Consider the following 57,671-nt stretch of genomic DNA (forward strand, 5'->3'; position numbering starts at 1 on the left):
TAAAAAAGTTTTTCCAAATGATATGGCAGTTTTCAAAATATTTTACTTAGCAATTGAAAATATATCAAAAAAATGAACAATGCCCATTCAAAATTGAAATACAGCAATTGCTCATTTTATGATAAAATTTGAAGACAGAATTAATCTGAACTAGTACTTTGCAAAACAAAGAAACACAGATTACTAAAAAACCTCTTAAAAAACTAAGTTTTAATAAAACTTAGTTTTTAATTTTAATTAATATTTAATTTTTTTATTAATAACAATTTCATCGTTTTGTTGTACGTTATGATGCTTAATTGTAATTTCTTTGTTAGTTTTATTTATAGAAATTTCAGAATAACCACCAAAAAGTGCAGTACCACTTAAAACATCATAAATTGTCTTTTTACCAACATTAACTGCAATTATTTTTTCATCATATTTGGTTGATACAAAGTGTTGATGTCCAGTTAACATTAAAATAACATTATATTTTGCTAAAATTTCATTTTCAAATTCAGTTCTTTGTTCTTTACTTCATCATTCTTGATCAATTGAAAAATCATCATATCCATAATGAAAAGCTAAAACAATTGGCATATTACTCAAACCAACATTTATTTCTAAATCTTTTTGTAATTCAGTTAATGCTGGCCCAGGATCACTTCTTCCAAAATTTCAACCTGAAGTATCTTTATTAATTGGCGCTAAACTGCATTGAACAAAATGTATACCTAATCAATTTCAAGAATATACAGGAACTTCATTTTTTGAAGTATAATAGAGTAAGTGAGCTGCTGTCATAGCATTTTGTTTAACAATATTTTGGTTAAGTCAAGTTTGGTTAACTTTACAAGTAGTATCAGAATCATGGTTACCAAAACCTGCTAAAAGATGATTAGAGATTGATGCTAACATTAATTTATAAGAAAATAAATTCCCTGTATATTTAACATAACCTGTTAAATCACCAGAAATAATAACACCTCTATTATTATTTTCTGGTAAATATTTAGCAAGGACACTAATTGTTTTGTCACTAACTGATTGAGGATATCCAGCATGAATATCTGCTGTAGCTAAAAAATTAATTTCATCACTACTTTTTATTGTGCTTGTTAAATTTGAATTAATATTATAAGAAAAATTACTATTGGTCATTGATAAAATATTACTTATTGCAAGTAGTAATAATATTTTTTTTCATATCTTTTTCCGCTCCATATTAATTATAAACTTACACTTATTGCTGGATTTAATACTAATGGTGGTTCTACTTCATTATTATTTATTGAATTTATTTGTGTTTGTGATAGTAAAGGTGTTGTTTCATCAATTTCTCTACTATTTGTTTGTCTTCAATTTTTATAAAGTACTTTTACATATTCAACAGTTTTTACACTAACAGTTGAAGTTATTGCCATTGTTACTGCTGAAATTAAACCTCATATTAAAACACCTTTAACTGTAGAACGATATGGATTAAAATCATTGTTTATATAATTATCAATAAAATCATATTCCATAATATCTAATCATTCAGCAATCATTGTTGGGATTGAATATCATTCAGCAATATTTCCTATAACTTCACCGAAAATGGTTGAACTTAGTATAATTTTATTTTGTATTTTCATTTTTCTTTTTATCTCCTTTTTAAAATATGCTAAATTGTAAAGGTAAGTGCAACTAAATTATTTTTCTATCCAAATATTCGATTGGTGAAAGATAATTTAGTATTTTTCTCGGTCTTTGATTTAAAGACAATATAAATTTATGAACTTCATTTTTATTAGTTTTTGAAAAAATAAATTTTTTAGGAAATTTTTCTCTAATTAAACCATTAGTATTTTCATTAGTACCTCTTTGTCAAGGTGAATATGGATTGGCAAAATAAATTTTTACATCTAAATTTTTTTCAAGTTGTTGTCAATTTGAAAATTCTTTGCCACGATCAAAAGTAATAGTTTTAACAATGTTTTTAGGAAGAATTGATAAATAATAACTGACATTTTTATTAATAACTTTAGTAGTTCTGTTTTTAACTAATATTGCTAAAGTAAATCGTGATACTCTTTCAACTAAAGTTATTAAACATGATTTGCTTTTGCCTCTTGATGATACTATAGTATCTCCTTCTCAATGACCAAGTGTTATACGATCATTAACATTTATATCTCGTTCTTTAATTGATTTACCATTAAACTTGCCACGATTTTCTTTAGATTTTCGTTTTTTACCTTTTCTTCTTAAATTTTTACTAGTAACTTTATCAAGCATTCCAAAATAAATTCAAGTATAAATTGTTTTAAAACTAATAACTCACTCTTTATGAAAATTTTTAATTCTGCCATAAATTTGTTCAGGTGATCAACCTAATAGTAATTTTTGTTGTACATATTTTACTAAATTCTTATTTTTAAACTTATGAAAACTAATATGTGATTGTTTTCGATTTTCATCTTTATTTTGTGCAATTAATGAAAAATAATGATTATTATCTTTATTTCTATTAATTTCTCGAATAATAGTACTAATACTTCGATTAAGATTTTTAGCTATTTCACTAATTTTAAATTTAAATTTCAATTGATTCTCAATATAAATCCTTTCATCTATGCCAAGATGTTTATAACTCATATAAAAACTCCTTACTTTTTTCTAAACTAAATTTAGCATTATGAAATTTTTATATGAGAATTTTTTGCAATTTTATTTACTTGCACTTACAAGTATAATTCAGCATTACAAAAAAAGACAAGATTATTTCTTGTCTTTTTCCTTGTTGATAATTTTAATTTAACTTACAAAATGTATATTTTATTTTTTTTAAATACGTCGAATATAAAATATAAATTTAATGTTTTAAGAAAAGAGAGTAATTTTGTCTAATTTTCATTATTTTTCAAATAATTCATTTTTGGAAATAAGTTACTAATATGATAATAAATTATTTCGTAACTTTGACAACCGCCCAAAATTTTTAATAATTTAAATTAATTTAAGATTTTTATAGTTTTTTATCCTAAATCTTCGTCCTTTATTAGAATTTCACGATTAGGATTTTGTTCAATTATTAATTGTTTGTAAATTGTATCACGATATTTTACACAACCATCAATAACATTATCTAAAGGATTTAGAGCAGTCCGCACTTCAAAAAGATCTCCTTCATATTTTTGACGCATTGGTTTTGTACCTTTTTCAGTTTTAACTTCAATATAATATTCTTTAGCTAATTCTTCTTGAATAAATTTATCAACTTTTTTAATATAAGCTCCACCACCACAAATTGTGATTCCCTTACCTTTTTTCTTTAAATCACTAATACTTCCAGCAGCCTTGTCACCAGCAGTTCTTAGTACTCTGCGAATGGCTGGAATAATATGTTCTTTGAATTGAACTTGCATAACATTTTCACGAATTTCTTCTGGTGTAATTTCAATAGTTTTAGAAATTGACATTGTTTCTCCTGGTTGAGAATTTAATCTAGGTAATGAAAAACCCGAAATTGTGTATGGTTTTTCATCTTGATATTTCATAAGTGAGCCAATATTTTTAATAACATCTTCAGCTTCTTTTATTCCAACTTTTAAGGCATGTTTTTTTATAATATATTCTTGAACTTTTTGTATTAAATAGTCACCAGCACAATGTGTTGTATATGAATATAATATTGAATTATTACTAATAATAGCAACATCAGTACTGCCACCACCAATATCAATACACATAATTGCACTTCCAAAAATATCTTGCCCTGAACCTAAGGCTGCCATTTTTACTTCTTCTTGTACAAATCCACGGAGTGCTCCTAAACGATATACAATATTTTCTAAAGCTTCTTTTTGTACTGAATTAATTTCACTTGGTGTTGCCATCAACACAATCAAATTACAATTTTTATCTAATTTTTCATGTTTTTTTATAGAATTGTTATTAATTTCTTTTAAATTTTTAATTTCAAGTCTGAAATCTTGAAAAATTTTAGTAAGAATACGTTGTAAAGCATTTGGATCAGCAATATTACCATCACGAACTGGACGTTTAATAATAACATTTTCATTTGTTTTGTCAGTTAAAGCCTTAGCCTCTTCACCGTAAAGAATTCTATTTTTTTCATAGTCTTCAGCTAAATAGGTTGGAGCATCATATCTAAGACCTATATTAATATGTCTAGCTTTAAAGTTTTCTGTTCCGATATCTAAAGCTAATCATTGATAATCAGTTATTGATTTAAGTTTGTTATTTTTCTGATTTAAATTTTCTTTTCTTGTTTTAAACATTTCTCTAATTTTCCCTTTCTTTAAATACTTAAATTTTATCTAAATTAATTTTACATTATTTTATAAATAAGTTATTTATATTAATTTATAAGGAAATATGGGATTAATGTTGATAATTTTTATTTATTATATTTTGTTTAAAAAACAGCAAAAACTTTGAAGTATGTAATATATCTAATTTTATAAATATTAAATTTAATTGAATAAATAGTTAAAAATATATTTTAATTATCTGAAAAAATCTCTGGTTTTTATTTAAAAAAGGAGATAAAATAATCATTGGAAAGGAAGGTAAAATTGAAAATAACTAATGATTTATTAAACAACTCACATATTATTTTTGAATCTAATATTAAAAATCAAATAGAAGCACTAACTAAAATTACTGATTTGGCATTTTCATTAGGTTATATTACTAATCGTGATGAATTACTAAAAGCATTTCTTGCTCGTGAACAAGAATCATCAACAGGTTTTGAAGGTGGAATTGCAATTCCACACGCTAGAATTAAATCAATTAAAAAACCTGCAATTCTAATATTATGTAATAATAATGGTGTTGACTGAAAAGCAATAGATGGACAATTAACAACTTTTATTATTGCTTTAATAATTCCTGAAACACAAGCAGAAAATTTACATTTAGATATTTTAAGTACACTTGCAATTAAACTTGTAAATGAAGATTTTCATAAAAAATTAAAAAATGCAAAAAATTCACAAGAAATAATATCGCTTATTAATGATGAAACAGTTAAAAATAGTACTAAAAAAAAAATAAAAACAATGAAAAATAAGGAAACAAAAAAAATTATTGGAGTTTCTTCTTGTACAACTGGAGTAGTTCATACTTACATGTGTAAAGAATTATTAGAAACCGCAGGAAAAGAACTAGGCTATCAAGTACATATTGAATGTCAAGGTCAAAAAGGACCAGAATATGTACTAACAGAACAAGAAATTAAAGAAGCGGATGTCGTTATTTTAGCAACAGATGTTGCAATTGACTTAGAACGTTTTATTGGTAAAAAAACATATACTTGTGGTACAAAACCAGTAGTTAAAGATGCTAAACAAACTATTAAAGAAAGTTTAACAAAAGCAAAAATATACGCTGAACCTAATGGTAATAGTGGTGATTTCATTTTAAATGCTTCGAAAGGTAAACCAGCAATTTTAAAACATTTATTAAGTGGAGTATCATATATGATACCATTTGTTGTTTTTGCTGGTTTAATTTTTGCTATTGTTGGTGGTATCGCAAAAGGTACTTTTGGTAATGGATTTGAATTTAAAAATTCATGAAAAGAACAACTTGTTTGATTAAAAACAAATCCACCAGGAGTTAATTCTGGATTAATTGGTGGTACAACGCTAATGCATGTATTAATGATTATCAATAACATTGCTGGTATTGGCTTTACATTGATGATACCAATCATGGGCGCTTATATTGCTTATTCAATTGCAGGACGTCCCGGTATTGCTCCAGCAATGATTATTACATTTTTATTAGTATCACCTGGTACGGGAATGTGATTTGGATGAGGAGTATTTAATCTTACTGCTAGTTCTAAAATTGATGCAAGTCAACCTTTTCAGGGTAACGCTAATGTTTCATGAACATTATTTGGTGCTCTTTATGGAGGACTAATGGCTGGTTATTTAGTTAGATTTGTAAATTCATGAAAAGTACCAAAATGATTATTACCAATTATGCCAATTATTATTATTCCTGTTTTTTGTACAGCAATTATTGCAATTCCAACCGCTTTCTTTTTAGCAGCACCGTTTGGATATGTAATGGGTGCATTGGATTATGGTTTAAGTTGAATGGGGTTACATCCAAATATAGGATTTTTAGTTGGATTATTATTAGGAGCAATGGTTGGATTTGATATGGGTGGTCCAATTAATAAAACAGCTGTTCTTGTTGCAACATCATTAATGGTACAAGATGGTGGTCGATTAATGGGACCAGTAGCAGCAGCGATTCCGATTGCACCATTGGGTTGTGCATTAACATCAACAGTATTTAGTCGTAAATTATTTATAAAACAAGAACAATCATTAGGGTGAAATGCCTGATTATTAGGGTTTATGGGAATTTCTGAATCTGCTATTCCATTTGCAGTGAGAGATACATGAAGAACAATAGTTGCTAATGTTATTGGTAGTGCTGTTGCGGGTGCTTTAGCATTTGGTTTTGGTGTACTTGGTCATGTTGGGGCTTGAGGTTCTTTTATTATTGCTTTATTTGGTGGTGTTACTAATATTGATGGTAGTTATATTGGTATTTTATGATATGCAGTAGCTATTATTATTGGTACGGTAGTACAATCTATTATTTATACTTCACTTTTATTGCAAAAGCAAGGATTATATAAATCTTCAATTTTAACGTTATTAAATAAAATTGGAATTAAAACTAAAAATAAAAAAAGAAAATAATATTAATATATGAATAATAAAAAAAATTGATGATTTGAAAATCAATATAGTCGAAGTTCAATAACTATTGATGATAAAAAAAACTATTTATCATAAAGGATTAACAACTTTTAGTTTAAAAAAACAAACTAAAAATATTATTATGATTAATAATATTAATTATTTAGTTCTTAGAAAGCCAACTTTTTGACAGTGTGGGTACCTTTATTTTGTTTTAAAAAATGAAATTGAAAAAACTAATAATCAAGAAATTTTATTATCTAATTTATGTATAGCCTTCAAACGAAAAAATGAATTTAAAGAAGCAGAAGAAATTAAGAGTATTATTGATAATTTAACTATTTAAACTAAAAAAAGCTTTTAATTGACACATTAAAAAAATAAATTACAATTCTAATTATAATTTAATAGATATCCAATCCTAATATAGATATTTCTCTATATTAGGATTTTTATTAAATTAAAATATTTGAAAGAAAGATTAAAAGATATGCCTAAAAATATACAAAATATACAAATGACAGAAAAAGAATATAAAAATTTTAAAAATTATGCTGAATTATACTTGTAAGTGCAAGTAAATAAAATTGCAAAAAATTCTCATATAAAAATTTCATAATGCTAAATTTAGTTTAGAAAAAAGTAAGGAGTTTTTATATGAGTTATAAACATCTTGGCATAGATGAAAGGATTTATATTGAGAATCAATTGAAATTTAAATTTAAAATTAGTGAAATAGCTAAAAATCTTAATCGAAGTATTAGTACTATTATTCGAGAAATTAATAGAAATAAAGATAATAATCATTATTTTTCATTAATTGCACAAAATAAAGCTGAAAATCGAAAACAATCACATATTAGTTTTCATAAGTTTAAAAATAAGAATTTAGTAAAATATGTACAACAAAAATTACTATTAGGTTGATCACCTGAACAAATTTATGGCAGAATTAAAAATTTTCATAAAGAGTGAGTTATTAGTTTTAAAACAATTTATACTTGAATTTATTTTGGAATGCTTGATAAAGTTACTAGTAAAAATTTAAGAAGAAAAGGTAAAAAACGAAAATCTAAAGAAAATCGTGGCAAGTTTAATGGTAAATCAATTAAAGAACGAGATATAAATGTTAATGATCGTATAACACTTGGTCATTGAGAAGGAGATACTATAGTATCATCAAGAGGCAAAAGCAAATCATGTTTAATAACTTTAGTTGAAAGAGTATCACGATTTACTTTAGCAATATTAGTTAAAAACAGAACTACTAAAGTTATTAATAAAAATGTCAGTTATTATTTATCAATTCTTCCTAAAAACATTGTTAAAACTATTACTTTTGATCGTGGCAAAGAATTTTCAAATTGACAACAACTTGAAAAAAATTTAGATGTAAAAATTTATTTTGCCAATCCATATTCACCTTGACAAAGAGGTACTAATGAAAATACTAATGGTTTAATTAGAGAAAAATTTCCTAAAAAATTTATTTTTTCAAAAACTAATAAAAATGAAGTTCATAAATTTATATTGTCTTTAAATCAAAGACCGAGAAAAATATTAAATTATCTTTCACCAATCGAATATTTGGATAGAAAAATAATTTAGTTGCACTTACCTTTACAATTTAGCAAAATTACTAATGAACATTTTTTCTTTTTATTAGTTAATATGGAAAAATTTGGAATTATTGATGCTGAATTTTTTTTGGATCAAATTTTTGTTAAATGTTGTCAACCAAAAAATAAAAAAAACGAGATAGTACTTTATTTAGAAAAAGAAAAAAATGATAATACATATAATGTTTATTATATTTTTGTGCTTGATGAAGAAAATAATATTAAAAATTTAAATAATAGAGATTTAAAAGAAATAATAGAAATTGAAAAAAATAATTTAATTTATTTTCCAATTTCTATTTTTTGTCAAGAAATTTCTAAAGAAAAAAACCAATAATTCCTGATTATGATCTTTTTGCAGTTTGTTGAACAATAGATGAATCAATAAAATATTATCAACCACCAATACCTACTAATTCATTTGCAGCATTGAAAATAGATAGTTGATCAAATAGTTATAGAGAAAGAGATTTGAGTAAAATTTTTAAAAAAGGTCATAATTATGAAAATTTTTTTAATTTTAGATACTCTTTAGAAATATCAAATACTTTAGAAAACAAAGTATTTCTTGATAAATTAAGTAAAAATTTGGGTTATGAAGAGGCAATAAATGATCAATTATGTCCAATCCAGCATTCTTTTGAACTTGTTAATATTAACGTTAGAGATTTTAATGAAAATTTTTATACATTTTTTTACCTAATCAACAATTATTAACTGATTTTACATTTCCTAATGGAATAAAAGTAGATAAACAGACTATTTCTTATTTTGCTGTTTATGAACCTTTTAATGATGGAATTTTTTTATGAAAAAAATTTCTAGAACCTTTTTTGTTTTATACAAAAACAAAAGGATATTATGTTCCAAATAATTGTTTTGTAAAATAAACTGATTTTTTAGGTTTTGCTAATTCATTTAATCCTTGAGTTAGAAAAATAAGAGAAGAACAAAGTGAAAGACGGAAATCTAATGAACTAAGTTTATCAGTTAATGTTGAAGCAGTAAATAGCTTAGAAAATGATAAACCTAATTCCAAAAAAATAAAAGAACAGTTATTTTGTATTAATTCACATTTGTCTTTGTGTTAGATTTCTTTTTTTTAAATTGTTGTTTTAAGTATTAATCATAAATAATAGCAATAATAGTTAAAATGAAACCAATACTAAGAAAACCAGAAATAATATAACCTAAAGTATTACCACGCGCTTCATTAATTGTTCAATTAACTGATAAATTTCTTAGATTATTAATTTCTGTTGCATTCATATTTTTTAGTTCCTTAGAAGTATAATTAAGTTTTAAAGCAACATTTCATAATTTTATACCAGTATCAGTAGTTCAAAATTCAATAATAGGTAAATTATTACCATGATAAATAGTAAAATATTGTCAGTTGCTAATATTATTTCAATTAACAGTTTGTAGTAAATATACATTATTATTGCTTTTGGCATTTAATTTAAAAGTAGTTTTTGGTTTTAATGTTCATAAATTCATTTTATTCATAGTAGTACTATCAATAGTAATAATATTTACAAATTGGATAGTATTATCATAGTTAAAATTAATTGTAAAACCGTCATTAGTATTAGTGCTATTAATGTCATATAAATTATTATTTACTATTCCAACATATTTAATATTAGTATTAGTACTATTATCTAGTGTTGGCAAAATATTTTGATTATATATTAATACATGGTAAGTTATTATTTCATCTTTAAATTTAATATTAATTTCAGAATTACTATTAATAATAGTTGTAATACTATTATTAATATTTGGTAATAATGGTTGATTATCATTAATAGTAATATCTTTTAGTTCATCATTAGTTACATTTAAAATTAGATTATTATTACTAATTCAATTATTAGTACGATTAACTGCAGTAAGTTTATCTTTATAAATATATGAATTAATAAAATTAGTCAATTGTTCATTTTTAGTTTTAGTAAATTTAATAGTATTAATTCGACTTCAATTGTTATTTTTACTATCACTTAGTAATAATTTACTTGTATTATTATTAATAAAACCAAGATTATCATTTATTCTTTGGAAATTGGCACAATAACCAATTTTAGTAAAAGCACCTAATTCATTTACAAAATAGCCAATTTCTTGTTCATCAATAAAAATACCTAAACCATCATGAAGTAAAATAAAATTATTCATATAATGTTCATTAATTTTTGTAAGTTTAATATCATTACTATCAGTAATGCTTAAATGATAAGGTTGTCCAAAAAATTTGGAGCTATTTTTGAGATTTACATTTAAAATTCCTTGATTGTTACCAGTCTTGCTAAAAAAAACAGTAGTAGTACTAAACAGTGGCTCCTTATTAATAATTAATGGTTTTGTTGTAGCATTACCATTATCTTCTATTGTTAAATAAAATAATTGACCATTAACATCACGAATAATGCCACCATTATTATTAATGGCAACAAAAGAATTTAATAGTATTGGATTAGGAACATTCATATTAATTGGCTTGATATTACCATCAACTTTTAGAATATAAGAATTTTGATCACCACCAACAAAAACACCAAAAGTATCATTTATAGTAGTAAAACTAGTTTTACCTTTTCCATAGTGATAGGGAGTAACTAAGTTAGTTACTTTTCCTTCTATATTAATTAAGTCAACACCAATATCGGTACTAACGATATTATTACCAAAGTTAGTAAAAGTATGATTTGGAGTTTCAATGGCAGTAGCATCATCACTAATACCATTTTTAGTCATTAAAAATGAATTATTAATAAAATTAGTATCATCACTTTTATAAAAATTATTTAAAGTAGCAATTCCTAAGTTATCATCAAATCTAATAAAATTATTAATTTGTAAGTCTAAATTATTATATGTGCCATCCTTATTTAATAAATAAGATTGTGCTTGTGAATTTGTAAAAATACCAGCAATAGAATTAGTTGAATCATTTTCATTTCAATTATAAAAATTTCCACTTTCAAAAGCTAAGGTTAAACTTTGTTCATTTAGGATAGTATTTTCTGATTTTATTTCTTTATGATGATAATTATTTATTTTCACTTGGCTTAAATTAGTAAAAGCGGCTAGTGAAATAGTAACTAGTGTATATAAAATTTTAAACATATTATCAATTCCTTTAATTTAAACTAATATTAATTATAAAGATTTTGAAGATAGTGTATAGCAAAATAATAAAAATAAGTTACAATTTATATATGATATTTTTTAAATTAAGGAATGATTATAATTATGAAAAAAATTTTAACATTAATGGGTACTATTGCTTTTGGTAGTGGAATAGTAACGCCAGTTTTAGCTTGTTCTGATCAACAACAAGATAGTATTTTAAAAGCAATTACTAATGGTAATGGTAATTATAATGGTTGAGAATCAACTTTATCAAAAGTTGGTATTAAAAAACCAGTGGGTGTTCCTATTGATGGTCAAAGACCTGAAAAAGAACAAGTTATTGAAAATAAAGCATTAGAAAGCAGTCTTGCACAATCACTTGCCAAATTAATTTTAGATAAAGCAAATATTAAAGAACCAACTTGATTTGATAGTCAATTAGAAGTAGGTACTAAATGTTATTATTTTACGATTGATAATGGTAAAATAGATGAATCAACAAAAGCAAGAACTTGAAATATTGATACTTCAACCGGTAGAATTAGTATTAATATTACTTATCAAGTTGGAGTAGTAAATAATGATAAAAGTTTTAAAGTTGAACAATACATAAAAAAAACTTTTAATATAAAATGTTCTTATACACAAAGCGATTACATAGTTTATAGTTGTGTTAGTGATGTTACTAAATTATCAGAACAAATAGTACCAATTAGTGTTGATGATGAAACTAAACTTGATATTGATAAAACATATGCTGATTTTTCTCAAAAAACTAAAACCTTAGTTCAAGAAGGAATAAGTTTAGCATTAAATAATAATCCTTATGTTAATTCTGTTAATATTAATATCAAAGGAATTGATGGTCAAAAAGTTACAAGCTCTGGTCCTAATAAATTAGAACTTAAAGTTAATTTTGTGATTAGTTTTCAAGATTCATTAATTGACATGTCTTTACCTTCGCCTTATGATGATAGTAATTATGTTCCAACAATACTTCAATTTAATAGTTAAAAAGGAGTTTAATATGTCCAATAATTCAGAAGCAAAAAATAAAGATAAAGAGCCACCGTTAATTGTTGATGCCTTTACTTTTAAAAATATTGGTGTTAAACAAGAGATCCATTCTTCATGAAAAAATTTTAATTGAAAAATAACTTCCAAAAATTTATTATTAATTTTTATTGGTGCTTTTTTAACAACTGTTTCCTTTTTTTATTTTATTAATCGTGCTGGTTTATATACTAATGGTTTATCAGCTTTTGCACAATTAATAGCTAAATTTATTGCCTTATCTTATAATGGCAGTATTACTGAACAAGAAACAACGCAAGCATTTTGATTTTATCCAGTATATTTTCTTATTAATGGTCCTATCATTATTTGAGGATTATTCAAGGTTGGATTTCGTTTTACTCTTTATACTATCATTTATTTGTTATTTCAAAATGGAATTAACTTTTTGTTAACAGCAATTGATGCTCTTAAAAATTTTCAAGTTTTAGGTAATGAGCCATTAAAAGGTACTACAGATTATTGGCACTTAGTTTTACCACGTACTTTTATTTTTGCTGCTTTAGGTGGATTAATTTATGGTGCTGGTATTGGTATTTTATTTAAAACTGGTGGATCTAGTGGTGGTATGGATTTTATTAGTACTTATATTTCTATGAAACGTAAATATTCAATTGCTACTATTATTAGAAATACTAATATTATTATTGTTGTTATTGTTTTAATTCTTGATGGAACTTTTTTACAGAAAACTAGTCTTGTTGATAATTTTTTAGTTAGGCCTTATTTTATGTCAACGCTTGTTTATATTTATGTAGCAGCTTTTGTTATGAATAGAGTTTATCCAAAATATATGTTGATGAGTGTATTTATTATTTCTAATGAATTAGAGCAAATCCGTAATGATATTTATCGAAATAATTATTTACGTGGTGGTAATGTTTGAAATGTGAAAGGTTTGTATTCAGGTAATGAATATAAAATGATGATGACAACAATGTCATTATTAGAATATAATTTTTTTAAAACAAAAATAGTTCGAATCGATCCTAAAGTTTTTATGGTAGCAGTTCCTGCAAAATATATGCATGGTGGTAATGCAGGTAAACCTCCACAAAATGCACCTGTTAATATTACTGAAATTAATGATTTTTTAGAAAAAAACTAATAATATATATGTTATAATGTAATTAGTTTTATAATAGTAGGTTTTTAGACTTCTAAATAGATTATTACATCTATAGTTAGTCTTTTTCTATTTTTTTATAAAACAAAATTAATTATAAGCTATATTAAGAATTAAAACAGAATGGAATAATTATGAAACATAATTTATCGCCAAAGGTTGTAAATGAGATTGTTAATAATATTCATACTGACTATAATAATAGTAGTAATCATTGATGAATTAAATTAATAAATAATCGTTTATGAATTAGTTTATGAATTATTACTACCATTATTGCTCTAATTGCTATTGGTGTTAGTATTGGTATTAACAAATCATCATTTATTAAAAAACCATTTACCATTATTAGTATTATTGGATTCATTGTTGGATGCTTTTTATTAGTGCAGAGTTTTGTATTAAAAACTAAAATTCATGAAAAATTAATAGAAGAATTACCAATTATTAACTATTATCAATGAGTTATTAAAGATAATAATTCACAAATGAATTTAACAACTATTAGTGATTATTGAACAATTGAACCACAAGGTAATTTACCTTTAGATGAACAACCTAATTATTATAATTATTGTGAACAAATAATGATAGGAAGTATTAATGGTCAAAATTTTAACTATGGAAGTATCATTAACCAAAAAGTTATGTATGAGACAAGTTCTGGATATAATAGTGCTGCTCAAGTTATTGAAACAGAAAAAATTACTTGTTATTATGCACGTTTTGTTTATTATACAACTATTATTAGGAATAATAATTTTACAATGACATTAACACCACGTAATATATTTTCAAAAAAATTTCGTAGTAAAAAGAAAGTTCAATTAGAATCACATTTATTTGAAGATTTATTTGAAGTAAAATGTGATAATCAAATTAAATTAAGATTAATTTTAGAACCAAAAGTAATGAATTTACTTAATGAATTTGCTTATAGTTTAGGAAATAAGGATTTACCAGTTATTCACATAGAAAATGAACAATTAACATTAAGTTGAAAATATGAATTAGGAAAAAATCCTTATAATGATGGAAAAGGCAAATTGATGGTTTTACCCACCACTACTAATCTTGAAAAGTTTATTAATAAATTATTAGCAATGATTAGTAAAGATATTTTAAATTTAACGCAAGCACAAATGTGAGTTAATAACTTACAATTATTATTATAATAATTTATATAAATTACTTTACAATAATTTAAAAATAAGGTAGATAAAATTATGAATAACTATCAATTGCTGAATTATACTTGTAAGTGCAAGTAAATAAAATTGCAAAAAATTCTCATATAAAAATTTCATAATGCTAAATTTAGTTTAGAAAAAAGTAAGGAATTTTTATATGAGTTATAAACATCTTGGCATAGATGAAAGGATTTATATTGAGAATCAATTGAAATTTAAATTTAAAATTAGTGAAATAGCTAAAAATCTTAATCGAAGTATTAGTACTATTATTCGAGAAATTAATAGAAATAAAGATAATAATCATTATTTTTCATTAATTGCACAAAATAAAGCTGAAAATCGAAAACAATCACATATTAGTTTTCATAAGTTTAAAAATAAGAATTTAGTAAAATATGTACAACAAAAATTACTATTAGGTTGATCACCTGAACAAATTTATGGCAGAATTAAAAATTTTCATAAAGAGTGAGTTATTAGTTTTAAAACAATTTATACTTGAATTTATTTTGGAATGCTTGATAAAGTTACTAGTAAAAATTTAAGAAGAAAAGGTAAAAAACGAAAATCTAAAGAAAATCGTGGCAAGTTTAATGGTAAATCAATTAAAGAACGAGATATAAATGTTAATGATCGTATAACACTTGGTCATTGAGAAGGAGATACTATAGTATCATCAAGAGGCAAAAGCAAATCATGTTTAATAACTTTAGTTGAAAGAGTATCACGATTTACTTTAGCAATATTAGTTAAAAACAGAACTACTAAAGTTATTAATAAAAATGTCAGTTATTATTTATCAATTCTTCCTAAAAACATTGTTAAAACTATTACTTTTGATCGTGGCAAAGAATTTTCAAATTGACAACAACTTGAAAAAAATTTAAATGTAAAAATTTATTTTGCCAATCCATATTCACCTTGACAAAGAAGTACTAATGAAAATACTAATGGTTTAATTAGAGAAAAATTTCCTAAAAAATTTATTTTTTCAAAAACTAATAAAAATGAAGTTCATAAATTTATATTGTCTTTAAATCAAAGACCGAGAAAAATATTAAATTATCTTTCACCAATCGAATATTTGGATAGAAAAATAATTTAGTTGCACTTACCTTTACAATTTAGCATACTAAAAAGTAGTGATTATCTAAGGAAGTTTATTATGAAAAAAATATTAAAAATTATAAGTGTTTTTGCATTTACTAGTATTACTAGTATTAATATTAGTGCATGTGATGTTTTTCACAATTCATCAGTTGATTATCAGCAATTATTAGAAGATGCTGCAAATTTAATTGCTAATAATACTTATCCCAATTTTAATAATTTTTTAAAACCCGAAAATAAAAATCATGTTTTTGATTTTAAAAAATTAATTGAAGACAATATTAGTAACTTGTTTAATACTGCTCCAGAAGATTTTAGTAATATTACTTATGAAATTACTAATGGTCAAGATGAAATAAAAAAAATTAGTACTACTAATATTAAAATTCATTTAGCTGTTTATAATAATTCTACGGTAAAAGATTGTAGTTTTGATGCTAATTTTAGTCCATTACAAGATTATATAAATGAAAAATTAGAACCATTAGTTAATGGAACACAATATTTATCAATTAACAAAAAAGACAGTGGTGGATTTTATAATGACTTAGTTACTGCTGGTGCTACTTTTAAAAGGGAAGAAAAAAATCAAAAAGAACAATATTTAAGAAATAATTCAGATAAAGCTAAAAATTTTTGAAAATTATTTCAAGAGTGAATTCCTTCTGAAGAAGTGAAAAACCCTTTATTTGGTAATATTTTAGTTCCATTATTAAATTTTATTCCAAAAAAACCCTTTACTTGGTTAACTTTTGATAATTTTAAACCATATTTGTTAAATGCTGGCGGCTATAATAATGTTATTGCTATTACTGGCAATAAAAAATTTGGTGATAAATATTATGATTATATAAAAATTCGATTAGAGGGTAAAAATTCAAAGGATATTGCTTTTGGTAATAAATATGAAGGTTTAACTTTTATTTTTACTACTAATAGTTAATTAATAAATTTTTAGTTCCTTTTTGAAAAGATAAAAATTAATAATAAAAATTACTTTTATAACTAATTTTGTATGCTGAATTATACTTGTAAGTGCAAGTAAATAAAATTGCAAAAAATTCTCATATAAAAATTTCATAATGTTAAATTTAGTTTAGAAAAAAGTAAGGAGTTTTTATATGAGTTATAAACATCTTGGCATAGATGAAAGGATTTATATTGAGAATCAATTGAAATTTAAATTTAAAATTAGTGAAATAGCTAAAAATCTTAATCGAAGTATTAGTACTATTATTCGAGAAATTAATAGAAATAAAGATAATAATCATTATTTTTCATTAATTGCACAAAATAAAGCTGAAAATCGAAAACAATCACATATTAGTTTTCATAAGTTTAAAAATAAGAATTTAGTAAAATATGTACAACAAAAATTACTATTAGGTTGATCACCTGAACAAATTTATGGCAGAATTAAAAATTTTCATAAAGAGTGAGTTATTAGTTTTAAAACAATTTATACTTGAATTTATTTTGGAATGCTTGATAAAGTTACTAGTAAAAATTTAAGAAGAAAAGGTAAAAAACGAAAATCTAAAGAAAATCGTGGCAAGTTTAATGGTAAATCAATTAAAGAACGAGATATAAATGTTAATGATCGTATAACACTTGGTCATTGAGAAGGAGATACTATAGTATCATCAAGAGGCAAAAGCAAATCATGTTTAATAACTTTAGTTGAAAGAGTATCACGATTTACTTTAGCAATATTAGTTAAAAACAGAACTACTAAAGTTATTAATAAAAATGTCAGTTATTATTTATCAATTCTTCCTAAAAACATTGTTAAAACTATTACTTTTGATCGTGGCAAAGAATTTTCAAATTGACAACAACTTGAAAAAAATTTAGATGTAAAAATTTATTTTGCCAATCCATATTCACCTTGACAAAGAGGTACTAATGAAAATACTAATGGTTTAATTAGAGAAAAATTTCCTAAAAAATTTATTTTTTCAAAAACTAATAAAAATGAAGTTCATAAATTTATATTGTCTTTAAATCAAAGACCGAGAAAAATATTAAATTATCTTTCACCAATCGAATATTTGGATAGAAAAATAATTTAGTTGCACTTACCTTTACAATTTAGCAAATCACTTAAATTAATTTTTATAGGTGAAAATCATGATTTTTTATTACCAGTTGTTGATGTTCCTTTCAATGGAAATGAACCACTCATATTAAAATTAAAATTAAATGTCATACTTTCATAATCTTCTTTAAATTTATCAAAACTATCATAACCATAATCTTTAAATGAAAATAATATTGCTCTACCATAACCACTTAATTCTTCATTTATATAAGGTCTCATTTGATAACTATTATTTTCTGGTGTAGTACTAATAATACTATTTCTAATCCCATATTGACTTTGATTACTTAAATCAATAAATATAGGATGCGCTCTTGGTATTAATGGGGGTGGTTGAATTGCTTGTGGATAATTAAATGGTTGGTCAAATTTAAAAGTATTATTTGCTAAAATAAATGTATTTTGAATTAATCTACTATTATTACTTGCTTTACCTACTGTTTGATAAGTACCACTTCAAATACTAAAATTATCATTAACAGCACCATTTCTATTATCTGGCATTGAATAAAATGTTATTTTAAAATTACTTTTACCTACAACTTTAATATCAATCATATCAATTGCTCATTTTAATATATTAGTATTAGTAAATTTAGATTCATTTAATAATGGAGTTGAACTATCTTCTTTTGCTAATAATGAAATTGTATCTTTACCACCAGCACCATTTTGAACTAAATTTACAGTATCATAAACTCCTTGTGAAGAAATACTTCCATCATTAATATCAAAATTTTGTAAATTAATCATATCAGTTAAATTAAATGTAAATGATGTCATATGACTTGCTGTTCCAGCAACTGCTTGTATAGCATCTGGAGTATCATTTCTAAATACATCTAATGGAATTAATGCTGGATTAGTACTTTGTGAACTATATAATAATGTTGTATAAAAATTATATAATTCAGCAGATATTAAGCCATTTATATAAGGAAATTGAGGTATTAATAAATTACTTAATAATTTAGCACCAATATCTAAACCACCAACAAAAGCATTCATAAATGAGCCAAATATAGGCATTGTATTAAGATTAATTTTAATTGTTTCTCGTACTGTTAACGGTATTTCACTAATAGGATTATAAATAAAATAATGTAATGCATTAATAGTATTTAATTGCTTAAATTTATTATTATTCATATTATAATGAGTATTACCAATAAATTTTTTATTATTTTTATTATAATATTGAAAATATGGATTACCAGCAGTTGCATAATTATAATCTTCTATTTCAGCACCATTTAAAAAATTATTATCTCAATAATTTACTAATCTATTTGATACATCAACTTTATTAGTATTTTTAGTTTTTTCAACATTAGTTCTTAAATGACCTTCATAATGTTTAGTTGCACCATCATCATAATTTGGAGCAATTACTTTTTGTCAATCTGAATAACTATCCATAACACTCTGTCCTTGAACAGTTAATACATAATTAGTTTCTGGTAATGCTTGAAAACTTACTGGGTCATAAGTTGAACATTGATATTGTCATGGAAATAATAATTTACTTGGATATTGTCGATATTTATGTTGTTTAGTATTAATAGGATTATTATCAATATCTCTACCTCATAATGCTATTGAAATAGGTTTTACTGAACCATAAAATGATATTTGACAATGAGTAACTGGTAATGGTGTTAAATAATTACCATCCAAAACAATATTATTATTTTCATCTAATGCTGGTAATGCTACTGGGTCACCGGGCGCACCTAATTGCACATATTGATTAATTGCTAATCCACTATGTGCTAATTTATCATTTAATGAACTAAAAGTACATTGAATATAAGCCAATTCTTTATTTTCTGGATTATAAGTTTTAGTTGCAACTTCAAGAATATATCATTGTCTATCAACTTTAATTGATTTATCAGTATTTATAACTTTATTAATTTCTGGAATCATATAAAGTTTATAAAGATTTGAAACAATATTATTAATAAAATTAAAATTCTTTTTTTCATTTGGAATATTAATAACTACATTTTTAATTGCTTGTTCTTGTATAAAAGCATTATTTGCTGGCGTTGCTGAATAAGTAATACCTAATTGGTCACTTACAATATTTCCATAAAATACATCACCAATTTGTAATTGTTTATATGCTTCATCTGGATTATCTTTATTTTGAATAGGATAATAAGAATGGTCTCAAACTGCTTGTATGGCTTCTCTACCAGTAAAGATTTTACTAAATGAAGTATAATCATTAGGAATACTAGTTGGTGGTTTATATCCCGTTTCTGTTGAATTTATAGCACCTAAAATAATAGTAAAAGGACATACACGAAATTGTAAATCTTTATTTTGTGTAAAATCTTTTTCAATTTCACCTGTACTTTTTCATACAGTTTTAATTAATTGATGATTCTGTTTTGGTGTCATTCCCATTTTTAGTTTCTCCTAAAAAAGTATTATTAAATTCAATTTCTTCTTTTTGATATTTTCTATTTTCATTAATAATTTGTTGTGCTTCTTCTTCACTAACACCATATCTTTTAACAATAATTCTTTTAATATTAGTAATTCCTAATCTTAATTCTGCTTCATCAATTTCAAGTGATTTTAATCTATCTGTAATAGTATTTTCTTTAATTTCAAATGTTCATTTAGATTTATCACCATCTAATCCCATTAATATAAAACATCTTTGAAATATTTCATTTCAATCACTTTGATTTAAAGTTCTTTTAATTCTTGTAGTTTCCATATCACGAGAATTAGTAATTAATACTTCTGCTTCAGTTTTTTGACTTGTAGTATCATTTACTGGACTATATCCACTACCTTCAAATGCTTTATCAATAATAAATTGTATAAATTCAGCATATTTATCTAATATTGGACTACCTTGTAATATTGCAATTGGTGGTGTTCCACTAGTACTTCCTAAACTTCTTAAATTTGCTTGTAAAATAAATTTACCTATTAATTTTTTTAAATCAAAAGCAGTTTTAGATTGATTTATCTCTTGTTCAGTAATATCTAAAAATACACGAGTAACATTAAATTCAAGTTCATGGTCAATTGATTCAAATGTTTTATTTAATAATTCTTGTAATTTTTTAATTGGAGTCATATCTGGATAATAATCACCAATAACTCCACCAAAAAAATTCTTTTTAGGTAAATTTTGCATAAATTTAACTGGAATAATACCTAAATTATGATTTTCTATTAATGGTAATTGTAAATCTTTACTTATCTTTTCTTGTAAACCATCTAAAGTAACATAATCACTTGTAAAATATCTAATTATTTGATTTTGAGTATATGTTGTTTTAACATAAATACTTTGGTCATCATACTGTACTCTTGACCATGTTGATGCATTATATTCAGTTTCTAATACTCTTGCAACTCTTGATTGAGCATATGGCTGAGCAAAATTTAATGATATTCTACCAGTTTTACTTTTATCAATTTGAACAATACTATAACCATAACTAGATTTAATATGACAATCTTGATAAAACAAACTATCAAAATTATTTCATTCTTTTATTTTTTCAATTGCTCTTTTATATTCTTCATGTTCACTTGTTAAAGTATAACCATTACCCCATAATAATTTACTTGCATGATTTGCTATTATTTCTTGAAGATTAATCATACATCACTTAGGAATTAATATTTCAGTATTATGATTATTCATATGTTACTTCCTTTCAAAATAAGGATTTATATTTGCACTTAAATTTCTAATATATGGCTCAATTGCATAATCAAATGCATCACGTAAATGGTCATTACCAGCTAATGGTATTTGTTTAATACTTTTAGGGTCTCATACAGCCAATCTAAATTCATCTAATAATGCTTGTGCATTCATACTAATATTTAAGCATTCTGATGCCATTAAAGCCACGTTTTTACCTATTCTAAACTCAAGTCTTAATTTCACACAATCTTTAAAATATAGCCATGAATTAACTTGATATTTAATTGCTGTATCATTTAACATTTCAATAAATGTATAATTACTAAAATCACAATATACAGTTAAACCATATTCATATAACAAATTATTTTCTTTTGCTAATTTAATATAAAACTCAACTACTAATCTTGCTAATTGTTTATTATCATAACGAATTAATTTATTTTCTATTTTTAAACAATCAATAACATTAACAAATTTAAAATTATAATCAAAACCTATTAATAAACATGCTAAAGCATCATCTTTAAACCCATAATCTAATCCAGCACTAAATCTATAACTTGATTGTAATAATCTACTAATCTTATGAATTAAATGTGAATATATTCCACCAGATTCATAACCTACTAAACCATGACTTCTTACTCTTGCAGATATTGGGTCTAGAAGTTCTATTTCTAATAATTGTTGTTTATCACTATCTTTTAAATGAGTATTTAATTTTCAATTTTGATAATGATAAATAGTATTATCAATAATAGTAAATTGTTCATATTCATTAATAATTTGCTTTTCATTTTGAGGACAAGCATTTATAGTTTTTTTAATAAATTCATTTAAAATACTTCAAGGATTACAACTTTCAATTTCTAATAATTGATTTGCACCACGAATAGCATCTTTTAAATCTTGATAATCATTTTCAGTAATTTCATATCTTTCATCACTTCATATAATTACATAATCATATAAATAATTACTTGCTAATCCAGTTAATTTAACATTACTATTATCTTGTGAATGTAAATATTTACAAGTTATTTTACTACCATTAAATTCAATAGTTTTTTTAGTTTCACTAATAATAAAATTAATACTAGGATATGTTGCTCTAATAATTTGTTTTAATTCTTGTCAACTATCATTTAATTGTTTTGACATATTACGAATTAAATAAGCATGAATATTAATATTATCTAACATTAATAAAATACCAAGAAATTCAATATCACTAAATGTTTTACCAGATTTACGACTACCTAATTGTTTAATTTTAGTAATATTTAAAGGTTTTTTTAAATACATTCTTTTAGCAATATCTAATAAATAACCAAAATTACTTAAGATTTATTTTTTCCTTTATTTTCTAAACTAATTGCTATAGGGGCTGTATTATCACTACTTTTTATATCAATTTTTGTAGATAAATGATATTCTTTCACAAATGCTCTTTCTAAATATCATGCAGTATTATTTGCATTTGCTTTTAAATATCTTTGTGTATTAATATGGCGTATTTGTAAATATGCTCAATTAATTTGTTGTAAAAAAGTATTTCTCTTTTTTTGTTTTCAACTATAAAGAGTATTTTCTGTAATATTTAAATAAACTAACATACCAATTTTAGTAGGTACTTCTTCAGTTTGTTTACAATGATTAAAATATTCTTCTAATTTTTCTCTTAATGCTTTTGCATCATTAAAAATTGTTCTTATTTTTATTTTTTCTTCTTGCACATAAAAATCTCCTTTCATATGCTTTAAAAAACGAAAAATTATGATATAATTAATATAATCTTTAAGTTAAGTTTTCCCACAACAACTTATTAACTTTATTAATTACTTCATATATTTTTTTATTTAATTTTTATAATATAATTATAACAAAAATAGCATTATACTACTATTTTTTTATTTCTTTTTTTAAATTTAAAAATTTTCTTAATTTTATTTCCTAAAATTTTTCAAAATTTAAATTCTGGATGTTGTATTTTATATACAATCATACAACCAATAAAAGTTCCTATAATATTAAGAGAAATAGTTAAGAATAATACTCCAAAAACTTTATTTTTTTTACATAGATTTCAACCATATAAACCTATAAATCCTAAAATACTAATTATAAATATTCCTAATAATATTCATCATGCAATATATTCCACTTTTATTTTCCTTTTCTATTTATATTTTTCTTTATTGTACATTATTTTATTAAAAAAGAAAAGATAACTAATAAAAGTTATCTTTTAAACGTAAATAGAATTTGCAGTTTATTTTATCGTTCTTTAATATTATACTCTAAAACCAAACATTTTTCAACAATATTTTAATAAATTTGATACAATTTTTGAGTTAAAAAATAAATAGAAAGGTGTTAAAAAATGTTTAGTTTTAAAAGATTTCTAAAATCTGAAATCACTAATATATTAGCAAAATATTTTCAAAAAATCCATGATTTTGATGAATATTTTTTTCTAAATAGAGATAAAAATCAATATAAAGTTGCTTGAACATGTAATAGAACAGTAAATACTCCAATTGGAATAGATACTTTTAGACAAAGAGTTTATTGAGATACAATTAATAAAAGACATTATTATCCAATTTATGAAGAATTTGGTATTAAAAAAAGAGCAAGAATTACTAATGATTTATATTTTGATATATTAGATAATTTAATTGAAAATTTAATAAGTAAAAAAGGTTATTTTAATATTCAATCAGAATTTAAATATACTTCTTTTTCTAAAAATCTTATTTCAAGAATTTTTAAAAATGCAAAAATTGAAAAATGAATACCAGAAGAAAAATTTAAAGTATTAGATAATGAAAAATTAAATATATGTGCAGATGATGCTTATATAACTTGTTGAGATGAAAATGGTTTAAAACAACAATATTGTTGTAGACTTTTAACTTATAATTTAGGAAGAAAAGAAATTTATTCATATAGAAATAAATTAGACAAGAAAATAACTTCATTTATGTTATTTAAAACTAATAATGCATCAAAACAAGAAGAATTACATAATTTTACAATGCAAACTATTAATAATCATTATGATATTAAATTAAATATATTTGCTATTAATTGAGAATATAATAATTATAATTTAGTAGTTTCTGGTGATGGTGCATTATGAATTAGAGCAATGGCTAGTTGATTAGGTTGTTATTATATTTTAGATAAATATCATGCTTTTAGTTATTTATGAAAATCTTTTGTTAATGTTCGTGGTAAACATCAAAAGAAAGCACTTGATTGAACAAAGTATTTAGATGTAACAACTACTTTTTCAAATGGGAATTATAATGGATTAATTACTATTTTAGAAAATAATCATAATAAAGTTACTAAAAAAACTTATAATTATTTTAAAAATAATGAACAAGGAATTATTAATCAAAATGCTGATTGAAATATTGGATGTTCTGCAAAAAGTGATGTATATCATTTTTTAAAATCTTTAACTAATGGAGCAAAAATATATAATTATCAAACATTAAATAATATGTTAATAGCAAAAGCAAATTATTTAAATTATAGAAGTTATCTTAATAGTACTTAAATTAATACAATTTAATATTTTTAAAAACTAAGAGGCTTTTTAGTAATCTGTGTTTCTTTATTTTGCAAAGTACTAGTTCAGATTAATTCTGTCTTCAAATTTTATCATAAAATGAGCAATTGCTGTATTTCAATTTTGAATGGGCATTGTTCATTTTTTTGTTATATTTTCAATTGCTAAATAAAATATTTTAAAAACTGCCATATCATTTGGAAAAACTTTTTTATTTCTGATGACTTTTCGTAATTGACTATTAACAGATTCAATAGAATTTGTAGTATAAATCACTCTTTTGATTTCTGGAGGATAACTAATAAAAATCATTAAATTATCTCAATTTTTATATCAAGATTTAGCAATTTGAGGATAGTGTTTATTTCATTTACTTTCAAATGATTCTAAAGCTTGCATTGCTTGTTCTTCACTACATGCATTATAAATTGGTTTTAAATCTGTAACTAGTGATTTTCGATGTTTGTATGAAACATATTTTAAACTATTTCTGATTTGATGAACTATACATAATTGATGTTTAGTTTTAGGATAAACTGATTGTATTGCTTCTGACATGCCTGTTAAGTTGTCACTACAAGCAATAAGAATATCATTTAAGCCACGATTTTTCATTTCTGTGAAATTTTTGCTAATCAAAATTTAGCGCCTTCATTTTCACTAATTCATAAACCTAAAACATCTTTTTTACCTTCTAAATCAACACCTAAAGCTATATAAACTGATTTGTTAATAATGCGTTTATCTTGTCGTACTTTAACTACTATACAATCAAAATAAACAATGGGATAAATGCCTTCTAATGGTCTATTTTGTCATGCTTTGACATCATCAATCACATCATCAGTAATTTGACTAATAACACTTTCACTAATATCAGCACCATGATATAACTCTTGTAACTGCATTCTAATATCTGATAATGTCATACCTTTTGCATATAAGGAAAGAACTTGTTGATCAAAACCATCAAATCTTCTCTGTCTTTTTGGCACTATTACAGGAGTAAAATTACTATTACGATCTCGTGGTACATCAATCTCAATTTTACCTTGTTGAGTTATTAATTTTTTTGAACTTATACCATTACGAGCATTGTCACTATTACTATGTTGATTTTTTTCATATCCTAAATAATTTTGCATCTCAGAATTCAACATTTTTTCAACTAAACGTTTTGTTAATTCTTTATATAAACCCCCTTCTTTAAAAACTGTTGTTAAATCTTCAGTATTTTCTAATAATAAATCTACTGCTTTTGATATTGGATCATTATTATTAAAGTTATCTTTTTTAGCCATCTGTAACTCACTCTTTCTAGTCATTTAATTATATTTACTAGAATTAATTAAACATAGTTATTTTTGTAAGTTACACAGATTACTAAACATTACCAAAACTAATTTTAAGATTAGAATTTTTGTGTTATTTAAATGTAATTTTGTAATTATATTTTTTAACATTTTTAAAATTTATGGTATAATTTAATAAACAAATCATAGAATTTGCAGTTATATTGTTAATGTTACTAATAATTCTAAGGGTTAATCTCATACGTCCTTTGACAACCGCCCATTATTTTTTAATGTCTCATTTAAATTCATATTCGTCTAACTCCCTATATGGATAACTTAAAGCTTCATTAATGTGATCTAAACTATTCTCTTCAATTATACAAGAATCAAAATTTTTATCTTTGTTAATAAAATTATATTTAAAATTTAAGTTTTTAAAGTCACGACTTGCTAGTGAAGTTATTGTTTCAAGAATATATGGACTATGTGTTGAAATAATTAATTTAAAATTAATTATTTTAGCAATATTTAATAATAGTTTAGTAAATAAATATTGTCATTCTGGATGAATATAGGCTTCAGGTTCATTAATAATTACTAAGTTACCTTCTTTAAAAAAGTCACTTTTAACCATTTCTTTAAATGATTCAATAATTTTTAATCCACGTGAGGAGTTAGCAAGTTTAATAGTAATACCATTCTTAGTTAAACTACCATTTTCAAAGTTAATTTTATTTTCATTACCAAAATAGTTTTCAAGTTCTTGATTAATTTTTTGTTTAATTAATACTAATTTCAAATTACTATACTGTTCAATATTTTTTTGAATATTAATTTTATTTTTAAAATCATCTAAGTAGTGACACTTTTTAAATTTGAAAATGTTATTTAATGATAATTTTAATTTTTCACTCTCTAACATATATGATGATTGTTTTTTACTAAGACTTTCTTCAATCATTAAATTTAAAATTTGGTCAGTATCACTAATATAAGTAGCATCAATTATTGGGTTTTCAATAATATTTTCTAAGTAATTAAACTCATGTTTTAAAGAAAATTTATTATTTTCATTAATATTAATTGTTAAACTTTTGTTATTGTCTAAACTAAGTTTTAAATAACTATCTTTATTATTATATTTTTTATTTCTTAAGTTTTCACCATGAAAGTTTTCACGAAGAATATTAGCCATTAAATATGAAATGATATCAGTATCTTTATTATTAAATAATTCTAAGGTTTGTAAAATATCATTATTAATAATATTAATTGTATATTTAATAATTTTAATTTTGTAACTATCTTTATTAGTATCTAATTCAATTCTTTGTAATGTTTTGGTAATTAAATCATCATTTATTTTTAGCAATTGATGATAGTCTGTTAATAAATTAATTCAAAAATTATTAAATTTTTCAATTTTATAATTAAAATTTGTTATTCATTTTTGTATAAATGTTTTATTATTTAAATTAATATTATTATAAATAGATTCAATTTCTTTAAATAAAGCACTTTCTTTTTCACTACTATTAAAATTTGTTTCAAGAAAATTACTACCAGTATTTTCAATTTGTGTAAAATTATCTTCAGCAAAGTTAAAAAAATTCTTAATTATTTCTGACTTAATATCACTAGTAGCAATTTTTACCATTGCAAAAACTAACCTACTTAAGTAACTTTTACCAGTGTCATTAACACCAGCAATAATAGTAATATCGCCAATATTTAAAGAAGTATCATTAAAAGGACCAATATTTTTTATTTTTAATTTCATTTATATCACCTATATATCATTTTAAACTATATAAATATAATAACATTTAACATTATTGAAATGTAGAAAAATAATAATAGTAAAAAATAATAAATATAAATTATTAAATTTTAATGAATATAGTAATTGTTAATTATTTCACAATTTTCGATTGCATCTCAAAAATTGTTATTTCTTTTATTTTTTATTTTTAAACAAATATTAGTAAAAATTAATAAAGTAATTACATAAAATAAAGTTGGTACTAAAATTATACAGAAAATAACTCCAATTTGTAATTCTACTCAATTATAATAATTTCCAATATTTTGACTTATATAACATACGTATTTTGGTGAATATTCTAAAATATGATATATGCTGGTTGTAGCTAATATTTGAAATCCATTTCTTTCTATATTTTCAAACTTTAACGTTGTTTGATTACGCATATGAGAATGATAATCACAAAAATCTATGAGAATTAAACCAGAAATTATAAGTAAAATAGTTAAAATAAATAATAATATTGTTATTATTTGTATTTTTTTCATTTCTTTTTACTCCCTTAAATCTAATATAATAAAGAAAATTAATATATATTTTGAAAAATAAAAATATTTTTATTTATACAACGTAACAATATTAACAAATTTAATTAACTTTACAATAATTTTTATCTATTTTTATAAATAATACGGAAACTATTTACTATTATTTTGCAGTTATTTTTATTAAAATATTAATTTTTAAGAAAAGTTTTAGCAGTAGTTATGCAATTGATAACTTTCTTCTTTTTTTGCTATCATTTTTTTCTGTATTTTCTAATTTACGCTTTTCTTTGTTAACTTCTTCTTTTGTTAATAATTCTTTTACTTTATTAAAATCTGTTTTCTTTTCTTCTGATCAATTTGTATCATCTTCATCTAATATTGCATCTAGGTATATCTTAAAAATTGCTTTTTCATTATCAGATAAATTTTGATCAGTTTGATATTTTTTGAAATTATGGATAGCAGTTACTCGTTGTTCTAAAACATCTTTTTGTAATTCATTAAAATTAGGACAATTTGGAAGTTTTTTAATAGATGTTATAATTTTTGAATCAACATATGATAAATCATCTAACATACTATCTACTTCTTCTTTTATCTCATTATCAAAAAGATAATTTTTATTTTTAAAAGGATTACTATCTATTTTGTTAATATCAGTTAATACACTATTAACCAAATAATTAGTAACTTCTTTTAAGTTATATTTAATAGCTAAAGTTCATCAAGTTAATCCTTCTCTAGTTATGTAATTATTATAATTACATTCATTTGTTATTAAGAAATCAATAATCATCATTTCAATTTGATTTTGATTTCTTGGTAATTGATGTAATCAATCAATTATCATATCTTCAAATTTAAAAGGTTTTTCATTATTTTTATTTTTAATATCAAAATTAATTTCTAAATCACCATTTTCATTTTTTAATAGTAGTGTTCTTATAATTTTTTTATTATTACTTTTAATTGCTCTATGTAATATAGTGTTATTAAACTCATCAATAGGTGTATTAATATCAAAATATTTGCAATTTTCTATTATTTCTAACATATCAAAATTGTTGTTTAGGATTGCTATTTCGTAAGGTATATTACCATTATCATCTATTTGATAAAAATTAGTTTTTTTTAGTGATGGCAAAATTAATTCTAAAATCAGTTTTATTACCCTCTTTAGCAATAATATGTAAAAGATTTTGATTTTTATTATTAATACTATTAATATTAAAATGAGAATTATTTTGAAAATCATTAACTAATTCACGAATTTCTTCATTTGTCGGATATGCATCAGCTTTATTAATCTCTTGTATTAATAATTTGCAAAATGGGGTTTCATTTTGCAAATTTACTAAATTGGGATTAACTTGTGAATTATTAATTAGTTGTTTTGCTATATTTTTAAACTCTCCTCCAAGTTTTCAGTCTACAATATATTGTTTCATAATTGCTAAATGTAAGGGTGAATTTCCTTCAATATCTTGTTGATTTAAAAAATTTTTATCATTTTTTTTAAAATTTATTAATCAATTAATAAGTTTTATTTTATTAGTTGTAAATTCTATTAATTCACTTGAAGTTTCTCAACCTTCTTCATGTGGATCATAGTTATATTCATCTTCTATTTCTGCTCCTTCATCTAAATCTAATAAAAAACTATTATGAAGGGTATTTCTATTGTTATTATCTAAACTAATAACTTCCTCATCACTAATGTTTGGATTATTCATAAAATCTTCAATAATAGAAAATTGAATTCTTTTCTTTTGAAATTGATCAATAAGGTAATTTAATGTTAGCATACTTTTATCTGTTCCTATCTATAATATGAAATTCCTGTTACTTTTAATAAAGTAACAGGAATACAAAAACTTTCTTTAGTTTTACATTTATTTGTATCATAATTTTAAAAAAATCCATACATTTTTCTTAAAATTAAAATTTAGTTTATAATCAGCGTTTATTAACCTTTATATATATCATTTTTAATAATTGACTAGCAATGAAATAAACAATGACAACACCAGCTAAATAAGCATAAAAAATTAAAGGAATTGGTGTTAAACCAATAGTAGCTCCTAATTGTGTATATGGAATACTAATGCCAATAATAGTAATTATAATTGTTGTTAAAAATAACTGATGAGATGGCATACTTTGAATAAAAGGTACCTTAGAAGTTCGTAATAATTGTACAATTAATGTTTGTGAAGTAACTCCTAAAATAAATCATCCAGTATGAAATAATGATTGTTGATATATGCCAGCATCACTATTAGGATCTACATTAGCAAAATTGGCAAAGATATGTAAACCATATCCTAAAAATAAAAAGGTGGTTATATCAAATATTGAACTTAGCGGTCCATTCCAGAATGCAAAAGGTAAAATACTTTTTGCATTTCATTTTTGTGGTTTTTTAATAAAGTCTTCATCAACCCTATCTCAAGGAATTGCTAATTGAGAAATATCATATAATAAATTTTGTAGTAAAATTTGAATTGCCATCATTGGTAAAAAAGGTAATCAAATTGAAGCAATTAAAATACTTAATGAATTACCAAAATTAGAAGAAATAGTAATTTTAATATATTTTAAAATATTACCAAAAGTATTTCTGCCACTAATCACTCCTTGTTCTAAAACATCTAAATCTTTTTCTAATAAAATAATATCAGATGCTTCTTTGGCAATATCAGTAGCACTATTAACAGATATTCCAACATCAGCGTGATGCAAAGCAACAGCATCATTAATACCATCACCTAAAAAGCCAACAGTGTGACCATTTAACTTTAAAATATCAATAATTCTTGATTTTTGTAATGGATCCATTTTCGCAAAAATAGTAGTTTTATTTACTAATGCTTGTAAATGTTGATCATCCATATCTTCAATGTCACTACCTAATAAAGGAATTCCTGGCTCTAATCCCACCTTTTTACAAATTGCTTTAGTAACAATTTCATTATCACCAGTCAAAATTTTAACATCAATTCCGTGTTGATTAAGAGTTGTTATTGCTTTAATAGCACTAGGTTTAGGTACATCTAAAAAACCTATATATCCTAATAAAACTAAATTAGATTCATCTTCTATTTTAAAAACTGTTTTGTCACTAGCAAAATCTTGATAGCCAATTGCAATTACTCGTAAACCATCATTATTTAATTCCGTACTTAATTTTAAAACATTTTCTTTAATTTTATCAGTTAAGGTAATTACTTTCCCTCCAATTTCAACTTTAGTACAAATTTTTAATATTTCTTCTACTGCTCCTTTGCAAATTAAAGTATTATTAATTTTATCTTTTGAAACTACTATTGACATTCGTCTTCTTATAAAATCAAAAGGTATTTCATCAATTTTACGATAGGGCATTTCAACTATTTTATTATGATGAGCTTTAATGTGTTGGACAATTGTTTTATCAATATTATTTTTTAATCCAGTTTGTAAAGAACTATTTAAATATGCCATTTCTAAAACTTTGTTTGATTCAACACCTTCTGGATCTAAGTGTTTAACTAACTCAATTCTATCCTCAGTTAAAGTACCGGTTTTATCAGTGCATAAAACATCCATTGCACCAAAACTTTGAACACTAGTTAAATTTTTAACAATTACTTTTTTATGTGATAATCTAATTGCACCTTTTGCTAAGTTAGCACTAACAATCATTGGCAGCATTTCGGGGGTAATACCAACAGCAACTGATATTGAAAATATTAACGCTGTTAAAATATTATTTTTAGTAATTACATTAATAATAAATATTAATGGTACCATTACACACATAAAACCAATAAGAATGTAGGTAACTTTTTTAATACCTTTACTAAAACTAGTAACAGGACGTTTACTAGTTACTGCACTAGCAATTGATCCAAAATAAGTATTAACACCTGATGCAATAACAATAGCAATAGCACCGCCCGAAACAATACTAGTACCCATAAAACATATGTTTTCTAATTCTAGGATACTACTTTTTTTATTATCATCTTTAGTATTAATAGCATGTTTTTCAACAGGAAATGTTTCACCAGTTAGTGCTGATTGATTAATAAATAGATCGGTTGAAACTAAAATTCGAACATCAGCAGGAATCATATCACCAGAAGATAGGAAAATAATATCACCTGGTACTAAATTTTCAATTAATACTTCTTTTGTAAAATTGGCAACACTATTTAAAGCATTAAAATCAATTTTTTTATTTTTATTACTAAATCGAAAAACACTGGCTGTTGTTTCAATTAATTGTCGTAATTTTTCTGAAGATTTATAGGAACGATAATCTTGAAAGTAAGATATAAAAACACTCAAAATAATCATTACTAAAACAATAATAGCACTGTACAAATCAACATTTTTATCAGTATTAGTATCAATAATACTGTAACTAATAAAATTATAGATAACTATTATCATTAAAACAATAATAAAAGGATTAAAAATATTGTGCATTAATTTTTTGTATCAAACAAATCGTTTATGAGAAAAAACATTTTTACCATATTTTTTAAGTCTGTCTTCTACTTCTTCCTTTTTTAATCCATACATACTACCATCTAATTGTTGGATAACTTCTTCTTTCGATAGCTGCGAAAATTGTTTAAACATGGTTGTTGTTTTTTGTTCTATATGCTTCTTTTTAAAAAATTGCATTATCAACCAACCTTTCTTCAAACGTATAATTTAATTGTATACTAAAATCAAAAGAACTTTATTTTAGTGAATAAAGTTCTTAAAACTACCAAATATTTAAGAATAATATTCTTCTATTTTCAATAAATAATTTGTATTATTTTTAAATACAAATTATTTATATCAAAAATAGGAGTAAACATCAATGATTTAAAAGGAGTTGAAATATAATTATAAATCTTCTAATCAATTTTCTATATTTATTAATCAAATATGATAGTATTTAGTTAAACTTGATTAAGTATCGTTTTTCTTTTATTATTTATTTTTATAATTTTTTATGTTAAGATTTGTTTATTATTAAAATGTATAAAATTGGTTTTTTAAAACCTAGAACGCGGAAGTTTTATATATGGATATTCAACAAGATTTTTATGTTAAAAAAATTTTTTATGCTTGTTATCTTAAAAATGTTGTTTTACCTATTTCTTTTTTAAATAATATTGGAAATAAAAAAGGTAAATGTTATGTTGGAAATAAAGCTGAATTATACTTGTAAGTGCAAGTAAATAAAATTGCAAAAAATTCTCATATAAAAATTTCATAATGCTAAATTTAGTTTAGAAAAAAGTAAGGAGTTTTTATATGAGTTATAAACATCTTGGTATAGATGAAAGGATTTATATTGAGAATCAATTGAAATTTAAATTTAAAATTAGTGAAATAGCTAAAAATCTTAATCGAAGTATTAGTACTATTATTCGAGAAATTAATAGAAATAAAGATAATAATCATTATTTTTCATTAATTGCACAAAATAAAGCTGAAAATCGAAAATAATCACATATTAGTTTTCATAAGTTTAAAAATAAGAATTTAGTAAAATATGTACAACAAAAATTACTATTAGGTTGATCACCTGAACAAATTTATGGCAGAATTAAAAATTTTCATAAAGAGTGAGTTATTAGTTTTAAAACAATTTATACTTGAATTTATTTTGGAATGCTTGATAAAGTTACTAGTAAAAATTTAAGAAGAAAAGGTAAAAAACGAAAATCTAAAGAAAATCGTGGCAAGTTTAATGGTAAATCAATTAAAGAACGAGATATAAATGTTAATGATCATATAACACTTGGTCATTGAGAAGGAGATACTATAGTATCATCAAGAGGCAAAAGCAAATCATGTTTAATAACTTTAGTTGAAAGAGTATCACGATTTACTTTAGCAATATTAGTTAAAAACAGAACTACTAAAGTTATTAATAAAAATGTCAGTTATTATTTATCAATTCTTCCTAAAAACATTGTTAAAACTATTACTTTTGATCGTGGCAAAGAATTTTCAAATTGACAACAACTTGAAAAAAATTTAGATGTAAAAATTTATTTTGCCAATCCATATTCACCTTGACAAAGAGGTACTAATGAAAATACTAATGGTTTAATTAGAGAAAAATTTCCTAAAAAATTTATTTTTTCAAAAACTAATAAAAATGAAGTTCATAAATTTATATTGTCTTTAAATCAAAAACCGAGAAAAATATTAAATTATCTTTCACCAATCGAATATTTGGATAGAAAAATAATTTAGTTGCACTTACCTTTACAATTTAGCTATCAAAAAAAATAAAAAAGAAGTAAAATTTAACAAATAAAAGTTGCTTTGTTTTGAAAGTAAATATAAAAATATTTACTTTCAAAGGAGAACAAAATTATGAAATATTTTAGTCCAAGTTATTGATTTAAATTGTGAGTATTAACTGCTCCACTTTTAAATAATAAAATACAAGGTATTAATGGTAAGTCAATTGATAATTCAAATATTAAAAATTGAGTTAGAAAAAATACGACTAGTTTAGATTTAGTAAATCAACAATTAAATTTTGCAAGTAATAATCAAACAGATTTTATTATTAACAACCCAACAACAAATAGCAAAATAAATATGAATAAACATCGTCATGAAAAACACAGAAATCGATTAAAAAGAACATTAAATGGTAAAAACGAAATAAGGGGTAGTTGAGGTAAAGTAACTTGTTCATTTACACCAAAAACTTTTGAAGAAATAATAGCTGATTATCATTATTGAAAAGATAATCCTGCATGAGAACTTGGCGAAAAATTTAAAGAGGATATGATGCAATGATATAATTCTAATGATATTTCAATTACTGCAATTTTTCCATGAACATGAAAAGAAATACAACAAGTAGGTAAAACAATTTGAGATAATTTTTCAAAAATTGAAAAAGTATATACAGATAGTTCTAAAAAAGAACGTATAGAAATTGTACTTTATGAAAAACCATTTAATTGATTTGATTTTGAATCAGTAAGAATAATAACAGAAGATGAGAAATATTATCCAAATAATCGTCTTGATAATTTAGAAAATGATTTTCCAGATTGAAATAAAGATATAAAAATTAATTTAGGAAAAATTAATCATAACGTTGATAACGAAATTAAAAGTGCCATAAAGAAAAAATATCATAATTTTAAATTATCAGAAGTTTATTTATTGGATAAATCTAATTACTCACACTTTATTGGCTATTTTGAAAAAAAATAATTGTTGGTACTTTTAGTCCCTATTCTTATGGTTTGACAAAACCAACTTTTACCTATGTAACACAAGATAAATTTAATGAAATTTCAAATATTATAGCAAATGATTCAAAAGTTAAACAATGATTTGCACATATAAATGAATGAAATTCTACTTTACCACAAGCATTCAATAATTCTAAAACATTTAATCCTCAAGCATTATATAATTGAAAAAGACAAGAAAAAGAAATAATAAAAGGTTATATAAGAGATTGAAGTTATATTTCAACTTTAATTGAACATGAATTAAAGTTAGATGAATTAAACAAAAATATTCAAGGAATCAAAGCAGATTTTGAAACTTTAAAAAAACAAGTTAATGAACTTGACAACAGACTTCTAAATCTAGAAAATAAATCAAATTTAAATTGTGAAAACACATTAACTATTGTTAATGGTGCTTTAAATACTATTCCCATAATTGGTAATGTTGTTGGTGGTATTACAACAATGGCTTCTGGTGCTTGTGCTATTGGTGGTGTATAATTTTATTTTTTTATATCTTTAAAATCAATTTTAAGGCATCAAATTTGCTGCTCGACAAACGATTTAAAATTTTATATAGTTAAAAAAAGTATTCACAAAAATAGGTAATGTTTAGTAATCTGTGTAACTTACAAAAATAACTATGTTTAATTAATTCTAGTAAATATAATTAAATGACTAGAAAGAGTGAGTTACAGATGGCTAAAAAAGATAACTTTAATAATAATGATCCAATATCAAAAGCAGTAGATTTATTATTAAAAAATACTGAAGATTTAACAACAGTTTTTAAAGAAGGGGGTTTATATAAAGAATTAACAAAACGTTTAGTTGAAAAAATGTTAAATTCTGAGATGCAAAATTATTTAGGATATGAAAAAAATCAACATAGTAATAGTGACAATGCTCGTAATGGTATAAGTTCAAAAAAATTAATAACTCAACAAGGTAAAATTGAGATTGATGTACCACGAGATCGTAATAGTAATTTTACTCCTGTAATAGTGCCAAAAAGACAGAGAAGATTTGATGGTTTTGATCAACAAGTTCTTTCCTTATATGCAAAAGGTATGACATTATCAGATATTAGAATGCAGGAGGCTTTTTAGTAATCTGTGTATCTTTGTTTTGCAAAGTACTAGTTCAGATTAATTCTGTCTTCAAATTTTATCATAAAATGAGCAATTGCTGTATTTCAATTTTGAATGGGCATTGTTCATTTTTTTGTTATATTTTCAATTGCTAAATAAAATATTTTGAAAACTGCCATATCATTTGGAAAAACTTTTTTATTTCTGATGACTTTTCGTAATTGACTATTAACAGATTCAATAGAATTTGTAGTATAAATCACTCTTTTGATTTCTGGAGGATAACTAATAAAAATCATTAAATTATCTCAATTTTTATATCAAGATTTAGCAATTTGAGGATAGTGTTTATTTCATTTACTTTCAAATGATTCTAAAGCTTGCATTGCTTGTTCTTCACTACATGCATTATAAATTGGCTTTAAATCTGTAACTAGTGATTTTCGATGTTTGTATGAAACATATTTTAAACTATTTCTGATTTGATGAACTATACATAATTGATGTTCAGTTTTAGGATAAACTGATTGTATTGCTTCTGACATGCCTGTTAAGTTGTCACTACAAGCAATAAGAATATCATTTAAGCCACGATTTTTCATTTCTGTGAAATTTGCTAATCAAAATTTAGCGCCTTCATTTTCACTAATTCATAAACCTAAAACATCTTTTTTACCTTCTAAATCAACACCTAAAGCTATATAAACTGATTTGTTAATAATGCGTTTATCTTGTCGTACTTTAACTACTATACAATCAAAATAAACAATGGGATAAATGCCTTCTAATGGTCTATTTTGTCATGCTTTGACATCATCAATCACATCATCAGTAATTTGACTAATAACACTTTCACTAATATCAGCACCATGATATAACTCTTGTAACTGCATTCTAATATCTGATAATGTCATACCTTTTGCATATAAGGAAAGAACTTGTTGATCAAAACCATCAAATCTTCTCTGTCTTTTTGGCACTATTACAGGAGTAAAATTACTATTACGATCTCGTGGGGTAATGTTTAGTAATCTGTGTAACTTACAAAAATAACTATGTTTAATTAATTCTAGTAAATATAATTAAATGACTAGAAAGAGTGAGTTACAGATGGCTAAAAAAGATAACTTTAATAATAATGATCCAATATCAAAAGCAGTAGATTTATTATTAGAAAATACTGAAGATTTAACAACAGTTTTTAAAGAAGGGGGTTTATATAAAGAATTAACAAAACGTTTAGTTGAAAAAATGTTGAATTCTGAGATGCAAAATTATTTAGGATATGAAAAAAATCAACATAGTAATAGTGACAATGCTCGTAATGGTATAAGTTCAAAAAAATTAATAACTCAACAAGGTAAAATTGAGATTGATGTACCACGAGATCGTAATAGTAATTTTACTCCTGTAATAGTGCCAAAAAGACAGAGAAGATTTGATGGTTTTGATCAACAAGTTCTTTCCTTATATGCAAAAGGTATGACATTATCAGATATTAGAATGCAGTTACAAGAGTTATATCATGGTGCTGATATTAGTGAAAGTGTTATTAGTCAAATTACTGATGATGTGATTGATGATGTCAAAGCATGACAAAATAGACCATTAGAAGGCATTTATCCCATTGTTTATTTTGATTGTATAGTAGTTAAAGTACGACAAGATAAACGCATTATTAACAAATCAGTTTATATAGCTTTAGGTGTTGATTTAGAAGGTAAAAAAGATGTTTTAGGTTTATGAATTAGTGAAAATGAAGGCGCTAAATTTTGATTAGCAAATTTTACAGAAATGAAAAATCGTGGCTTAAATGATATTCTTATTGCTTGTAGTGACAACTTAACAGGCATGTCAGAAGCAATACAATCAGTTTATCCTAAAACTGAACATCAATTATGTATAGTTCATCAAATCAGAAATAGTTTAAAATATGTTTCATACAAACATCGAAAATCACTAGTTACAGATTTAAAGCCAATTTATAATGCATGTAGTGAAGAACAAGCAATGCAAGCTTTAGAATCATTTGAAAGTAAATGAAATAAACACTATCCTCAAATTGCTAAATCTTGATATAAAAATTGAGATAATTTAATGATTTTTATTAGTTATCCTCCAGAAATCAAAAGAGTGATTTATACTACAAATTCTATTGAATCTGTTAATAGTCAATTACGAAAAGTCATCAGAAATAAAAAAGTTTTTCCAAATGATATGGCAGTTTTCAAAATATTTTATTTAGCAATTGAAAATATAACAAAAAAATGAACAATGCCCATTCAAAATTGAAATACAGCAATTGCTCATTTTATGATAAAATTTGAAGACAGAATTAATCTGAACTAGTACTTTGCAAAACAAAGAAACACAGATTACTAAAAAGCCTCTCTCGTGGTACATCAATCTCAATTTTACCTTGTTGAGTTATTAATTTTTTTGAACTTATACCATTACGAGCATTGTAACTATTACTATGTTGATTTTTTTCATATCCTAAATAATTTTGCATCTCAGAATTCAACATTTTTTCAACTAAACATTTTGTTAATTCTTTATATAAACCCCCTTCTTTAAAAACTGTTGTTAAATCTTCAGTATTTTCTAATAATAAATCTACTGCTTTTGATATTGGATCATTATTATTAAAGTTATCTTTTTTAGCCATCTGTAACTCACTCTTTCTAATCATTTAATTATATTTACTAGAATTAATTAAACATAGTTATTTTTGTAAGTTACACAGATTACTAAACATTACCGAATGCAGTTACAAGAGTTATATCATGGTGCTGATATTAGTGAAAGTGTTATTAGTCAAATTACTGATGATGTGATTGATGATGTCAAAGCATGACAAAATAGACCATTAGAAGGCATTTATCCCATTGTTTATTTTGATTGTATAGTAGTTAAAGTACGACAAGATAAACGCATTATTAACAAATCAGTTTATATAGCTTTAGGTGTTGATTTAGAAGGTAAAAAAGATGTTTTAGGTTTATGAATTAGTGAAAATGAAGGCGCTAAATTTTGATTAGCAAATTTCACAGAAATGAAAAATCGTGGCTTAAATGATATTCTTATTGCTTGTAGTGACAACTTAACAGGCATGTCAGAAGCAATACAATCAGTTTATCCTAAAACTGAACATCAATTATGTATAGTTCATCAAATCAGAAATAGTTTAAAATATGTTTCATACAAACATCGAAAATCACTAGTTACAGATTTAAAGCCAATTTATAATGCATGTAGTGAAATAGGGGTAATGTTTAGTAATCTGTGTAACTTACAAAAATAACTATGTTTAATTAATTCTAGTAAATATAATTAAATGACTAGAAAGAGTGAGTTACAGATGGCTAAAAAAGATAACTTTAATAATAATGATCCAATATCAAAAGCAGTAGATTTATTATTAGAAAATACTGAAGATTTAACAACAGTTTTTAAAGAAGGGGGTTTATATAAAGAATTAACAAAACGTTTAGTTGAAAAAATGTTGAATTCTGAGATGCAAAATTATTTAGGATATGAAAAAAATCAACATAGTAATAGTGACAATGCTCGTAATGGTATAAGTTCAAAAAAATTAATAACTCAACAAGGTAAAATTGAGATTGATGTACCACGAGATCGTAATAGTAATTTTACTCCTGTAATAGTGCCAAAAAGACAGAGAAGATTTGATGGTTTTGATCAACAAGTTCTTTCCTTATATGCAAAAGGTATGACATTATCAGATATTAGAATGCAGTTACAAGAGTTATATCATGGTGCTGATATTAGTGAAAGTGTTATTAGTCAAATTACTGATGATGTGATTGATGATGTCAAAGCATGACAAAATAGACCATTAGAAGGCATTTATCCCATTGTTTATTTTGATTGTATAGTAGTTAAAGTACAACAAGATAAACGCATTATTAACAAATCAGTTTATATAGCTTTAGGTGTTGATTTAGAAGGTAAAAAAGATGTTTTAGGTTTATGAATTAGTGAAAATGAAGGCGCTAAATTTTGATTAGCAAATTTCACAGAAATGAAAAATCGTGGCTTAAATGATATTCTTATTGCTTGTAGTGACAACTTAACAGGCATGTCAGAAGCAATACAATCAGTTTATCCTAAAACTGAACATCAATTATGTATAGTTCATCAAATCAGAAATAGTTTAAAATATGTTTCATACAAACATCGAAAATCACTAGTTACAGATTTAAAGCCAATTTATAATGCATGTAGTGAAGAACAAGCAATGCAAGCTTTAGAATCATTTGAAAGTAAATGAAATAAACACTATCCTCAAATTGCTAAATCTTGATATAAAAATTGAGATAATTTAATGATTTTTATTAGTTATCCTCCAGAAATCAAAAGAGTGATTTATACTACAAATTCTATTGAATCTGTTAATAGTCAATTACGAAAAGTCATCAGAAATAAAAAAGTTTTTCCAAATGATATGGCAGTTTTTAAAATATTTTACTTAGCAATTGAAAATATAACAAAAAAATGAACAATGCCCATTCAAAATTGAAATACAGCAATTGCTCATTTTATGATAAAATTTGAAGACAGAATTAATCTGAACTAGTACTTTGTAAAACAAAGAAACACAGATTACTAAAAAGCCTCGAAATAGGTTCAATTAAAATCATAATATTCCTCCAATTTTATTAAATTTGTAAATCAATTTTAATTATCTTCAAGTTCTAAAAATTCTTTTTCAACTACATCTGTTAATTTCAAAATTCAATTATCTTTAGACTTTTTTGAATTGAAAAGAGTTGGATTTTCAATTGCTCTTTGATTATATTCCAAAACCTTTCCTGTTAGTGGACTGCGCGCATGCAAAATAGCTTTTGAAGCCTCTACTGTTAATACTAAATCATTTTTATTAACTACATCATTTTCTGTATTATATTTAACATAACACGCCATACCCATATCATCTTGTAATTTGGGTGTAGGACTAATTATGTATATATTATCTCTTTTTTCTATTATTAAACAATTTGCATTTTTTTTCATTTTTACCCCCTAAAATAAAATAAAAAATGTTCAATGAATAAATTAAGACTATAGTAATTTTTCTTAACTCTATCTAATTATTATTCATTTCATATTTATTGATAAAATTTTTTATCTCATTAATATAAGTTTGATGAGCATTTGGCAAAATTTCAACATGACCAATATTTTCTAAAAATAAATAATTATAATTTTTATTATTACCTTTAATTTGAAAATTATGAATAACATTAGCCATGAAAAATGGGACAAAATCATCTTTTTTACCATGAATTAATAAGGTAGGAACTTTAAATCCTGTTTTTAGTTTTTTTAATAAATCATATTCTAAAATATTTGTATTTGTAAATTTTTGATATCTTTTAGATATACCATTACTAATTAATCATCAAGGTTTTTTATAACGATATTGCATGACGTAACGAAATTGAACAAGTAGATTAGAGAATCCACAATCAGTAATTGCTCAATTAATTGAACTGATTGGTGCATAATTCAACAAATAATAATTAATTGTTGATGCACCCATACTATTACCGATTAAACCAATTGTTTCAACTTGATAATTAGTCTTTAATCAATTAATTAAACAATTAACATCTTGCGCACAAGTAAGACCAGTATCACTATATTGACCATAAGTTTTACCATGAGCAACACTATCAAATGTTAAAATATTATATCCTTCTTGATAAAATCAAGACACTAACCTTAAAGCTAAATATTTATTTTCAGTTCAACCATGAAAACCAATAACTCATTTGTTGCTTTTATTTTTTTGAATAACAGCTAAACAACTAATATCTTCATTATTATTATTTTTAATAACAAATTCTTGATAATTTTCTTTTTTTCAATCAATTGGATAACCATATTTATTAAGTTCTTTAATCTTACAATCATAATAATGATAATCAAAACTATTAATATCAACTAATTGATCATCATTAATTTTAACATTTCCTTCTTTTTGATAAGTAAAACAAAATTTAAAAAATTGTTTTTGATATTTTTTTGAATAAAAATAAACAAAAGGAAATAATAAAATAACTAATAAAATTTTGCTAAAAGAATAACAAAATTTTTGATAACCATTCATTAAAATTTCGTCACTAACAGAATCATTTATTACCTTCATTTCCCAGTCTCTCCTATCTAACAAATTTGTATCAAATCCATATTTGATTAAAAAAATAACTAGTTTTATTTCTTATATACCGTGTCCTTTTTTTGTTACAATCTAATTTTCCTTAAAAAATATTTTTTTTCAAGATTTATTTTTAAATTTCATAATTTTTCTTTTTTTAATTATAAAAATAATATATTATTCAATATTTAAATACACTTATTGAATATTTAAAAATTAAAAAATAAGAATATATTTTGTTTAATTGCTTATTTTCTAGTACCATGTAAAAAAGAAAAATATGATCCAACAGCAAACAAACCAATAAATGTTAGGCAAGAAAATACTGGTTGATAAATATTGGTGAATGATAGTTTATAATCAACTGAAGGAACAATCTGAAAAAAATTATAATAATTTTTATCACTTTGACTATAAAAAATAAAATTAATTCAAGTTATATATTTTTGTGGTACAAAATATCCAATAATAATGGTTGGTGTTGAAATTGTATATGTCATATCAATAAAAAAATCACCAAATAAAATAGAAGTTAAAAAAATAATTATATTAATTGTTTGAATTATATAAGGATTTTTTATAGAACCAGAAATTAATAAAGCCAAGAAAAAAATAACAATAATATTTAGACTAATACTAAATATAAGACCAAATCATTGTGAAAAAGTTTTCATTGCTAATATTCATACTGTCATGATATTAGTTCCTTGTAACTGTTCAAGAAAAAATAAATATCCAAGTAATATAAATACTGTACAAAAAGAAATAACAAAAATAACAATTAATAAACTTAAAATAAATGCAATCTTATTGATACCAAAATTGTGTAATTGTTTTAAAAAAACTGATTCGCGTCATTGACAAATAAGATGTCCAATTAAAAAAATATTAAATAATATTGGTAATAAAATATAACTAGAAACTATAATATAACGATTATATTTAATAATTGACTGTGATGTTAAAAAATAAACTAAACTAAGTAAAATAACAGGCATTATTAAAAAGTAAATATAAGTTCTAAATGTTTTTAAAATCGTTTTAAACATATAACTTATACAATGACTAAAAATTACTATACTATTTTTATTTTTCATATTTCACCTTTAAATTTCTATATTAAACACAAATGATTGTTGAGAAATAACATTATTGTTATAAACTGGTTTAATCATTAATTTTAACTGATTATGAATAGATTTTAAATTTTTTAAAAAATAATAGTTTTGACTAGTTTCGCCAATACGATATCATTTTTTTTCATCAAAATAATAAATAGCATAATAACTTAAATTTTCAATATTAACAGCATCTCATTGAAAACGAGCATTGTATAATATTTGATTATTAACTGTTCGATTAATTACATATTCTGATTTTGGATTTGAAATTACTGTATTTTCTTTGATTTGATTATTAGTTGTTGGACTATTTATTTCAAATTCACCAACATTAAACTTAAAATTATTATTAGTTGCTTTAATTTGTAATCCTAATTTAGAAATACGATTAAAAGTATTAATACCACCAATTTTCTTTAAATCTAAAGTAATTTTAACTCAACCACCTTGTAACTTTTCTTCATTATTTGGTGAAAAAGTTTGACGGTTTGCTATTAACGATTTTTGATCAGTAGTAGTAACTAAAAAATTAACTTTAGCATTATTATCACTATTAGTATTATAAATAAAACTAATTTGATGGTCATTTTTAATTAAATTAGTTCCCATAATATCTCAATCATAAACTTTATTTGTATTTCAATCGCCATTAACTATACTACCTTCTTCATTAAAACCCGAACCAATAGCAATTGAATTTCCTTTTTCATACACTTGATCATAATCATAAAAACCAGAAATTTTAGAGATATCTAATGGTTGTTCTGGATGAGCATCATCATAAATTTTTCATTGATAAGTTGGTAAAATATCAGTTAATCTACGATTTGTTCATGGATAATCATTAGCAACAATACTATTACCATTTTGATCATGATTAACAAATTTAATACCACTACCCATTGAAAAATTAGTTTTCTTATTTAAAATTTGATTATCATCAAATAAAGTAGTTCGTTCTTTAACTAAATCACCAATGCCATAACTTGATGAGTTATAACCATTATTAGTTAAATAATTATAAATAGTATCTTTTACAAATGGATTTGGCTTTCCTTTAGTAACTGCAGTTTTTATTCTAGGATCCGATATAAATGCTGCCTCTTGATAATTATCACTTGCATTTCAACTTTGATAATCATTTGCATTATTATTTGCTTGCATACCAATATTATTATTTCTAATAAAAGTATTTGTTCCTGAAAATTGAATATTATTAAATAAATTTGTTGTTTGTGTCGCAAATAAATAAGCTCTAGTATCATTAACATTATGATTTTTAGCTCAATTATAAGCATACGATCCAAATGTTCCAGCACCATTATCTAAAAAATCAGAAATTCCAGTATACACATTTTTATTATATTGAGGTTTACCAGCAATCATTGTTTCTGTATAACCTAATTGTCAAAAATCATAACTTCCAAAAAATTGGGCATTAGCTCCAGCATCAAGAATAGTATTTAAATTTTTACCACTATAATTTGGATAATCTGTTAAAAATGATGTTGTTTTATCTGGTGTTTCACCAAAAGTTAATTGAATATCAGTTGGTGTAACTTCACCATTAGTTTTACGATAACCACTATCTGCCATTTTTAATGTTTCTATATCATTATATCCACTAACACTTTTTGAAACTGTAGCACCATTACGATAAAAAATTATTTTTAATGATTGAATATTTGGATCACTAGCAGTAGCTACTTTATAATTAAACTCTTTAATAATTTCGGCCATAACATTATAATCTAAAACTGTACCATTGGGAGCAGCACCGTTTGGTTCATTATTAATAAATCAACCATCAAAGCCATTATAATTAGCAATATTAATTAAAATATCAACTATTTTATAAGTACCATCACTATTTTTACTAAGAAAATCTTTTAAAATTTCTTTTGTTAAACCATGATATCCATCAAGAAAAAGATTACCAAATATTGGTGTTCCATTAATGTGTGCACTATCAATAACATCAGCTGGTGGTGGAACAATTGGTCCTTCAAATCAAGAACCTGACCAATTAATAAAATAATTAGTATATTGTCAATTTAATGGTGTATTTTCAAATGGATTTTTTGTCCCCACTATTGTATTATCAAAAGTACGATGTTTTCGTGTTGAAAATCCTAGTTGATTATAATTAATATTTTCATCTTGGTTACTTGAGTTGTATGTTGCTACAAATTGACGTTTCTGTAAAGGTACTGTTGCTCAATTATACTTTGCATCATAGTCTTTTTGTGGATTCCAATCTAAAATTGAATTCATTCTTAAATATTTTCGAGCTGAAGAAGTTATTCCAAAATCAGAAGCATAATTACCATTAGGCATAAAACCTTTATTTAAAGGAATGCCAGTCACTGCTTGTTTTTTAATGTTTTGTGTTCATTGAAAACCAGTATTAAATTTTGAATAATTTAAATAATGATCAGTATTGCTTGGTTTAACATTTCCCAAATCATTAATATTACCAATATTATTAATAACATTTTGCGAGTTAGTATTATCAAAATTAATACCATCTCCATAATCTGAATTTGTTCAGTCAAAATTTGGTAAACCATTTAAATAATCACTACCATCTAAACTACCAATATTACAAGCAACTACTAAACTAGCAGGAGCAGAAATTAAACTAAAAACACTAAAAAGTAATAATATTTTTTTCATCAATTTTTATCCTTTCATTCCTCAATTAAAAAATCTTTTTGATAAATAAGAAAACAACATAGTAAATATCAAGATTCCAATTAATGTTTGCCAAATACTAGTAAAAACAACAAATGATATTTCATTATAATTTTGAATAATTTGACTTATTCCTAGTGAATCTAAAAATTGATATGAAGTAATCAACATATTAAACCAAATAAAATATTTAGTTGGACACAAATAACCAATAACAATAAATATTAAATTATTGTTAGTTACTGTTGGTTGAATTAAAACATCCGAAAAAATAATGAAAAATATGGTAAAAATAGCAAGCATTACAAATGATAAATTAAACTTAGAAAAAAATGTTGTAATAAATATGTTAGCAACTGTTAAAAAAAATGTTAATAATATCATAGCAAATATATAGAAAATTCAAATAAATCATCTAATATTAGAAAGTAAATTTAGATGAAAATTAAATATTGAAATTAAAGAATAAATATTATAACAAATAATATTAATACTTACTGATAATGATACCATTATTAAATTTGATAAAAAAATTGTTAAAATAATATAATATTCATTAATACCAATTATTTTTATTCTTTTTAAAAAGTTTTTCTTTCGCCATTCAATCATAAATATTCCTAAATAAAAAGATGAAATAAAAACTGATATTGATAAAAAATTTAACAAAATGGGGAGTAAAATTTGATAATAACTATAATTATTTCATAATCACAATGATAATGCAGAAATTAAAAAACCTAATAAAAATACAAAAATATAAGTTCTAGGATTTCCAAAAATTACTTTTGAAATTAAAGAAAAAAGTCTTGAAAATTTAGAAACAGTACTTTGTTTGAATAATTCTTTAGTTACCATTAACTTCATTTTGATAATACTCCACCATCATTTTACGTAAACTACCATATTTTTTTATAATTGCATCAATACTTTGGTCTTGATAAATTTCACCATTTTTTAAAATTACTACCCGATCACAAAGTAATTCAACTTCTTCTGGTGTGTGTGAAACAATTAATAAATTAATTTTTTTAATTTCTTTTCATGACTTAATAAAATTAACAAGTTTAATTTGCATTTTTAAATCTAAACCAGTAACTAACTCATCTAAAATTAAAATTTCAGGATCATTTAAAATTGATAAAAAACAATTAAATCTTTGTCTTTGACCACCCGAAAGTAAAGAAATTTCTTTTTTCAAAATATCATTTAACTCAAAAACATCAATTAATCCTTTGCCTTCTTCACTTTTAATATATTTTTTATTTTTATAAAATTTAATTAAATCAATAATTCGTGTACCAACTTGTCAATAACCTTCTTGAAATTGAACACCAATTTTCCGACTAACCTTTTTACCAACATCATCAAGAAATAATACTTTACCTGATGTTGGTTTTAAAACTTGTGAAATAATTTCAACCAAAGTAGTTTTACCAGAACCATTAGCACCTAAAATAGCAAGCGATTGTGAAGCAGGTATCTCTAAATTAATATTTTTTAAAACCTGATTTTTACCATAATTTTTACTTATATTTTCTAGAATAATCATTTTTATTTTCCTTGTAAATTATTATTTAAAATTTCTTCATATAATTGATTAAACATTTTTTTCATATCAGAATCTAAAATTAATAGTGGCTTTACTGTATTGTCACTGGGTGGTTTATTTCACATATATTCACCTTTGTTATTTCGTTCCAAATATTTATCAAAAGTATAAAAATCAATATCAATTGATTTTTCAATTGTTCTACCTAAATCTTGAATTCAAATTTTTACTCATTGAAAATAAAAACCAGCTTCAAAATACTTCATAACTCATAAGTTTAAATATTCATTTGCATTAATATAATTACTACTTGGAACATTAATTTTATTAATAGTAAACTCAATAAAATATGTTCGCAATATTAAGGCCATGTATATTTGCATTGATTGTGAATGAATAATTTTATTATTAATATAATCATTAATATCTGCTGTTGGTATACCAATTTCATCATAGCCAGGTTTACCAGCATTTTTACTTGCTGAATCACGGTATTTATCAAATTCAGCAAGATAAAAATTATTAAAACCATTAACAATATTATCATTAGTTTTACCTACTTTATCAATAGCATCTTGATATAAAAATTGTCAAACATTTAATTGATTTCTATCTTTTTTTGGTCAACCACGTGTTGGATAAAAAATATCATTTATACTATTTGTTTGATCAAAACTATTATTTACTAAAAATGTAATAACATTGCTAATTGGTGTTATAAAAATAAACATTATAAATAAAATCCATAAATATTTCTTCATATTTCCTCTTTAATATTAGTTATAAAAGTAAGGATATCATAAATAAGAATTTTATTCATTATTTTATGATACTTTTTATGATTTCTTCAGCAAGAAAATTTTTACCAAAAATTTCGTTAATATTAGCATTTTCAATGATATTAGTAATAGTTGCTACATTATATTTTTGTTTTTCTAGTTTTTTTTCTAAACTAGTAGTACCTGCTGAGCCTAGGAAATCACCATATATTTTAATATTTTCAATAATTCCTGCCTTAACATTCATTCAAACGTGAATAGTTCCTTTACTAGGAAAAAGTGTTTTATGTTTTAAATCAAAATCTGGAGATTTACCATAAACTCAATCTCAAGTTCGATATTTAGTATTTGCTAATGATTCAATATCAGCAATCATTTTTTCAGAAAATTCCATAATCTTTGTATTTTTTGTACTTTTTAATTGTTCAATAATTAAATTTTGAAATTCTTCAATTGTTATTGGTGGATTTAATAATGGTAAAATATTTGTTACTCGTGCTTGTACTGATTTAATACCTTTTGATTTTAATTTATCCAAATCAGGTTTTAATACTTTTGGTAACATTTGCATATCAACATTAAAAAGAATAGTACCATGATGTAAAATTCGATTTTTATATGTATATTGGGCATTACCCGATATTTTTTTATCATCAACTAAAATATCATTTTTACCACTAAATTGAGCATTTAAACCTAGATTTTGTAAAACATTAACTATTGGTTTTGTAAAAAGAGCATAATTACGAGCATTATCTTTATTTTTATCAAGAATAAAAGTAAAATTTAAATTTCCTAAATCTTGATAAACAGCTCCACCACCAGATAATCTTCGTACAACATTAACTTTTTTTGTTCTTACATATTCATTATTAATTTCTTCAATTGTATTTTGGTTTCTACCAACAACAATAGTATTATTATTTTGTCATAATAATAAGATTTCATCAGTTATATAAGGATTAGTAATCAAATATTCTTCGGCTGCTAAATTAAAATATGGGTTTTTGCTATTATTAATATAATAAATCATTATTAATTTAATTTCCTTTATCTTCGGTTTTAAAATTTGTTCATTTATTAACAAATTTTAAAGTAGTTTTGCAATATGTATCATAATCGGTAGTGACGGCTCTTATATGTTTAGCAGATGGCATAATTAATAATTCACTTATTGTTTCTTCTTCATAATTTATTTTCTCTTCATACATTTTTTGTGCCATTGTTGCTGGTACAGTTTCATCATCATTACCATGAATAAATAATACAGGAATTGAAGAACAATATTTTAATTTATTAATAGGATCAATACTATTAATATTAAATTTATCTTTTAACCTAAAGAAAAATTTAACACCATAATAAAATCAAAATCAATGAAGGTTAAAGTATTGTTTACCCATAATTTTAATAATATGACTAAAACTATCAAATCCACAATCAGAAATTGCACATTTAACACCAAATTTACCAGTATCAAATCGAGATATTGTTTCCAAAACAGTACTGGCACCCATACTATTACCAATTAAAGTAATATTAGGAGGTTGTTTAAAATCTGTTTCTGCTAAATAATTATTAAGACTTAAAATAACAGCATATAAATCATCTGCTTCTTTATTACCAAAAGTAATTGCATCATGGATATTATTACTACCATGACCTCTTGTATCATAAGTAACAATACTATATCCCTGTTCATAAAAATGTTTAACTAAATATAAAATGCTATAGCGATTTTGTTGTCAACCATGAGTTGCAATTATTCATTTATGATTTTTATTAGATTGATGATTATTAATGAAAAAAGCTGATAACAAGCGATTATCATAAGTAGTTATCATCATATCTTGTGCTTCCATCATATCCCAATTACTATCATCAATCATTAGTTGTAGAGTATTTTGTAATTCCATATCTCGATTATAAAAACTCAAAGTATTGAGATCAATTTTAGCAAAATTTGGATTAGTACTTCGTCCAATTCGTTGAAAATTTTCCATAACATTTCGCATCATCAAACCAATAAAAAAATTAGTAATTAAAAAAGGAATAATCCATAATGGAAAAGTAAATATCAAAATAATTTTTAATCATCAAGCAATTTTATATTTACTTTCTTTAACTGGTAAAGTCATTCTTGCTCTAAGTTTTAAATATTTTTTATTACTAACCATTATATTTTATTCCTCTCAAAATTAATTTGATAAGGCAATCTATTTTTTCTTACCTTTTAAATATGGATCTGGATATGTAACATCTTCTTTTGTTAAAATTCCTGTTGCTAAAAGTGCTGCCGCAGTAACAAAGTTATAAGGCTTATTAAAGTGTGGTAAGAAATACATATCAATTAATGGAATTTCATCAATAGTAACCTTTTTCAATATTGCTAATGAAAACATTGCAATTGTTTCTGTATGATCATGAGTTGAACCAATTTCAGCTCCAACAATACGACGAGAACTCTTTTCTCATATAATTTTAATTTTTACTTCATGATTTTCACTCATAAAAGGTGGAAACACTGTATCTTGATAAAAATATGCTTCTACATTATTAGATCCTAAAATTGCTTTTGCAGAAACTTCTGATAAACCAGTAGCACATAGTTTTCAACCAAAAACAGCAATTGCATTTGTTCCTTGAACACCAGGAAAGGCGATTCTTGTTTTAGGATCTGTTTTTGCAACATTTAATCCAGCAATTAAACCACTACGTACAGCATTAGTTGCTAAGGCAATATTAACATTTTTATTTCAAGCATTTGAACGAATATTAATACAATCACCAATTGCATAAACATTAGGATCTGAAGTTTGAAAATATTCATTAACTTCAATTGCACCACGGGGATCTAAGCTAAGTTGAACTTTACCATTCTCATCTTTCAAGATAGCAGTATTTGGTAAGAAACCAACAGCCATAATTACTAAATCAGCTTTATATGTTCCTTTATTAGTTTTTACTTCACTCACTTTATCATCTTTAATAATAAATTCTTGTAAAATTTCTCCTAATTGTAATTTTACTCCTACTTTTTTCATATCTGCTTCAACATCATTTGTAAATTCTTCATCATAATAACGAGGCATAATACGATTTTCAAAATCAATTAAAGTAACTTCTTTTTTATCTTTATAAAAAGCTTCTACTAATTCAATACCAATATAACCTGCACCAATTACTACTACTTTTTTTACTTCTGGTTTACTCAAATCAGAAATAATTTCTTGAGCATGTTGGTATAGTTTTGATAAATGAATGCCATTTGTTAATTTAACACCATTTAAAGTATCTTTAACAACTACGCCATCTTTATGAGCAATTAAACCGGGAATTTCTTTACCACCTGGATTTAAGATTGGTCATGAACCAATCCCTAATACTAACTTATCATAACTTTCAGTAAATATTTCATTAGTATCTAAATTTTTAATAGTAACAATTTTAGCTTTACTATCATATTTAATCATTTCATGTTTTTCTTTAATTTTAACACCTAATGCTCTTAACTTTTCAATTGTGGCATAAAATAATCCTTTTGGATCAGTAAATTCTTTACCAACTCAAAGCGCAATTCCACATCCTAAAAATGAAATATTATCATTACGATCATATGCTACTACTTCACTATTTGGATTAGACCTCATAATTGCCTTTAGTGCTGTTGTTCCGGCATGATTAACACCTATAACAACTATCTTTTGTTTTCTTTCCATGCTAAAATCCTCTCTTACTTATTACTTTTTTTCAATTTCTTTTATTGTGTAATCACAAATACATATATATATTATTTTATCACTTTTTATTTAATAGTTACAACTCTTTCTTTCGGTAGACAATATACCATTTATTTTAAAAACCTAAAATTGCAATTGGTCAATTTCCATCATGATAATTATCTTTATTACTTTCTTCTTTTCAATCACGACAAGTAACCCTACTACGACTTGATGATGACTTCTTAGTTAATTTATTAATTTCATTATGCTAAATTGTAAAGGTAAGTGCAACTAAATTATTTTTCTATCCAAATATTCGATTGGTGAAAGATAATTTAATATTTTTCTCGGTCTTTGATTTAAAGACAATATAGGTAATGTTTAGTAATCTGTGTAACTTACAAAAATAACTATGTTTAATTAATTCTAGTAAATATAATTAAATGACTAGAAAGAGTGAGTTACAGATGGCTAAAAAAGATAACTTTAATAATAATGATCCAATATCAAAAGCAGTAGATTTATTATTAGAAAATACTGAAGATTTAACAACAGTTTTTAAAGAAGGGGGTTTATATAAAGAATTAACAAAACGTTTAGTTGAAAAAATGTTGAATTCTGAGATGCAAAATTATTTAGGATATGAAAAAAATCAACATAGTAATAGTGCCAATGCTCGTAATGGTATAAGTTCAAAAAAATTAATAACTCAACAAGGTAAAATTGAGATTGATGTACCACGAGATCGTAATAGTAATTTTACTCCTGTAATAGTGCCAAAAAGACAGAGAAGATTTGATGGTTTTGATCAACAAGTTCTTTCCTTATATGCAAAAGGTATGACATTATCAGATATTAGAATGCAGTTACAAGAGTTATATCATGGTGCTGATATTAGTGAAAGTGTTATTAGTCAAATTACTGATGATGTGATTGATGATGTCAAAGCATGACAAAATAGACCATTAGAAGGCATTTATCCCATTGTTTATTTTGATTGTATAGTAGTTAAAGTACGACAAGATAAACGCATTATTAACAAATCAGTTTATATAGCTTTAGGTGTTGATTTAGAAGGTAAAAAAGATGTTTTAGATTTATGAATTAGTGAAAATGAAGGCGCTAAATTTTGATTAGCAAATTTCACAGAAATGAAAAATCGTGGCTTAAATGATATTCTTATTGCTTGTAGTGACAACTTAACAGGCATGTCAGAAGCAATACAATCAGTTTATCCTAAAACTGAATATCAATTATGTATAGTTCATCAAATCAGAAATAGTTTAAAATATGTTTCATACAAACATCGAAAATCACTAGTTACAGATTTAAAACCAATTTATAATGCATGTAGTGAAGAACAAGCAATGCAAGCTTTAGAATCATTTGAAAGTAAATGAAATAAACACTATCCTCAAATTGCTAAATCTTGATATAAAAATTGAGATAATTTAATGATTTTTATTAGTTATCCTCCAGAAATCAAAAGAGTGATTTATACTACAAATTCTATTGAATCTGTTAATAGTCAATTACGAAAAGTCATCAGAAATAAAAAAGTTTTTCCAAATGATATGGCAGTTTTCAAAATATTTTACTTAGCAATTGAAAATATAACAAAAAAATGAACAATGCCCATTCAAAATTGAAATACAGCAATTGCTCATTTTATGATAAAATTTGAAGATAGAATTAATCTGAACTAGTACTTTGCAAAACAAAGAAACACAGATTACTAAAAAGCCTCACAATATAAATTTATTAACTTCATTTTTATTAGTTTTTGAAAAAATAAATTTTTTAGGAAATTTTTCTCTAATTAAACCATTAGTATTTTCATTAGTACCTCTTTGTCAAGGTGAATATGGATTGGCAAAATAAATTTTTACATCTAATTTTTTTTCAAGTTGTTGTCAATTTGAAAATTCTTTGCCACGATCAAAAGTAATAGTTTTAACAATGTTTTTAGGAAGAATTGATAAATAATAACTGACATTTTTATTAATAACTTTAGTAGTTCTGTTTTTAACTAATATTGCTAAAGTAAATCGTGATACTCTTTCAACTAAAGTTATTAAACATGATTTGCTTTTACCTCGTGATGATACTATAGTATCTCCTTCTCAATGACCAAGTGTTATACGATCATTAACATCTATATCTCATTCTTTAATTGATTTACCATTAAACTTGCCACGATTTTCTTTAGATTTTCGTTTTTTACCTTTTCTTCTTAAATTTTTACTAGTAACTTTATCAAGCATTCCAAAATAAATTCAAGTATAAATTGTTTTAAAACTAATAACTCACTCTTTATGAAAATTTTTAATTCTGCCATAAATTTGTTCAGGTGATCAACCTAATAGTAATTTTTGTTGTACATATTTTACTAAATTCTTTTTTTTAAACTTATGAAAACTAATATGTGATTGTTTTCGATTTTCAGCTTTATTTTGTGCAATTAATGAAAAATAATGATTATTATGAGGCTTTTTAGTAATCTGTGTTTCTTTGTTTTACAAAGTACTAGTTCAGATTAATTCTGTCTTCAAATTTTATCATAAAATGAGCAATTGCTGTATTTCAATTTTGAATGGGCATTGTTCATTTTTTTGTTATATTTTCAATTGCTAAGTAAAATATTTTAAAAACTGCCATATCATTTGGAAAAACTTTTTTATTTCTGATGACTTTTCGTAATTGACTATTAACAGATTCAATAGAATTTGTAGTATAAATCACTCTTTTGATTTCTGGAGGATAACTAATAAAAATCATTAAATTATCTCAATTTTTATATCAAGATTTAGCAATTTGAGGATAGTGTTTATTTCATTTACTTTCAAATGATTCTAAAGCTTGCATTGCTTGTTCTTCACTACATGCATTATAAATTGGCTTTAAATCTGTAACTAGTGATTTTCGATGTTTGTATGAAACATATTTTAAACTATTTCTGATTTGATGAACTATACATAATTGATATTCAGTTTTAGGATAAACTGATTGTATTGCTTCTGACATGCCTGTTAAGTTGTCACTACAAGCAATAAGAATATCATTTAAGCCACGATTTTTCATTTCTGTGAAATTTGCTAATCAAAATTTAGCGCCTTCATTTTCACTAATTCATAAACCTAAAACATCTTTTTTACCTTCTAAATCAACACCTAAAGCTATATAAACTGATTTGTTAATAATGCGTTTATCTTGTCGTACTTTAACTACTATACAATCAAAATAAACAATGGGATAAATGCCTTCTAATGGTCTATTTTGTCATGCTTTGACATCATCAATCACATCATCAGTAATTTGACTAATAACACTTTCACTAATATCAGCACCATGATATAACTCTTGTAACTGCATTCTAATATCTGATAATGTCATACCTTTTTGCATATAAGGAAAGAACTTGTTGATCAAAACCATCAAATCTTCTCTGTCTTTTTGGCACTATTACAGGAGTAAAATTACTATTACGATCTCGTGGTACATCAATCTCAATTTTACCTTGTTGAGTTATTAATTTTTTTGAACTTATACCATTACGAGCATTGTCACTATTACTATGTTGATTTTTTTCATATCCTAAATAATTTTGCATCTCAGAATTCAACATTTTTTTAACTAAACGTTTTGTTAATTCTTTATATAAACCCCCTTCTTTAAAAACTGTTGTTAAATCTTCAGTATTTTCTAATAATAAATCTACTGCTTTTGATATTGGATCATTATTGCTGAATTATACTTGTAAGTGCAAGTAAATAAAATTGCAAAAAATTCTCATATAAAAATTTCATAATGCTAAATTTAGTTTAGAAAAAAGTAAGGAGTTTTTATATGAGTTATAAACATCTTGGCATAGATGAAAGGATTTATATTGAGAATCAATTGAAATTTAAATTTAAAATTAGTGAAATAGCTAAAAATCTTAATCGAAGTATTAGTACTATTATTCGAGAAATTAATAGAAATAAAGATAATAATCATTATTTTTCATTAATTGCACAAAATAAAGCTGAAAATCGAAAACAATCACATATTAGTTTTCATAAGTTTAAAAATAAGAATTTAGTAAAATATGTACAACAAAAATTACTATTAGGTTGATCACCTGAACAAATTTATGGCAGAATTAAAAATTTTCATAAAGAGTGAGTTATTAGTTTTAAAACAATTTATACTTGAATTTATTTTGGAATGCTTGATAAAGTTACTAGTAAAAATTTAAGAAGAAAAGGTAAAAAACGAAAATCTAAAGAAAATCGTGGCAAGTTTAATGGTAAATCAATTAAAGAACGAGATAT

At 23.8% G+C, this 57,671-nt stretch carries 47 protein-coding genes and 6 pseudogenes (2 of these 53 only partly in view); 24 read left to right on the forward strand and 29 right to left on the reverse strand.

Annotation, left to right across the window (positions count from 1 at the left end; all coding sequences use genetic code 4):
- Window positions 1-154, forward strand: partial view of an IS256 family transposase gene (locus tag AACK95_RS04230; RefSeq protein ID WP_338981012.1) — the end only. 1,085 nt of this gene lie to the left of the window's left edge; the window shows 154 of its 1,239 coding nt (coding positions 1,086-1,239); its start codon lies off the left edge, out of view; the stop codon is at window positions 152-154.
- Window positions 155-237: 83 nt separating this feature from the next.
- Here AACK95_RS04230 and AACK95_RS04235 read toward each other — a convergent pair whose 3' ends face one another.
- The 4 genes from AACK95_RS04235 to AACK95_RS04250 all read right to left on the reverse strand — a co-directional run bounded on the left by AACK95_RS04235 (window position 238) and on the right by AACK95_RS04250 (window position 4,268).
- Window positions 238-1,206 (reverse strand): metallophosphoesterase, encoded by a 969-nt coding sequence (locus AACK95_RS04235; protein WP_338979516.1) that lies wholly within the window; start codon window positions 1,204-1,206, stop codon window positions 238-240.
- 5 nt (window positions 1,207-1,211) lie between these two features.
- Window positions 1,212-1,619 (reverse strand): hypothetical protein, encoded by a 408-nt coding sequence (locus AACK95_RS04240; protein WP_338979517.1) that lies wholly within the window; start codon window positions 1,617-1,619, stop codon window positions 1,212-1,214.
- 52 nt (window positions 1,620-1,671) lie between these two features.
- Window positions 1,672-2,622 (reverse strand): IS30 family transposase, encoded by a 951-nt coding sequence (locus AACK95_RS04245; RefSeq protein ID WP_338979519.1) that lies wholly within the window; start codon window positions 2,620-2,622, stop codon window positions 1,672-1,674.
- Between the two features lie 380 nt (window positions 2,623-3,002).
- The gene (locus AACK95_RS04250; RefSeq protein ID WP_338979520.1) at window positions 3,003-4,268 is read right to left on the reverse strand and encodes a rod shape-determining protein; all 1,266 of its coding nucleotides are present in this window, start codon (window positions 4,266-4,268) and stop codon (window positions 3,003-3,005) included.
- 279 nt (window positions 4,269-4,547) lie between these two features.
- Here AACK95_RS04250 and AACK95_RS04255 point away from each other — a divergent pair, with 279 nt between their 5' ends.
- The 5 genes from AACK95_RS04255 to AACK95_RS04275 all read left to right on the forward strand — a co-directional run bounded on the left by AACK95_RS04255 (window position 4,548) and on the right by AACK95_RS04275 (window position 9,055).
- On the forward strand, window positions 4,548-6,719 hold the full coding sequence (locus tag AACK95_RS04255) for a fructose-specific PTS transporter subunit EIIC (protein WP_338979521.1): 2,172 nt from the start codon (window positions 4,548-4,550) through the stop codon (window positions 6,717-6,719).
- Between the two features lie 70 nt (window positions 6,720-6,789).
- On the forward strand, window positions 6,790-7,065 hold the full coding sequence (locus tag AACK95_RS04260) for a hypothetical protein (protein ID WP_338979523.1): 276 nt from the start codon (window positions 6,790-6,792) through the stop codon (window positions 7,063-7,065).
- 311 nt (window positions 7,066-7,376) lie between these two features.
- Window positions 7,377-8,327: an IS30 family transposase gene (locus tag AACK95_RS04265; RefSeq protein ID WP_338979395.1), complete on the forward strand. Its 951-nt coding sequence runs from the start codon at window positions 7,377-7,379 to the stop codon at window positions 8,325-8,327.
- Window positions 8,328-8,675, forward strand: coding sequence for a hypothetical protein (locus tag AACK95_RS04270; RefSeq protein WP_338979525.1), 348 nt, complete (start codon window positions 8,328-8,330; stop codon window positions 8,673-8,675).
- Window positions 8,676-8,767: 92 nt separating this feature from the next.
- Window positions 8,768-9,055: a hypothetical protein gene (locus AACK95_RS04275; RefSeq protein ID WP_338979527.1), complete on the forward strand. Its 288-nt coding sequence runs from the start codon at window positions 8,768-8,770 to the stop codon at window positions 9,053-9,055.
- A gap of 142 nt (window positions 9,056-9,197) precedes the next feature.
- On the opposite strand, the gene AACK95_RS04280 is transcribed toward AACK95_RS04275, so the two are convergent.
- Entirely contained in the window at window positions 9,198-9,377 is a 180-nt protein-coding gene (locus AACK95_RS04280; protein WP_338979529.1) for a hypothetical protein, read from the reverse strand.
- Window positions 9,378-9,460: 83 nt separating this feature from the next.
- Window positions 9,461-11,470, reverse strand: coding sequence for a hypothetical protein (locus AACK95_RS04285; RefSeq protein ID WP_338979531.1), 2,010 nt, complete (start codon window positions 11,468-11,470; stop codon window positions 9,461-9,463).
- 126 nt (window positions 11,471-11,596) lie between these two features.
- Between AACK95_RS04285 and AACK95_RS04290 the strand changes: the two genes are divergently transcribed.
- The 6 genes from AACK95_RS04290 (at window position 11,597) to AACK95_RS04315 (ending at window position 18,051) form a co-directional block, all read left to right on the forward strand.
- Window positions 11,597-12,490: a hypothetical protein gene (locus AACK95_RS04290; protein ID WP_338979533.1), complete on the forward strand. Its 894-nt coding sequence runs from the start codon at window positions 11,597-11,599 to the stop codon at window positions 12,488-12,490.
- A 13-nt stretch (window positions 12,491-12,503) separates the two neighbouring features.
- A complete protein-coding gene (locus AACK95_RS04295; RefSeq protein WP_338956719.1) occupies window positions 12,504-13,658 on the forward strand; it encodes a YitT family protein in 1,155 nt (384 codons plus the stop codon).
- Between the two features lie 152 nt (window positions 13,659-13,810).
- Window positions 13,811-14,851, forward strand: a complete 1,041-nt coding sequence (locus tag AACK95_RS04300; protein WP_338979535.1) for a DUF3137 domain-containing protein — start codon at window positions 13,811-13,813, stop codon at window positions 14,849-14,851.
- A gap of 172 nt (window positions 14,852-15,023) precedes the next feature.
- Entirely contained in the window at window positions 15,024-15,974 is a 951-nt protein-coding gene (locus AACK95_RS04305) for an IS30 family transposase (protein ID WP_338979536.1), read from the forward strand.
- A gap of 60 nt (window positions 15,975-16,034) precedes the next feature.
- Complete coding sequence (locus tag AACK95_RS04310; RefSeq protein WP_338979537.1) at window positions 16,035-16,922, forward strand: hypothetical protein; 888 nt, start codon at window positions 16,035-16,037, stop codon at window positions 16,920-16,922.
- Window positions 16,923-17,100: 178 nt separating this feature from the next.
- Window positions 17,101-18,051, forward strand: a complete 951-nt coding sequence (locus AACK95_RS04315) for an IS30 family transposase (protein ID WP_338979395.1) — start codon at window positions 17,101-17,103, stop codon at window positions 18,049-18,051.
- On the opposite strand, the gene AACK95_RS04320 is transcribed toward AACK95_RS04315, so the two are convergent.
- The 4 genes from AACK95_RS04320 to AACK95_RS04335 are packed head-to-tail and all read right to left on the reverse strand — an operon-like array spanning window position 18,048 to window position 23,504.
- Complete coding sequence (locus AACK95_RS04320) at window positions 18,048-20,489, reverse strand: hypothetical protein (RefSeq protein ID WP_338979538.1); 2,442 nt, start codon at window positions 20,487-20,489, stop codon at window positions 18,048-18,050. The genes AACK95_RS04315 and AACK95_RS04320 overlap by 4 nt on opposite strands.
- Window positions 20,458-21,759 carry a hypothetical protein gene (locus AACK95_RS04325; protein WP_338979539.1) on the reverse strand — a complete coding sequence of 434 codons (1,302 nt, stop codon included), beginning with the start codon at window positions 21,757-21,759 and terminating at the stop codon, window positions 20,458-20,460. Before AACK95_RS04325 ends, AACK95_RS04320 begins: the two co-directional genes overlap by 32 nt.
- Window positions 21,760-21,762: 3 nt before the next feature.
- Entirely contained in the window at window positions 21,763-23,073 is a 1,311-nt protein-coding gene (locus tag AACK95_RS04330; protein WP_338979540.1) for a phage terminase large subunit, read from the reverse strand.
- Window positions 23,074-23,108: 35 nt separating this feature from the next.
- Window positions 23,109-23,504: a terminase small subunit gene (locus AACK95_RS04335; RefSeq protein ID WP_338979542.1), complete on the reverse strand. Its 396-nt coding sequence runs from the start codon at window positions 23,502-23,504 to the stop codon at window positions 23,109-23,111.
- 647 nt (window positions 23,505-24,151) lie between these two features.
- Between AACK95_RS04335 and AACK95_RS04340 the strand changes: the two genes are divergently transcribed.
- Window positions 24,152-25,339, forward strand: coding sequence for an Mbov_0401 family ICE element transposase-like protein (locus AACK95_RS04340; protein ID WP_338979544.1), 1,188 nt, complete (start codon window positions 24,152-24,154; stop codon window positions 25,337-25,339).
- 72 nt (window positions 25,340-25,411) lie between these two features.
- Here AACK95_RS04340 and AACK95_RS04345 read toward each other — a convergent pair.
- From AACK95_RS04345 to mgtA, 6 genes and pseudogenes are all read right to left on the reverse strand, one after another.
- A pseudogene (locus tag AACK95_RS04345) lies at window positions 25,412-26,652 on the reverse strand (IS256 family transposase).
- A gap of 274 nt (window positions 26,653-26,926) precedes the next feature.
- Window positions 26,927-28,426: an AAA family ATPase gene (locus AACK95_RS04350; RefSeq protein ID WP_338979545.1), complete on the reverse strand. Its 1,500-nt coding sequence runs from the start codon at window positions 28,424-28,426 to the stop codon at window positions 26,927-26,929.
- A 110-nt stretch (window positions 28,427-28,536) separates the two neighbouring features.
- Complete coding sequence (locus tag AACK95_RS04355) at window positions 28,537-28,959, reverse strand: hypothetical protein (protein ID WP_338979546.1); 423 nt, start codon at window positions 28,957-28,959, stop codon at window positions 28,537-28,539.
- 217 nt (window positions 28,960-29,176) lie between these two features.
- Window positions 29,177-30,103 carry a hypothetical protein gene (locus AACK95_RS04360; protein WP_338979547.1) on the reverse strand — a complete coding sequence of 309 codons (927 nt, stop codon included), beginning with the start codon at window positions 30,101-30,103 and terminating at the stop codon, window positions 29,177-29,179.
- Entirely contained in the window at window positions 30,081-30,764 is a 684-nt protein-coding gene (locus AACK95_RS04365; RefSeq protein ID WP_338979549.1) for a hypothetical protein, read from the reverse strand. The genes AACK95_RS04360 and AACK95_RS04365 overlap by 23 nt, the downstream gene beginning before the upstream one ends.
- A gap of 145 nt (window positions 30,765-30,909) precedes the next feature.
- Complete coding sequence (gene mgtA / locus AACK95_RS04370) at window positions 30,910-33,633, reverse strand: magnesium-translocating P-type ATPase (protein ID WP_338979551.1); 2,724 nt, start codon at window positions 33,631-33,633, stop codon at window positions 30,910-30,912.
- Between the two features lie 391 nt (window positions 33,634-34,024).
- On the opposite strand from mgtA, the gene AACK95_RS04375 reads away from it, so the two are divergent.
- The 6 genes and pseudogenes from AACK95_RS04375 to AACK95_RS04400 all read left to right on the forward strand — a co-directional run.
- Window positions 34,025-34,171, forward strand: coding sequence for a hypothetical protein (locus AACK95_RS04375; RefSeq protein WP_338979553.1), 147 nt, complete (start codon window positions 34,025-34,027; stop codon window positions 34,169-34,171).
- Window positions 34,172-34,257: 86 nt separating this feature from the next.
- On the forward strand, window positions 34,258-34,452 hold the full coding sequence (locus tag AACK95_RS04380) for a helix-turn-helix domain-containing protein (RefSeq protein ID WP_338979555.1): 195 nt from the start codon (window positions 34,258-34,260) through the stop codon (window positions 34,450-34,452).
- 87 nt (window positions 34,453-34,539) lie between these two features.
- On the forward strand, window positions 34,540-35,208 hold the full coding sequence (locus AACK95_RS04385) for an IS30 family transposase (protein WP_338981014.1): 669 nt from the start codon (window positions 34,540-34,542) through the stop codon (window positions 35,206-35,208).
- Window positions 35,209-35,331: 123 nt separating this feature from the next.
- Window positions 35,332-36,192 carry a hypothetical protein gene (locus AACK95_RS04390; protein ID WP_338979557.1) on the forward strand — a complete coding sequence of 287 codons (861 nt, stop codon included), beginning with the start codon at window positions 35,332-35,334 and terminating at the stop codon, window positions 36,190-36,192.
- A 32-nt stretch (window positions 36,193-36,224) separates the two neighbouring features.
- On the forward strand, window positions 36,225-36,716 hold the full coding sequence (locus AACK95_RS04395) for a hypothetical protein (protein WP_338979559.1): 492 nt from the start codon (window positions 36,225-36,227) through the stop codon (window positions 36,714-36,716).
- Between the two features lie 197 nt (window positions 36,717-36,913).
- Window positions 36,914-37,312: pseudogene (locus tag AACK95_RS04400) on the forward strand (transposase); the annotation flags it as partial.
- Window positions 37,313-37,353: 41 nt separating this feature from the next.
- Here the strand turns inward: AACK95_RS04400 and AACK95_RS04405 are convergent.
- Window positions 37,354-38,322: pseudogene (locus tag AACK95_RS04405) on the reverse strand (IS256 family transposase); the annotation flags it as partial.
- Between the two features lie 94 nt (window positions 38,323-38,416).
- Here AACK95_RS04405 and AACK95_RS04410 point away from each other — a divergent pair.
- Window positions 38,417-39,655 carry an IS256 family transposase gene (locus tag AACK95_RS04410; protein WP_338980932.1) on the forward strand — a complete coding sequence of 413 codons (1,239 nt, stop codon included), beginning with the start codon at window positions 38,417-38,419 and terminating at the stop codon, window positions 39,653-39,655.
- A 37-nt stretch (window positions 39,656-39,692) separates the two neighbouring features.
- Here AACK95_RS04410 and AACK95_RS04415 read toward each other — a convergent pair.
- A pseudogene (locus tag AACK95_RS04415) lies at window positions 39,693-39,974 on the reverse strand (transposase); the annotation flags it as partial.
- 93 nt (window positions 39,975-40,067) lie between these two features.
- Here AACK95_RS04415 and AACK95_RS04420 point away from each other — a divergent pair.
- A pseudogene (locus AACK95_RS04420) lies at window positions 40,068-40,568 on the forward strand (IS256 family transposase); the annotation flags it as partial.
- Between the two features lie 99 nt (window positions 40,569-40,667).
- Window positions 40,668-41,906 carry an IS256 family transposase gene (locus AACK95_RS04425; RefSeq protein WP_338981018.1) on the forward strand — a complete coding sequence of 413 codons (1,239 nt, stop codon included), beginning with the start codon at window positions 40,668-40,670 and terminating at the stop codon, window positions 41,904-41,906.
- Window positions 41,907-42,007: 101 nt separating this feature from the next.
- Here the strand turns inward: AACK95_RS04425 and AACK95_RS04430 are convergent, their stop codons facing one another.
- From AACK95_RS04430 to AACK95_RS04470, 9 genes are all read right to left on the reverse strand, one after another.
- Window positions 42,008-42,343 (reverse strand): hypothetical protein, encoded by a 336-nt coding sequence (locus AACK95_RS04430; RefSeq protein ID WP_338979568.1) that lies wholly within the window; start codon window positions 42,341-42,343, stop codon window positions 42,008-42,010.
- A gap of 73 nt (window positions 42,344-42,416) precedes the next feature.
- Window positions 42,417-43,481: an alpha/beta hydrolase gene (locus tag AACK95_RS04435; protein WP_338979570.1), complete on the reverse strand. Its 1,065-nt coding sequence runs from the start codon at window positions 43,479-43,481 to the stop codon at window positions 42,417-42,419.
- Window positions 43,482-43,738: 257 nt separating this feature from the next.
- On the reverse strand, window positions 43,739-44,587 hold the full coding sequence (locus AACK95_RS04440; protein ID WP_338979572.1) for a hypothetical protein: 849 nt from the start codon (window positions 44,585-44,587) through the stop codon (window positions 43,739-43,741).
- Between the two features lie 9 nt (window positions 44,588-44,596).
- Window positions 44,597-47,287 (reverse strand): endo-beta-N-acetylglucosaminidase, encoded by a 2,691-nt coding sequence (locus tag AACK95_RS04445; RefSeq protein ID WP_338979574.1) that lies wholly within the window; start codon window positions 47,285-47,287, stop codon window positions 44,597-44,599.
- An 865-nt stretch (window positions 47,288-48,152) separates the two neighbouring features.
- The gene (locus tag AACK95_RS04450; RefSeq protein ID WP_338979576.1) at window positions 48,153-48,857 is read right to left on the reverse strand and encodes an ABC transporter ATP-binding protein; all 705 of its coding nucleotides are present in this window, start codon (window positions 48,855-48,857) and stop codon (window positions 48,153-48,155) included.
- A gap of 2 nt (window positions 48,858-48,859) precedes the next feature.
- Window positions 48,860-49,588, reverse strand: coding sequence for a hypothetical protein (locus tag AACK95_RS04455; RefSeq protein ID WP_338979577.1), 729 nt, complete (start codon window positions 49,586-49,588; stop codon window positions 48,860-48,862).
- A gap of 88 nt (window positions 49,589-49,676) precedes the next feature.
- Window positions 49,677-50,669 (reverse strand): lipoate--protein ligase, encoded by a 993-nt coding sequence (locus tag AACK95_RS04460; RefSeq protein WP_338979579.1) that lies wholly within the window; start codon window positions 50,667-50,669, stop codon window positions 49,677-49,679.
- Between the two features lie 7 nt (window positions 50,670-50,676).
- Window positions 50,677-51,813, reverse strand: coding sequence for an alpha/beta hydrolase (locus AACK95_RS04465; RefSeq protein ID WP_338979580.1), 1,137 nt, complete (start codon window positions 51,811-51,813; stop codon window positions 50,677-50,679).
- Window positions 51,814-51,852: 39 nt separating this feature from the next.
- Complete coding sequence (locus AACK95_RS04470; RefSeq protein ID WP_338979582.1) at window positions 51,853-53,355, reverse strand: FAD-dependent oxidoreductase; 1,503 nt, start codon at window positions 53,353-53,355, stop codon at window positions 51,853-51,855.
- A 470-nt stretch (window positions 53,356-53,825) separates the two neighbouring features.
- Here AACK95_RS04470 and AACK95_RS04475 point away from each other — a divergent pair, with 470 nt between their 5' ends.
- A complete protein-coding gene (locus tag AACK95_RS04475; RefSeq protein WP_338981020.1) occupies window positions 53,826-55,064 on the forward strand; it encodes an IS256 family transposase in 1,239 nt (412 codons plus the stop codon).
- Here AACK95_RS04475 and AACK95_RS04480 read toward each other — a convergent pair.
- Both AACK95_RS04480 and AACK95_RS04485 read right to left on the reverse strand, forming a co-directional pair.
- A complete protein-coding gene (locus tag AACK95_RS04480; protein ID WP_338981022.1) occupies window positions 54,957-55,859 on the reverse strand; it encodes an IS30 family transposase in 903 nt (300 codons plus the stop codon). The genes AACK95_RS04475 and AACK95_RS04480 overlap by 108 nt on opposite strands.
- Before the next feature lie 25 nt (window positions 55,860-55,884).
- Window positions 55,885-57,088 (reverse strand): annotated as a pseudogene (locus AACK95_RS04485) (IS256 family transposase).
- Window positions 57,089-57,204: 116 nt separating this feature from the next.
- Between AACK95_RS04485 and AACK95_RS04490 the strand changes: the two are divergent.
- Window positions 57,205-57,671 carry the start of an IS30 family transposase gene (locus AACK95_RS04490; protein WP_338979395.1) on the forward strand. Its footprint extends 484 nt past the window's final position, so only the first 467 of its 951 coding nucleotides appear in the window; it begins with the start codon at window positions 57,205-57,207; its stop codon lies beyond the right edge, outside the window.

It is taken from the genome of Spiroplasma endosymbiont of Lasioglossum malachurum, from assembly GCF_964020065.1.
Classification (GTDB): Bacteria; Bacillota_I; Bacilli_A; order Mycoplasmatales; family VBWQ01; genus Spiroplasma_E.